Below are 55,771 nucleotides of genomic sequence, written 5' to 3' on the forward strand. Positions count from 1 at the left end.
CCGAAGGATTCCTTATCGGCGTTTGCGGTGAGTATGGGGTGGGGGAATTCTCCCACTGTCTGGCTTGTCGCTTGCAGAAGCCGCGCATGTCCCTCCACCCCCGACAGGTTCCTAGCCTAGAACATACAAGCCGCGACCCGCGGCGAATGGTGCTTGCGACGCCAGTTCCGCAGCGAGGCCGCAATCGCTTCGCGCCGGGTCGGCGCTCCCACGCGGACGGTGGTTTGCTCGCGATCATGGGGCGACCCGCGGCAACAGGACATGCCAGCTTATGCCAGCTCAACCCTTGCGAATCAACTGCCGCAGCATGAAACGATTGGGGTGGCAGCCTTCGGCGACGTCGATGGGTACTGGCAGCGGCTCGCCTTCCAGCCAGGCCGCAATCAGTTCGCCGGACAGCGGGGCGGTGATCAGGCCGCGGGAGCCGTGGCCGCTGTTGATGTATAGGCCTTGCTGCCACGGACAGGGGATCGGCGGCACCTGGCGGGCATCGCGGGCCAGCACGGCGTAGGCGGTGGCGAACTGCTCGGCGTCGGCCAGCGGCCCGATGATCGGCAGGTAATCCGGGCTGGTGCAGCGAAAGGCGGCGCGGCCCTGCAAGGTGGCCGGATCGAGGTTATCGGCGTCGAGGCGCTCGGCCAGGTCGCTGGAGATTTCCCGCAGCAGCCCCAGATTGCTGGCGTGCTCGGCGCTGCTTGGCGTGAGGTCGTCACTGTCGAAGTTGAAGCTGGCGCCCAGGGTGTGTTCGCCTTGGCGAACCGGCGCGACATAGCCTTCGGCGCACACCACGGTGCTCAGCCCGGAGCTGCGTGGTGACGCCGGCAACCGACTGATCTGCCCGCGGATGCGTTTGAGGGGCAAATGCGCACTTTGCTCGAAGCGCAGGGTATCCGCCGCGCTGCAGATCACCACCACTGGCGCTTCGGCCAATATCTCCCGGCCGCTCAGTGCCTGCCATTGCCCGTCGACATGCTCGAGCGCCAGGGCTTCCTGGTGGCACTGCAGGCGGATTGCGGGATGGTCGAGCAATTGCACGCAGAGCGCCGGCGGATGCACCCAGCCGGCATCGGGGTAGAACAAGCCGCCACTGGCCAGGCCGATGCCGGCCTGCAATTCGGCCTGCTGGCGGTCCAGCGAGCGCAGCAGTGTGGTCGGGAAGGCGGCGGCGAGCTTGGCCTGGCGCTGGGTTTCGCGCTCGTCGAAGGCCAGTTGCAGCACGCCGCAGTCGTCCCAATCCTGGCCTTTGTGCAGACGTTCGAGCAGCCGGCGGGTGTAGCCAAAGCCATCGACGATCAGTCGCGACAGCGCCGTGCCATGGGCGGACAGCTTGAGGTACAAGACGCCCTGGGGGTTGCCCGAGGCTTCCTGGGCCGCCGCCCCATGGCGCTCCAGCACGGTGACCTGCCAGCCGCGTGTGGCCAGGCTGGCAGCCGTGGCGCAGCCGGCCAGGCCAGCGCCTATCACCAGAGCGCGTCTTTCCTGGTGATGTTGAGTGGGACGCGCAAACCAGGGCTTGGCCTGATTGGAGGCCTGGCCGGTGAAGGCGCCGCACATCACTTCCCATTTCTTGCCGAGCCCGGGCACGCGCTTCATGGCGAAGCCCGCCGCGATCAGGCCCCGGCGCACGTAACCGGTGGCGGTGAAGGTGCCCAGGGTGGTGCCTGGCGCGCTCAATCTGGCCAGTTGCGCGAACAGCTCGGGCGTCCACATCTCGGGGTTTTTCGAGGGTGCGAAGCCGTCGAGAAACCAGGCATCGACGCGTGCATCGAGCTGCGGCAGCATGGCCAGTGCATCGCCGACAATCAGCGTCAGCACCACGCGGCCGTCATCGAACACCAGGCGCTGGAAGCCTGGGTTCAGGCAGCGATACGACTGGAGCAATTGCTGGCTGTAGCGCCTCAGGGCCGGCCATAACACCAGGGCGCGTTGCAGATCCGTCTCGCTGAGCGGGTGTTTCTCGACGCTGACGAAATGCAGGCGTGCGCCGGCGGGCGCCTGCTCATCGAACAGCTGCCAGGCGCAGAGGAAATTCATTGCGGTGCCAAAGCCCGTTTCGCCGACCACCAACTGCGCGCCCGGCTGCAGGGCGGCGAAGCGTCGCGGCAGGTCGTTGTTGTCCAGAAACACGTAGCGCGTCTCTTCCAGGCCGTTTTCCCGGGAAAAGTAGACGTCGTCGTACTGGCGCGAGGAGGGCAGGCCCTGTTCGTCCCAGTCGAGTTGTGCGTATTGGTCGGCCATGGTCGGGTGTCTGTAGCGAGCAGGGCGGCGATTCTAGCAGGGCGAGGGTGCGGTCGTGATGCTTCGGCTTGCTGCAGCGCGTCACTTGCGCTGGATGGTGATCGGCCCCTAGTCTGCATGCACCGTTCAGGAAGAGGTGCTTATGTTCGAGTCCGCCGAGATCGACCACGTCATCGACAAGGCCACGTTCGCCGCCGAAGAGCAGGTGCTGCGCGAGGCCTTGCTCGAAGTCCAGTACGCGCTGCGCGAGCAGGGCCGGCATGCGGTGATCATCCTGATCAATGGCATCGAGGGCGCGGGAAAGGGCGAGACGGTCAAGCTGCTCAACGAGTGGATGGACCCGCGCCTGATTCAGGTCAGCACCTTCGACCAACAAACCGACGAGGAGCTGGCCCGGCCGGCGGCCTGGCGCTACTGGCGACAACTGCCGCCAAAGGGGCGCATCGGCATTTTCTTCGGCAACTGGTACAGCCAGATGCTGCAGGGCCGGGTGCACGGCGACCTCAAGAAGGATCAGCTCAACGGCGCTATCGAGGGCGCGCTGGGCCTGGAGCAGATGCTCTGCAACGAAGGTACGCTGATCTTCAAGTTCTGGTTCCACCTGTCCAAGAAGCAGATGCTCAAGCGGCTCGAAACGCTGCAGGACGACCCGTTGCACAGCTGGCGCCTGAGCCCGTTGGACTGGCAGCAATCGAAGACCTATGACAAGTTCGTGCGCGCCGGCGAAGACGTGCTGCGCCGCACCAGTCGTGATTATTCGCCCTGGTACATCGTCGCCGGTGCCGATGCCAATTACCGCAGCCTGACGGTCGGGCGCATCCTGCTCGAAGGCCTGCAGGCGGCGCTGCGCGACAGCCCGGAGCGGGCACCGTTACCGCATGCCACACCGCTGATGACGCGCACCGACCAGCGCAGCCTGCTCGACAGCCTGGATATGCGCCTGAGCCTTGCCAAGGCCGACTACCGCGAACAGCTGGCGCGGGAGCAGGCGCGCCTGGCGCAGCTGATGCGCGACAAACGCATGCGCCGCCACGCGCTGGTTGCGGTGTTCGAGGGCAACGATGCGGCCGGCAAAGGCGGGGCGATTCGCCGTGTGGCGGCGGCGCTGGACCCGCGCCAGTACCGCATCGTGCCGGTCGCCGCGCCGACCGAGGAGGAGCGTGCGCAGCCCTATCTGTGGCGGTTCTGGCGGCACATTCCGGCGCGGGGCAAGTTCACGGTGTTCGATCGCTCTTGGTATGGCCGCGTGCTGGTGGAGCGGGTCGAGGGTTTCTGTGCGCCCGAGGACTGGCTACGCGCCTATGGCGAGATCAATGATTTCGAGGAGCAACTGAGCAACGCCGGCGTGGTGTTGGTGAAGTTCTGGCTGGCCATCGACGAGCAGACTCAGTTGCTGCGTTTTCGCGAGCGCGAGAACAATCCGGTCAAGCGCTTCAAGATCACCGAGGAAGATTGGCGCAACCGCGAGAAGTGGCCGCTGTACCGCGAAGCGGTTGGCGATATGGTCGACCGCACCAGTACCCGCCTGGCGCCCTGGACGCTGGTCGAGGCCAACGACAAGCAGTTCGCCCGGGTCAAGGTGCTGCGCACCATCAACGATGGGCTGGAAGCGGCGTTCGAAAAGGCCAGGCATTGATCTTTAGCGGGCGTAGGGTGGACGGATGCTTCATCCGTCCACCGCTTTATGATTGCAATGGTGGATGAAAAAGCGCCGGCTACGCGCCCCGATCTAACCTACGTCTACCATGATCGTGAGCAACCCACCGCCCGCGTAGGAGCGTCGCCCTCGGCGCGAAAAGATTGCGGCCTTGCTGCGAGATCGGCGTCGAGCACGCCATCCGCTGCGGGTCGCGGCTCCCATCACGATCGTGAGCAACCCAACGTCCGCTTAGGGACGCCGCGTCGGAGCGAACCGTTCAGCGGCGATCCGGCAGGGTCTTCTGCTTGAGGATGTACAGGCTGACCAGTACGGCACTGGTGAGCATGAACAGCCGTGCCCAGATCAGCGGCACCAGAACGCAGGAAATGCCGATGCTCAGCCACATCAGGCTGATGGCGTAGATCTTGGCCTTGCGCGGGATGCCTTCGCCGGCCAGGTAGTCGCGAATCCATGGCCCTAGCTGTGGGTGCTCGACCAGCCACAGGTAGAAGCGCTTGGAGCTGCGCATGAAGCACGCCGCAGCCAGCAGCAGGAAGGGCGTGGTGGGCAGCAGTGGCAGGAAGATACCGAGCACGCCCAGCGCCACGCTCAGCCAGCCGATGGTCAGCAGGCAGTAGCGCAGCAGTGGATTGCGGGTCTCGAAGGGTTCGCGCGCCATGACGATGGCGGCGCTGTTAGTGGTGGCGGGGCTTGAGCAGCGCCGGCTTCTCGTCGGGGGCGTTGCACAGCAGGAACAGGGCGGTCAGCAACTCGGGGATCTGATCGACCATGCTGTCGACCAGGTCGCGGTCACGGGCGATCTCGGCGAATTCCGGCTGCTCGTCGAACAGGCCCGAACCGACCATGATCGGCAGCAGCAGCTCGCTGACTTCGTCTTCGGCGTCGTCGAACCACACGCTTTCGCGCAGGAACACGCCTTCCATGAAGCCGATGCACCAGCCGCGCAGGTCGGAGTCGTCCGGCTCGTCGCCCAGGTCCAGGTCGCACGGCACTTCCGGCTCGTCGTCGCTGGCCAGCTGACGGGCGATATGGGCCTGCAGCTGGATCAGGGTGGCTTCGATTTCGTCACGCTCCTCGTCACTGCGGTAGTGCGGTGGCTCGGAGAACAGAGCATCGATCCACTCGCGCGGCTCGATCTTTTCCGGGCAGATGGACAGCGCCGTCAGGTAGCCATGGGCGGCGACATAGTCCAGAGCCTCTTCATGCAGGTCATCGGCATCGAGAAAGGCTTGCAGACGGGACAGTTGCTCGGCGAAGGACATCAGTGGCTACCTTGAGGAAGAAGTAAACGAGGCTGGATTCTAGCAGGCTGCTGAAAAACTATCTGCGTTGCCGCGCCCTAAACAGGCTGGCTTGGGTTTTTCAACGAGCTTGCAAGTGCAGACCGGCTCAAGCGGCCAGAGTTGCAGGTAAAGAAAGGCTTCAAGGACGCACCTGGCGGCACAGGTGCGTATAATGCGTCGCTTGATTCGGAGACCCTACATGCTCGAGCAGGCGCAACGCATCCTCAAAGACGTATTCGGCTATGACAGCTTCCGGGGTCGCCAGGGTGCGATCATCGAGCGCGTGGCCAGCGGCGGCGATGCGTTGGTACTGATGCCCACCGGCGGCGGCAAGTCGCTGTGTTTCCAGGTTCCGGCGCTGCTGCGTGAGGGGCTGGCGGTGGTGGTCTCGCCGCTGATCGCGTTGATGGACGATCAGGTGGCCACCCTGGAAGAGCTGGGCGTGGCGGCCGTGGCGCTGAACTCGACGCTCGAGGCCGAACAGCAGCGCGACATCGCCGCGCGCATCCGTCGCGGCGAGATCAAGATGCTCTATCTCGCACCGGAGCGCCTGGTGCAGCCGCGCATGCTGGATTTCCTGCAGCAGCTGCAGATCGCCCTGTTCGCCATCGACGAAGCCCACTGCGTGTCGCAATGGGGCCATGATTTCCGCCCCGAGTACCTGCAACTGGGTCAACTGGCCGAGCTGTTTCCCGAGGTGCCGCGCATCGCCCTGACCGCGACCGCGGACATGCGCACCCGCGAGGAAATCGTCAATCGCCTGCACCTGCAGAACGCCGAGCGCTTTCTGTCAAGCTTCGACCGCCCCAACATCTTCTACCGCATCGTGCCCAAGGAGCAGCCACGCAAGCAGTTGCTGGCGTTCCTGGCGGCACGCAAGGGCGATGCCGGCATCGTCTATTGCCTGTCACGCAAGAAGGTCGAGGAAGTGGCGAGTTTCCTGACCGAGCAGGGCTTCCCGGCGTTGCCATATCACGCCGGCCTGCCGGCCGAGTTGCGGGCCTTCAACCAGAAGCGCTTTCTCAACGAGGAAGGCCTGATCATGGTGGCGACCATCGCCTTTGGCATGGGCATCGACAAGCCCAACGTGCGCTTCGTCGCGCACCTGGATTTGCCCAAGTCCCTGGAAGCCTACTATCAGGAAACCGGTCGCGCCGGGCGCGACGGTTTGCCGGCCGATGCCTGGATGGCCTACGGCCTGCAGGACATGATCTTCCTCAAGCAGATGCTCGCCAATTCCGAAGGCGACGAGCGCCACAAACGTGTGGAGCAGCACAAACTCGACGCCATGCTGGCGCTGTGTGAAGAAACCCGCTGTCGCCGCCAGGTGCTGCTGGCCTATTTCGATGAAGAACTGCCGCAGCCTTGTGGGCACTGCGACAACTGCACCGACGGCGTACAGACCTGGGACGCCACCGAACCCGCCCGCCAGGCGCTGTCGGCGATCTATCGCAGTGGCCAGCGTTATGGCGTTGGCCATCTGGTGGACATCCTGCTGGGCCGCGACAACGAAAAGATGCGCGGCCTCGGTCATCAACACCTGTCGGTCTTCGGCGTGGGCAGCGCGCTCAGCGAAGGCGAATGGCGTTCGCTGTTCCGCCAATTGGTCGCCCGCGGCTTGGCGGATGTCGACCTCGAAGGCTTTGGCGGCTTGCGGCTTTCCGACAGCTGCCGTCCGCTGCTGCGCGGTGAAGTGACCCTGCAACTGCGTCGCGACCTCAAGCCTCAGCAGAGCGCCAAGGCATCCGGCAGCGCCGCACGGCAGCTGGTGCGTGGAGACGAGCGCGAGCAGTGGGAAGCGCTGCGTGCCCTGCGCAAGCGTTTGGCCGAAGAGCACGCAGTGCCGCCTTATGTGATCTTCCCCGATGCCACGTTGCTGGAAATGCTGCGCAGCAAGCCGACCACCATGGCCGAGATGGCCCGCGTCAGCGGTGTCGGTGCGCGCAAGCTCGAGCGTTACGGCGAGGCCTTCCTGGAAGTGCTGGCCGGCGCCGACACGCCGGCGCCGGTAGTCGACCTGCGCCATGAGCTGGTCAGCCTGGCCCGCGCCGGCATGACGCCGAGCCAGATCGCCTCCCAATTGGGCTGTAGCCCGAAAAGCGCCTACGCGATGCTCGCCGAAGCCATCGCCGCGCAGCAGATTTCCCTGCAGCAGGCCCTCGATCTGCCTGAGGAGCTGCTGGGTGAAATCCAGGATGCGTTCCTCGATGGAGAGGGCGAGTTACCGTCGGTCGCCGAGGTCAGCCCGCTTTTCGCCGGTCGCCTGGAAGAGGGCGTGCTGCACTGCGTGCGCGCCGCGCTGCAGGCCGAGTTCGAGGCCTGATCGAATAGGCGACAGGGGTGTGCCTGGTTACGACGGCAACCTTGCTCTCTGCCAAAAGCTATGGTTAGCTCGCTAATAATTAGTTTTTGATAATTCCAAGAGCGGCCTCCATGTCCCCATCCGAACCCCATCGTTTCGCCATGCAGGTGGCGCAATTGTCCCGCGCCTGGCGCGCAGAACTCGACCGTCGCCTCGCCGGGCTGGGTCTTTCCCAGGCCCGCTGGCTGGTGCTGTTGCATATTGGTCGCTTCGCCGAGCTGCCGACCCAGCGTGAACTGGCGCAGAGCGTCGGGGTGGAAGGGCCGACGCTGGCCCGGCTGCTCGACAGCCTGGAGGCCCAGGGCCTGGTGGTGCGCCATGCAGTACCGGAAGATCGCCGCGCCAAGAAAATCGCCCTGTGTCCGCCCGCCAAGCCGCTGATCGAGAAGATCGAGGCGATTTCCACGCAATTGCGCGAGGAGCTGTTCGCCGGCATCGATCAGGAAGACCTGCGCCGTTGCCAGCAGGTGCACGCACGCATTCTGGGTAACCTGGAGCGGCGTTGATGCAGGACCTGTCTCTGCTGCAGAGACGCTACGGGCCGCGCTATCCGACTTACCTGCTGATCGTGCTGATGCTCGGCAGCATGGCGATGATTCTGGCTTCGACCAGCGTCAACGTCGCGCTGCCGGCGATCATGGCCGACTTTCGCATCGGCCGCCCCGTGGCCCAGTGGCTGTCCACCGGCTTTCTCGCCTCGATGACCTCCGGGCTGCTGCTGTCAGCCTGGGCCCAGGCGCGTTTTGGCGCCAGGGCCACGGCGCAGGCCGGCCTGGCGGTATTCATCGTCACCTCACTGCTCGCCCTGGTCGCCAGCGCGGCCTGGCAATTGATCACTTTGCGCATCATCCAGGGCTTGTGCGCCGGCATCGTCCAGCCGCTGGCCATGGTACTGATCTTCAGGGTATTCGCCGGCGGCGGTCGCGGCGCTGCCCTGGGTGCCTACGGGCTGGGCGTGATGATCGCGCCCACGCTGGGGCCGACCATCGGTGGTTACCTGGTCGATATCTTCGGCTGGTACGCGGTGTTCTGGCTGCCCTTGCCGATGTGCTTCCTGGCCATGCTGGCCGGCCTGTTCCTGATGCCCAGCGAGCGCCAGCGCGACACGCCGTTTCTCGACCTGTGGGCCTTCGTGCTGCTCAATGTCGGGTTGTTCGCCACCCTCGGCGCCTTGGCCGAGGCCCAACGTTTCCCCTGGGCCGAGCCACGCGTATGGGCGCCGGGCGTGACCGGAGTGGCGGCCATCGCCGGATTTCTGTGGCGTAGCCGCTTCAGCAGCCAGCCCTTGCTGCCGCTGGCGCTGTGGCGGCACGTCGGCTTTCGCAAGGCCAGCTGGGTGGCGCTGGCACTGGGTATGGGCCTGTACGGCACCACCTACATCATTCCGCTGCACGTGCAGGCCATCGAGGGCTACAGTGCGGGCTGGGCAGGCCTGCTGCTGTTGCCGACCGGCATCGTGATGGGCATTGCCTCGTTCATGGGCGGGCGCCTGAGCGATCACCTGTCGACGGACGTGCTGCTGGTCTCGGGCCTGCTCGCGCTGGTGGTGTCGTCGATCGGTCTTGGCTGGCTGGAACCTGGGGCCTCTTTCGTCGTGCTGTGCTTCTGGGCCTGTGTCGGGCGGATCGGCCTCGGCATTCTGCTGCCGGCGCTGACCACCGGCGCCTTGGACGCGCTCGACCGTGAGCAGGTGCCCCATGGCGCAGGTGCCATCACCTTCGTGCGGCAGCTCGGCGGGGCATTCGGTGTGAATCTTCTAACGTTTTTCCTGGAGTGGCGGCATCGCCAGGAGGGCGGTGATTTCCCTGCCGAGGTGGCGGCATTCCAGCAGAGTTTCTGGCTGATGGGCGCGCTGTTCGCGTTGACGATACTCGCGGCATGGCGCCTGAGGCCGTCACAAGGTTGACGGCCATCACATAACTAGCCGTATTTCTGGCTTTTTGCGTATGATGGCCAGATGCTCGACCGATATGAGTTGAACGGGCCGAGAAACTCGCAAGTCTTTGAATTATGACCATACTCACTACTCGGTGGGACAAGGAGCGTTTGCCGAGGCAGCGCTATGCACGCCGCACCTTGCAGAATCGTCGGCCCGGTTAGAGCCGCTGCAACTGTTTTCGAGCGGAGTTATCGGGAGCTTTTATGACTCATGTTCGTCATCTGCTAATCGGCCTGGCATCGAGCTCGGCGTTCTATTCGGGGCTGGCGCCTGCGCTGGGGCTGGGTGAGATCACCCTGCATTCGGCACTCAACCAGCCACTGAACGCTGAAATCCAGTTGCTGGCGGTGGGCGACGACATGACCACCTCGGATATCAAGGTGGCGTTGGCGCCAGCCGATGCCTTCAACCGTGCCGGCGTCGACCGCGTTTATTTCCTCAACGATTTGCGTTTCAGCCCCTTGCTGCGTGGCGGTAAGAGTGTCGTGCGGGTGGTGTCCAACCAGCCGGTGCGCGAGCCCTACCTGAACTTCATCGTCGAGCTGAAGCGCCCCGGTGGGCAGTTGCTGCGCGAATACACGGTGCTGCTCGATCCGCCGTCTTCGTCCGCTTACAGCAGCCAGGCCGCGCCGGTGGGCGATCAGCAGTTCACGTCCTACGCGCCACCACGCCGCACGCCGATCGCCAGCCGCGGTGAGCGTTACCAGGTGGCTAGCGGCGAAAGCCTGTGGACCATCGCTTCCAAGCTGCGCGTCGATGGCGACAAGTCGTCGTTGCAGGACCTGATGCTCGACATCCACGCGCTCAACCCTGATGCGTTCAGCAACGGTGATATCCATCGCCTGCGCGCTGGCGCTTCACTGCTGCTGCCCGATCACGCACGCGTGGCCGAGGCCGCGCCGGCTCAGCCTGCCGACGCCGCGCCTGCGCAGCCGGCCGCACCGGCGCAGATCATCCCCGACACCGCTCCCCAGCAGCCTGCCGAACCGCAGGTCGAGGTGCTGGCGCAGATTCGTCGTGTCGAGGAGGAGGTCGCCAACCGCACCGCCGAGAACCTGCAACTGCAGCAGGATCTGTTGACCGTGCAGAACCAGTTGAAGGACATGATGACGCGCATGGACGCGCGTGATCAGCAGATCGCCCAGTTGCTCGAACAACTGGCCCAGCGCCCGGCAGCCGCGCCGGTCGCACCCGCTGAGCCAGCGCCACAAGCCGCCGCGCCAAGTGCTGCCGCGCAGCCCGCGCCGGCACCGGCCACCGCTGCAGCGCAGCCGGCTCAGACAGAGGGATTCTGGAGCCTTTGGAACATCCTGATGGCTGCCCTGTTGGGGTTGCTGGCGCTGCTGCTGGTGTTGTTCAAGCGCAAGCGCAAACCCGATCCGCAGGCCATCGCCGAGCCGGTAGTCGTCGTGCCGCCGGTGGTACAGGCATCTGTAGCCGAGCCCGTCGAGCCAGTCGTCGTACCGCGCGCCGCGGAGGTGGATGTACCGCCGCCGGTGCGAGCGCCGATCGCGCCACGCACCGACACCAGCTCCACCGATCCGCTGGACGCTGCCAATATCTACCTGGCCTACGGCCGTCTGGGCGAGGCGGTATCGGTGCTGCGTCAGGCGTCCCAGGCCAATCCGCAACGCCTGGATATCGGCTTCCGTCTGCTTGAGGTGTTGGCGCAGAAGGGCAATGTCGCCGCCTTTGCCGAAGAAGAAATGCGCTTGCGTCAGGCTGGCTTCGACGGTGCCCGTATCGATGCGCTCAAGACGGGCTACCCGGCGCTGTTCGCCCAGCCGGCCGATGAGCTTGAGCCGCTCGAGTCGCTCGGGCCGCTGGAAGATCTGACCCTGGATCTGGACGAGGTGCCCGCGCCAGCGCCCCAGCAAAAGCCCCAGGAGGACGACTTCCAGCTCAACCTCGACGACCTGTCGCTGGATGCCGACTGGGATCTGGTGAACCCCTTCGAAAACGCCTCGCGCAAGAAGCGCCCTGGTGCCGAAGCGGATACGCCGACGGTGCCCGAGGAAACGCCAGAGGATATCTTCGGCCATGACGTTCACAGCCCGTTCGCCGGCACCATGCTGGTCGAGGAGGAAGGGCCGCAGGAGCAATGGCTGGAACTGGATGAGCTGCCAGCGGAATCGTCCGAGGACGCCGAGCGCTTCGTCACCAATCACCAGAACCTCACCAAGCTCAACCTGGCGATGGCCTATATCGAACAGGATGACCTGGAAGCCGCCTGTGACATCCTCAACGAGGTGATCAACGAAGGCGACGAGGAAGAGAAGCAGGAAGCCCGCGAGTTGCTCGCGCGTATTGCGTAGAGGCGCCGATTGCAGCCTTATCGCGACTACGATGTTGCGCCCACTCTTCGCCGTGGCTCGCGGCTCCTAAGCGATCGCGTGCAACCCAACACTCACGTAGGAGCGCCGCCCCGGCGCGAAGCGATTGCAGCCTTGCCGCGAATACGGCATTGCGCTCACCATTCGCCGCGGGTCGCGGCTCCTACAGGATCGCGTGCAACCCAATACTCTGTAGGAGCGCCGCCCCGGCGCGAAGCGATTGCAGCCTTGCCGCGAATACGGCATTGCGCTCACCATTCGCCGCGGGTCGGGGCTCCTACGCGATCGCGTGCAATCCAGCACTCATGTAGGAGCGCCGACCTCGGCGCGAAGCGATTGCAGCTTTGCGGCGGTTACGGCATTGCGCCCACCATTCGCCGCGGGTCGCGGCTCCTACAGGATCGCGTGCAATCCAGCACTCATGTAGGAGCGCCGACCTCGGCGCGAAGCGATTGCGGCCTTGCCGCGAATACGGCATTGCGCTCACCATTCGCCGCGGGTCGCGGCTCCTACAGGATCGCGTGCAACCGAATACTCTGTAGGAGCGCCGCCCCGGCGCGAAGCGACTGCAGCTTTGCCGCGGTTACGGCATTGCGCCCACCATTCGCCGCGGGTCGCGGCTCCTACAGGATCGCGTGCAACCCAACACTCACGTAGGAGCGCCGCCCCGGCGTGAAGCGATTGCAGCCTTGCCGCGAATACGGCATTGCGCTCACCATTCGCCGCGGGTCGCGGCTCCTACGCGATCGCGTGCAACCCAATACTCTGTAGGAGCGCCGACCTCGGCGCGAAGCGATTGCAGCTTTGCGGCGGTTACGGCATTGCGCCCACCATTCGCCGCGGGTCGCGGCTCCTACGCGATCGCGTGCAATCCAGCACTCATGTAGGAGCGCCGACCTCGGCGCGAAGCGATTGCGGCCTCACCGCAATGACGGCATGCGCGCCGCTATCCTCCGCGCACAAGACAATGCTCTTCGGCGCTAAGATGGCCGCATTAGCTGCGGAGACGATTGATGACACCTGATAAAGCGGAAGTAACCATCACCTACTGCACCCAGTGCCAATGGCTGCTTCGCGCTGCCTGGCTGGCTCAGGAGCTGCTTTCCACTTTCGCCGATGACCTGGCCAGGGTCAGCCTGGAGCCGGCCACCGGCGGTACGTTCCGCATTCAGTGCAACGGCGTTGAGATCTGGGAGCGCAAGGCTGACGGTGGTTTCCCCGAGGCCAAGGTGCTCAAGCAGCGGGTGCGCGATCAGATCGATCCGGCCCGCGACCTGGGCCATAACGATCGCCCGGCTGGTAGCTGAAACCGACCAGCGCGTCAGGCCAGGCGTGCGCCGTTGGGCAATGGCTTGTCGAAGCTGGCCAGCACCACCTTGCCGTCGCTGTCATAAACACCCGTGACCAGTACGTCGGAACGCACTCCGGCAACACGCTTGGGTGCGAAATTGCACACGCACAGCACTTGGCGCCCCACCAGCTCGTCGGCGCGGTAATGGGCGGTCAGCTGTGCGCTGGAGGTGCGGATGCCCAATTCGCCGAGGTCGACCTGCAGCATATAGGCAGGCTTGGTTGCTTTGGCGTTGGGTGCCGCGCTGATTACGGTGCCGACGCGTAGTTCGACGCGCTCGAAGTCCTGCCACTCGATGATCTGCATGATGCGCTCCTGTTTTGATCGCACTTTAGCGTGCTGGCTCGGGAGGCGCTGTCGCGGGACTGGCGTTAATCGTCGCCAGAGTGGCGTTCACGCAGCGCCCTCGGCGTTTCACCGAATTGCCGGGAGAGGGCAGCAGTGAAAGCGCTCTGCGAGGTATAGCCGACCCGGGCGGCGATCTCGCCGACGCTCAGGCGGCTGTTGTGCAGCAGTTGGCGGCCCAGGCGCAGGCGTTTGTCACGCACGTAGGCCATGGGCGTGAGCCCGGTCTCGTCGAGAAAACGGTGGTGGAAGCGTGCTGCCGAAAGCCCGGTCAGGCCGGCCAGGTCCGCCACCTGGATGGGGTGAGCCGCGTGCCGTTCGATGTAGGCGTTCAGCGCGCTCAATGGCAGACCCGGGCTTGGGCGCAGTTGCGCCTGGGTATTGAGGCTGGCCAGCAGCAGGATGGCGCCTTGGCGAGCGATCAGCGGATCATCCACCGCGCTGGCTGCCAGCCAGTTGACCAGGCCGCTTTGCGCAGCCGAAAGCTCGACTTTTCGCGGCTTCTCCAGGAGGCGGTGGCTGGCGTCGACATGGTCACCCAGGTGCCGCTCCAGCCAGTCACCGGCTGGAACGTCGAGGACCAGGCATTCGCTGCCGTTGCGGCTTTCGCAGGCGTGGCGTGCATCAGCCGGCACCACGGCCAAGGTTTGCCGGCTGACGCGAGTGCCCATGCCCGCAACCTCGAACTGCAGGTGGCCGCTCAGGCCGAACACCAACTGGGCGTGCCCATGTTCGTGACAGAGGATGTCCTGATGGTAATGGCGAACTGACAAAAGCGCTGACATGGCGTGTTCCTCGAGCAGTGGAGCCAGTTTACGCCGTGGCTGACGCTTTGCGCGCACGGGTTAGTGGGGGAGCGGAGTACGGTCGTCATCGAATTGCCATGCTGCGTTCACAATCAGTTCACCGCGCTCGCGCAAGCTCGGCCAAAATCTGCCGGAGACCGCCCGATGAGCATCGAACCCCTGGTAAGACAGAGCCGCAAGCAACGCGTACGTACGCTGTGGATCTCCGACGTGCACCTGGGCACGCGCGACAGCCAGGCCGAACACCTGGCGGCTTTTCTCAAACGCTATCAGGCCGAGCGGATCTATCTGGTGGGCGACATCATCGATGGCTGGAAGCTGCGCGGCGGTATCTATTGGCCCCAGGCGCACACCAACGTGATTCGCCGCCTGCTGACCATGAGCAAGCGCGGCACCGAGGTCATCTATGTCACCGGCAACCACGACGAATTTCTGCGCCGTTACTCGAAGCTGCTGCTGGGCAACATCCAGCTGGTCGACGAAGCCGAGCACGTGACTGCCGATGGCCGCAAGCTGCTGGTCATTCATGGCGACCAGTTCGACGTGATTACCCGCTATCACCGCTGGCTGGCATTTCTCGGTGACTCGGCGTACACGGTGACCCTGGTGCTCAACCGCTGGCTCAACCATTGGCGGCGCCGTTACGGCTATGGCTACTGGTCACTGTCGGCTTACCTCAAGCACAAGGTGAAGACGGCGGTGAACTTCATCAGCGATTTCGAGGAGGCGATCACCCACGAGTGCGCGCGGCGGGGCTTCAACGGCGTGGTATGCGGGCATATCCACCACGCCGAGATCCGCAAGCTGGGCGAGGTCGAATACCTCAATTGTGGCGACTGGGTCGAGTCCTGTACGGCGCTGATCGAGCACCCGGACGGCCGCATCGAGCTCTATCGGCTGGCCGAGGAGCAGCAGCGTCTGGCGCAGATGCAGGCCGACAAGGTGGCGGTCATCGAGCCGGCGGCATGAGGCTGCTGATCGTCAGCGACGCCTGGGCGCCCCAGGTCAATGGTGTGGTCACCAGCCTATTGGCATTGGTTGACGAGCTACGCGCCATGGGGCATCAGGTCGAGGTGCTGTCGCCGCTGACCTTTCGCTGCATACCATGCCCGAGTTATGGGGAAATCCCCCTGGCCTGGAATCTGTGGCGCGTCGGCCCGGCCATCGAGGCTTTCGCGCCGGACTGCGTGCATCTGGCGACCGAAGGCCCGTTGGGCTGGGCCGCCAGGCGTTGGTTGCTACGCCGTGGCCTGGCGTTTTCCAGCGCGGTGCACACGCGCTTTCCCGAATACCTGACGGCGCGCTGCAGCTGGATCGGGCTGGGAGTGGGCTATGCCTGTTTGCGGCTGTTCCACCGGCATAGCCAGGCGGTGCTGGTCAGTACCGAGCGCCTGCGCACCGGGTTGGCCGGGCGCGGGCTCAGGCGTCTGGTGCTGTGGCGCAAGGGCGTGGACACGCGGCGTTTCGCACCCAGACCGGGAACCGCTGCACCGGTGAGTGCGGTCTTTCTTTATGTCGGGCGTATCGCGCCGGAGAAAAACCTGCAGGCGTTTCTCGACCTGCAATTGCCAGGTGAGAAGTGGGTGGTGGGTGATGGCCCGCAACGCCCGATGCTGGAGCAGGCCTATCCGGGGGTAAAATTCTTCGGCTATCAGCATGGTGAGGCACTTGCCGATTTCTACCGGCGTGCCAGTGTGCTGGTGTTTCCGTCGCTAACCGACACCTACGGCTTGGTGATGCTCGAAGCCCAGGCCTGCGGCACGCCGGTGGCGGCCTTTGCCGTGGCCGGGCCGCTGGATGTGGTGGTGCCGGGTGTCACCGGCGTGGTTGGCGAGGATTTGCGTGATGCTTGCCTGGCGGCACTGGAGCTGGATCGCGCACGTTGCGCCGAGGAGGCGGGGCGCCAATCGTGGAGGGCTTCGGCTGTGGAGTTTCTCGCCAGCCAGCCGCTGCTCAACGGCACCCCGGCGAAACTGACGACGGTGGCGCGCAGTTGCTGAGCGCCGCTCGCGTCACATGATGATCTTGTCGCGCAGCTTCTCGGCGGCCTTTTCCAGGGCCTCGATGACCCGGTCCTTGTCGAAGTTCTGGATGCCGTTGGTATCCAGGTACATGGAGAAACCAGGCAACTCGTGCTCCATGTAGCTGGAACTGGCGCCCAGGTCACGGCGGAAGTCCACCACCTGATAGATCTGCACCGGGCGGGTGAAGCCCTTGACGTTGATCTGGCCCTTGTCGCGGCACATGATCACGTCCTTGACCAGCGAATAGGTCTCGTGGGAGATCAGGATCTCGCCGGCTTCGGCGGCGCTTTCCAGGCGGCTGGCGAGGTTCACGTCGCGGCCGATGATGGTGTAGTCCATGCGCGTATCGGCGCCGAAGTTGCCCACCGTGCAATAACCGGTGTTGAGGCCCATGCGGATCTCCAGCGGCTTGGTGATGCCCTGGGCGCGCCAGTGCTGGCGCAGCACCTTCATGTGCTTGCGCATGGCGATGGCCATGGACACCGCGGCCATGGCGTCCTTCTTGGCGCCCTGGCTGCTCGGGTCACCGAAGAACACCATCACGCTGTCGCCGATGAACTTGTCGATGGTGCCGCCGAACTTCATGCAGATCTTCGACATCTCGTTGAGATAGGTGTTGAGCAGGTCGGTGAGTGCCTCGGCTTCCAGCTCTTCGGACAGCTCGGTGAAGCCGCGAATGTCGGAGAAGAACACCGTGAGCTTCTTGCGCTGGGTTTCCAGGCGCACGTGTTTCTTGCCGCTGAAGATCGACTCCCACACCTGGGGTGACAGGTACTTGGCCAGGCTCCTGGCGAGGCGCGCGGCCTTTTCCTGCTCGCCCTTGATCTGGTTGCGCACCTGCGCGAGGCGGATGCCCTGCTGGTGCACGAAGTAGGCGGAAATGCAGATGTAGAGCGTGGTGAACGCGATGCTCACCAGTGCCACCAGCGCCGGCGTTTCCGGCGCTACGTGCAGCTCGGTGAGCGAGGCGGTGAGCAGGGTGCCGCTGAACGCGACCAGCAACGCCAGGCCCATGTCGCGCAAGCCACCGACGATCAGCGTGCTGAAGCTCAGGGTCAGCAGGAACATCAGGCTGGGCACCACGGAGAAGCCCAGCAGCGCGGCGAACGCACCGCAGTGAAGGGCGTCGACGAACAGCAGGGTCATCAGGGTGCGGTGCCGATGGTCGTCACGAAAGCGCTTGCTCAGCCAGTGCGCCAGATGGGGGTAGAGCAGGGCGTAGGGCACGATCCACAGCAGGTTGTGGCTGAATACCTGCACGTAGGTGCCGGCCGCGACGCTGGCGGCCACGGCGAGATAGGCCAGCACCCGTGAATAGTATTCGCGGGTGAGCAGCGACGGCAGGCCGTTCGGAACGACGGGAAGAGTGATATTCATGCGCTAACGGCGACCCCTGCTGAAAGTCCGACTGCATGACCGATCGCCAGGCTGCAAGCGGCGTGCGGACGGGGCCAGCGGAAAGTTGGGATCATATACGCTGCCAGGCCGGTCGGCAAAGGCGCAATGCCCTGACGCCACGAATCGCAGCGTGCAGAGATCGCGCCTGGCGGCTACTCAGAAACGAATGCGTCCGGTGAGCATGTCCTTGAGCATCACCCAGTCGCCCATCAGCGAGTACAGCGGGTACTCAAAGGTGGCGGGGCGATTGCGTTCGAAGGCGAAGTGGCCGACCCAGGCGAAACCATAGCCAATCACCGGCAGAGCCAGCAGCCACAGCCATTGCCCACTGATCAGCGCATAGCCGAGCACCACCAGCACCAGCAGGCTGCCGACATAATGCAGGCGCCGGCAGGTCGGGTGGCGGTGCTCTTCCAGGTAGTAGGGATAGAACTCGGTGAAGGAGTTGAAACGCTCACTGGGCTGGCTGCTCATGGGCGGCTTCCTGTTGTTGTTATGTCAGGAGAGTTTAGGCCGATTCCGGATCGTCTGCAGTGGCCGGGATCAGTGGCGCCAGAATGCCGGCATCAGCAGCACCAGCACGGTGAGAATTTCCAGGCGACCCATCAGCATGCCCAGGGTAAGCAGCCACTTGGCCATGTCCGGCAGGCTGGCGTAGGTGCCGGCCGGGCCGATGATCGGGCCCATGCCCGGGCCGACGCCGGCGACGGTGCTGGCGGCGCCGCTCAGGGCGGTGATCCAGTCCAGGCCGCAGAGGGTCAGGGCCAGGGCCAGCACGGCGATGATGATGGTGAAGAAGAACGAGAAGGTCAGGATCGAGCGAACGATGTCTTCGTCCAGGCGATGGCGGTTGTACTGCTGCTTGATCACTGCGCGCGGGTGCACCAGTTGCATCAGGTTGGCCTTGAGCAGGATGTAGGCGACCTGGAATCGGAAGATCTTCAGGCCGCCGGCCGTGGAGCCCGAGCAGCCGCCGATGAAGCCCAGATAGAAGAACAGCATCCCGGCGAAACCGCCCCACAGCGAGTAGTCGCCCAGGGCGAAGCCGGTGGTGGTCATCACCGAGGTGGCGTTCACGGCGACGTGGCGCAGGGCATCGAGCCAGTGCAGGTCGGTGGTGAAGTAATACCAGGTCCCCATACACAGCCAGACGCTCAGCAAGATGCCGAGAAAACCGCGCACCTGCTGGTCGCCCAGCACGGCGCCGTAGTTGCCGCGCAGGGTCGAGACGTAGAGCACGAAGGGCAGGCTGCCGAGAATCATCAGCACCACGGCGACCCAGTGCACGGCCGGCTGCGTCCATTTGGCCAGGGACAGGTCCGAGGTGGAGAAACCACCCGTGGAAATCGCCGACATGCTGTGATTGATCGCGTCGAAGAAACTCATGCCGGCCAGCCAGAAGGCCAGGCAGCCGAGCAGGCTGATGCCGAAGTAGGCTACCGCCATGTACTTGGCGACCATGTGCGAGCGCGGCATGACCTTGTCGGAGCGGTCCGAGGATTCGGTCTGGAACAGGCGCATGCCACCGATGCGCAGCATGGGCAGAATCGCCACCGCCATGGCGATGAAGCCGATGCCGCCGAGCCAGTGCAGCATCGAGCGCCAGATCAGGATGCCCGGCGACATGCTGTCCAGGCCGATCAGTACCGTGGCGCCGGTGGCGGTGATGCCCGACATGCTTTCGAAGAACGCGTCGGTGTAGCTCATGTGCTGGGTGAACATGAACGGCAGGGCGGCGAAGATGCACACCATCAGCCAGCTCGACACCGTCAGCAGGTACATGTCTCGCGGGCGCAGATGCACGTCCTGGGGCTTGCCGCGGGCGATCATGGACAGCCCGGCGATGAAGGTGACCAGGCTCGACCAGGCGAAGGGGCTCACTTCCGCGGCGCGGTCGAAGATGAACAGCGTGAACATCGGGCCGATCATGCCAATGGCCAGGGTGATCAGGAAAATGCCATTGATGAACGCGATGAGTCGTAGGGTCGGCCAGGCCATCGGTGTTATCCGCGAAAAAGTGGCGCCATTCTACCTGTGCCGGCATTGCTGTAAACCTGCCCATACGGCCCGTCTTCAGGCGCTTGCAGGCCTCTTTACAAGTGGCTTGCAGTGCATAGAATACGCCGCCAGGTGCCGGCCCTTGCCGGTTTCTGAGCCCTCTGATCATGTCCGAAACCAATCCTTGTCTAGCGTGTGGCGCCTGCTGCGCGTATTTTCGTGTGTCCTTCTTCTGGGGCGAATGCCAATCCGCCGGTGGCAGCGTGCCGGACGAGCAAGTCATCCAGATCTCACCGCACCTGGTCGCCATGCGCGGTACCGAAACCAAGCCCGCTCGCTGTAACGCGTTGCTCGGCGATGTGGGGCAGGGCACGCGCTGCACGCAGTACGCGCAGCGCTCCAGCACCTGTCGCGATTTCGAAGCTTCCTGGGTCAATGGCGAGCACAACCCGCGCTGCGACGATGCGCGCAAGGCTTATGGCCTGCCGCCACTGACGCCGCCGTTGCAGCCGGAGCTGTCGCCGGATCGGGTGGCGTAGGAACTGCTGATCGCCGTGACATGTCGCCCGGGTCGAGCGCCGCGACACCCGGGAAATTGCCCTGGGTATCGCTTCGCTCAACACCAGGCCAAGGGCGCGCTGTGGTCTGCGAAGCTCATGCTTGGCTGGTAGAATCGCGGTTCTTTTTCTCTGGAGGTGAGCCGATGGATGCCCTCGATGCGCTGATCAACCGTGTTTCCGCACCGCGCCTGACCGAACCAGCGCCGAGCGCCGAGCAGCGCGAGCGTCTGTTCAAGGCCGCGCTGCGGGCGCCGGATCATGGCCAGCTACGCCCCTGGCGATTTCTCACCGTCGAGGGCGATGCGCGCCATGCACTCGGCGAGCTGTACGCCGAGGCGATCGCCAGCAAGAATCCGCAGGCCGACGACGAGGCGCTGACCAAGGCGCGCAACATGCCGCTGCGTGCGCCGCTGATGATCGTGGTCATTGCCCGTACCCAGGAGCACCCCAAGGTGCCGGCCCAGGAGCAAGTACTGGCCGCGGGCTGCGCTGCCCACGGCATCTTGCTCGCCGCCTATGCCCAAGGCATCGGCGCGGTGTGGCGTACCGGCGAATTGTCCCACGACCCTGTGGTGGATGCCGGCCTGGGCCTGGCGGCCAACGAGCAGGTGATCGGTTACCTGTACCTTGGCACCGCGCAGCGAGAGTTGCGTGATGCTCCGGCCGTGAACATCGACGAATTCGTCAGCGGCTGGGCGGGCAAGGCCCAGGCCTAGCTGCTTTCCCGCTCGATAAGCTCGCATTGCAGAGGCGCCGGTGCGTCACTGGTGCTTTCGGTCAGGACGCCGAGTTTCTGCAGAATGCGTTGCGCCGCCACCTCGCCGATCTGCCGGGCTGGCGGCCTGATGGTCGTCAGGCTGGGCATCAGCATCGGCGCGAAGGCGTAGTCGCCGAACCCCACTACCGCGCAGTCTTCAGGAATACGCACACCGGCCCGGCGACCGGCGAGCAGCCCGCCGGCGGCCAGGTTGTCATTGGCGAAGATGATCGCATCCGGGCGTTGTGCAGCGTGCATCAGGCTCTCCATGGCCTGTTTGCCTGCCTCGAAGGGCAGCAGGTTGTCATCCGGTGCGAAAGACCACGGCTCCAGCCCTGCCGCCCGAACCGTATCGGCATAGCCATCGCGACGCTCCAGCGCACTGAAATCCCCAGGCACGCTGTTCTGCACGAAGGCGATGCGCCGATAGCCCTTGTCCAGTAGATAGCGTGCGGCGCTAACGCCCACCTGAGCGTGCAGGAAACCCACCTGCAGCGGAGCACGATCAGGCTGGTAATCCCATATTTCCACCAGCGGGATATCGGCATCGGCGAGCATTTTCTCGGTGCCAGCACTGTGGAAGTGGCTGGTGACAACCAGCGCCGCCGGTGACCAGCCCAGGAAGGCGCGCACGGCGCTCTCTTCCTGTTCCTCGCTGAAGTAGCTGGAGGCCAGCAGCAACTGATAGCCGTGGCGGGTGAGGGTGTCACTGAAGCCCTGGATGGTCTGGGCGAAGATCGGCCCCGAGATGTTCGGTATCACCATGCCAACGATGCGCCCCTTCGCCGAGGCAAGCCCGCCAGCCACCAGGTTGGGTACGTAACCCATTTCCTCGACGGCCCTACGAATGCGCTCGCGCAGCTCTTGGGACACCTGATCCGGTTGGTTGAAGTAGCGCGAGACGGTGATCGACGACACACCGATCCGCTCGGCAACGGCGCTCAGGGTAACGCGTCCTGCGCCACGTCTCTTGCGCGGCGAATCAGCGGGCGGGCGGGGCATGGGGCAAATCCTGAGGCAGATTCGGGCGGTCAAACATACTTCACCGTTAGCGCTAACAAAAGCCTCTTCGGCGCCAGTTTTAATTATATTTTTTGGAATATGAAAAGCATTTTTTAGTATTTGACGATCTTTTTGCGGCTCTCCAAACTTTGTTCTTGTTAGCGCTAACAAGCGCACTGCACCTCCGTCGCATGACTGCCACTCGCACGAGCGAGACCCGTATCCGACTGTGCTCAGTACGCTCGCTCTGGCGAGCATCAATCGGTTAATCAGGCAGTGAACATCATGCACAACGCATTATTGCCGGCCGCCCGCAGCGCGCGCCGAATCAGTGGTTCGATCTCCCTCAACCCCCTTGCCGTCGCCGTTGCGCTCGCTTGCGGGGCTGCGCCTTCGTGGGCTGCTGAGCCCTCCGAAACGGGCGCTACGGCGCTGCAGGCGGTCACCGTTACCGCAACCCGTCGCGAGCAATCGCTGCAGGATGTGCCGGTCGCCGTGTCGGTGGTCGAGGGTGAGCAGCTCGAGCGCGACAATCGCAACAACGTCTCGAGCATCGTGCAGCAGGTGCCGACCCTGAATTACCGTAGCGGTGCTTCCAACAAGGACACCTCGCTGTTCATTCGTGGCGTCGGCACCATCACTACATCACCGGGCATCGAGCCGACCGTAGCCACCGTGATCGATGGCGTGGTGCTCGGGCGCCCTGGTCAGTCGACACTCGATCTGCTGGATCTGGAGCGCATCGAAGTGCTGCGCGGCCCACAGGGTACGCTGTTCGGCAAGAATGCCTCGGCGGGTGTGTTGAACATCATTTCCAAGGACATCACCGAAGAAACCCATGGCTACGTGGATTACTCGCACTTCGGTGGTGGCAACGAGAACCGCCTGCGCTTCGGCATCGGCGGGCGCCTGACCGAGACCTTGAAAGGCTCGCTGAGCACTTTGTTGGGCCGGTACGACGGTAACGTGAAGAATGAGTTCAACGGTGACGACATCAACGGCTATGACCGCAAGGGCGCGCGGGGCAAGCTGGTGTTCGAGCCTAACGATGAACTCAAGGTGACCCTGATCGGTGACTACACTCAGGGCAAGGACAGCATCCCCAACGGCGTATTGACCAGAACCAGCGCCGCCTTTGGCGCCGCAGTGGGCAGTAGCTACACACCAAGCGATCACAACCGCAGCATCAACAGCGACATGAACACTCGCGTCGACGACCGCAATCAGGGGCTGTCCGCTCAGGCCGACTGGTCGCTCGGTGACTACACCCTGACGTCGATCACTGCCTGGCGCGGTTGGAACAATACCCAGTATCAGGACGGTGACCGCCTGGCTGGCATCTTCCCCGGGGCGCCGCGCTCGCACGACAAAGGTCAGGTGGATTACAACCAGTATTCGCAGGAAGTGCGCCTGGCATCGCCCAAGGGCGAATTCAACGAATACGTGCTCGGTGCGTTCTACATGCATGGCAAGAGCGAAGAGACCTACCAGCGTGCGGTCACTCCGGTCTCGCTGGTGACCGAGCGCGGGCGTGCCGACTACCAGGCGAGCAATGACAGCTTCGCGCTGTTCGGCGAGAACACCTTCAATTTCACCGATGATTTTCGCGGCATCCTCGGTCTGCGCTGGACCCACGACGACTTGGAGTACAAGCACCAGCGCGTGGTCACGGCCGCTGCCGCCGGCATCCAGCCTAACTACTCCAGCAAGGGGTCGGTGGACGAGGACGGCTTTACCGGCCGAGCCGGTTTTCAGTACGACATCAACGACAGCCTGACCAGCTATGTGACCTACTCGCGAGGCTACAAAGGTCCGGCCTATAACGTGTTCTTCAACATGCAGGCCCGCGACACCGATCCGTTGAAACCGGAAACGTCCAACTCCTGGGAGGCAGGCCTGAAGAGCACTGCCTTCAACAATCGCCTCACGGCCAACCTGGCGGTGTTCCACACCGAGTACGACAACTACCAGGCCAACTTCTATGACGTAGTCGCCGGCACGGTGGTGACCCGCCTGATCAATGCCGGCAGCGTGACCACTCAGGGCATGGAGCTGGACGCAGCCTTCCAGGTCACTCGCCAGTTCAAACTCTCCGGTGCGCTGGCCTACACCCGGGCGCGTATCGACGACTTCAGTTGCCCGGCAAACGCCGCAGCCAACTGCGATGTCAACGGCAAGCCGTTGCCCTTCAGCCCGGACTGGAAGACTTATGTTCGCGCCGACTACAGCATCCCGCTGGATAACGGCCTGGATATCGAATTGAGCACCGACTACGCCTGGCAGGATCAGGTGCAGTACAGCCTCGACCAGAACGAGAACACCGTGCAGGGCGCCTATGGCATCTGGAACGCCAGCATCGCCCTGGCCGACTACAGTGACGGCTGGCGCGTGGCCTTGTTGGCCAAGAACCTGACCGACAAGAGTTATTCCAACGGCTTGGCCTACAGCGGTTATCCGAATCTGAATTACGCGTCGCGCTCGGTGCCGCGTGATGACCAGCGCTACTTTGGCGTGCAGGTGCGCAAGGATTTCTGATCCACGGCAGCCGCGCTTGCCCTGCGTGCGCAATCCGCCCGAGCCGACTGAGAACGGCAGGGCGGTCATGCCTTCATCCAGGTGACTCATCATGACTCGATCCACCCGCCAGCTCAGCCTCGGCGCCTTTCTCATGGCCACCGGGCACCATATCGCCGCCTGGCGCCACCCCGATGTGCCGGCCGATCCGCTGGATTTTTCCGTATACAAACGCACCGCGCAGATCGCCGAAGCGGCCTGTTTCGACGCGCTGTTCGTGGCCGACAGTGTGGCCGCACCGACCGATGCCATCGCCAGCCGAATGCCGCGCTCGGCGCACTTCGAACCGCTGACGCTGCTTTCTGCCCTGAGCGCGGTGACCGAGCGCATCGGCCTGATCAGCACCGTGACCACCAGCTACAACGAGCCCTATCACGTGGCCCGCAAGTTCGCCTCCCTCGACCAACTCTCCGGTGGGCGTGCGGGCTGGAACCTGGTGACCTCGGACGCTGCCGCCGAGGCCTACAACTTCGGCCGTGACGCGCATATTCCCCACGCCGAGCGCTATGCCCGTGCGCGGGAGTTCCATGAGGTGGTCACCGGGCTGTGGGACAGCTGGGCGGATGACGCCTTCCTGCACGACAAGGCCAGCGGCCAGTTCTTCGATCCGGCCAAACTGCATGTGCTCGACCATCAGGGTGAGCACTTCAAGGTACGCGGGCCGCTGAACGTCGCTCGCTCGCCCCAGGGCAGGCCGGTGATCGTTCAGGCAGGCTCCTCGGAAACCGGTCGGCAGCTTGCCGCAGAGACCGCCGAGGTGGTCTTCACCGCGCAGACCTCGCTGGCCAAGGCCCAGGCGTTCTATGCCGATCTCAAGGGCCGCCTGCAGGCCTTCGGGCGAGGCGAGGATTCGCTGAAGATCATGCCCGGCGTGTTCGTGGTGGTCGGCCAGAGCGAGGGCGAGGCCCGCGAGAAATTCGAGCGTTTCCAGGAGCTGGTCGAGCCTGCGGTCGGCATCGCGCTGCTGGGGCGCATGCTGGGCAATTTCGATCTGTCCGGCTACCCGGCCGATGGTCCGCTGCCGGAGCTGCCGCTGACCGAGAATGGCCAGCAAAGTCGGCAGAAACTGCTGACCGAACTGGCAGGGGCGGAGAACCTGACCCTGGCGCAACTGGGGCGGCGTATCGCTGGCGGGCGCGGGCATTACAGCCTGATCGGCACGCCCACGCAGATCGCCGACGAAATGCAGGCCTGGTTCGAGGAGCGCGGCGCCGACGGCTTCAACGCACTGGTGCCGCATCTGCCGGGCGGCCTGGAGGATTTCGCCACGCAGGTGGTGCCCGAGTTGCAGCGCCGCGGTCTATTCCGCCGCGAGTACCAGGGCCGCACGCTGCGCGATCATCTGGGCCTCAAGGCACCACGGAATCCTTTCTTCATCCAGGAAAATCGATGAAATTCGTCCTCGCCTGTCTGTTGACCTTTGGGGTTTCCGGCAGCGCGTTCGCGCTGTATGGCGACGCCCGGCCCGACGCCCCGGAGCTTGCCGTGCGCGGCGAGCATCCTGTGGGGGTGCGTACCCTCGAGCTGGTAAACCGCGATCAACTCGACGTGCTGGCCATCGATGCCAAGAATCCAACACCGCGTTACGAGCGCAAATTGCGCCTGGAAATCTGGTACCCGGCGCTACTGCCGGCCGGGCAACAGGAGCTCACCACCTACCGCGACGTGCTGGGGGCCGGTGCCAACGACCCCAAACGCCCCAACACGCCGTTCGAGTTCCAGGGCCGTGCATTGCGTGACGCACCGGCGAGCGAGGGCCGTTATCCGTTGGTCATCGTCTCCCACGGCTACCCGGGCTCGCGCCTGCAGATGAGCTATCTGACCGAGCACCTGGCCTCCCACGGCTACGTAGTGGCGGCCATCGACCACACTGAGTCGACCCGCGCGGACAAGGCGGGGTTTGCCAGCACGCTGCTCAATCGTCCGCTGGACGATCTGTTCGTTCTCGAACAACTAAACGTCATCAGCGAGGCCGGCAGTGGCAGCTTTCTGGCCGGGCGTGTAGACGCGCAGCGCACCGCTTTGCTGGGTTACTCCATGGGTGGCTACGGCGCATTGAATGCCGCAGGCGCCGGAGTCAGCGCGGTGGCCAGCAGCCTGGTGCCAGGCAAGGCGCTCGAACAACGACGTGCCGACAACCCCGTCTACGAAAGTGGTCGAGACCCACGAATCAAGGCGTTGGTGCTGTTCGCGCCCTGGGGCGGGCGGCAGGGCATCTTCGATCAAGCCGGTCTGGCTGGCCTGCGCGTGCCGAGCCTGTTCATCGCCGGTGATCAGGATGACGTCTCCGGTTATCGCGACGGTATCAGGCGCCTGGTGGACGGCGCGGTGAATGCCGATCGTTACCTGCTGGTCTATCAGAATGCCCGCCACAACGTGGCGCCGAACCCGCCACCGCCTGCCGCCAGTAGTCATCCCGACGATTTCTCTGCCTATGCGGAGCCGGTGTGGGACAGCGCGCGGCTCAACAATATCAACCAGCATTTCGTTCTGGCGTTTCTCGACCAGCAGCTCAAGGGGCTGGATAGAAAGGCCTATCTTGATTTGACGCCGCTGGCCGTCGACGGCAAATGGTCGGTGGACGACGAGGGCCGCCAGCAGGCCGATCACAGCTACTGGCATGGCTTCAAGAATCGCAGCGCCGTGGGCCTCGAGTGGTACCGCCTGCCCGCCGCGCAACCGGCACCTATTCCCTGATGGAGAACTTCTGATGACCTACATCGCCAACCCACAGCGCTACGAGCGTGTCCCGTACCGCCGCGTCGGCCGCAGTGGCCTGGTTCTGCCGGCCCTGTCTCTGGGCCTGTGGCACAACTTCGGCGACGCCACACCAATCGACAACCAGCGTGCGCTGCTGCGCACGGCGTTCGATCTGGGGATCAATCACTTCGATCTGGCCAACAACTATGGGCCACCCTACGGCAGCGCCGAGATCAATTTCGGACGCCTGCTGCGCGAGGATTTCCGGCAGTACCGTGATGAGCTGATCATCTCCACCAAGGCCGGCTGGGACATGTGGCCCGGCCCCTACGGGCAGGGCGGCAGTTCGCGCAAGTACCTGATTTCCAGCCTCGACCAGAGCCTGCAGCGCCTTGGCGTGGACTACGTCGACATCTTCTATTCGCACCGCTTCGACCCGCACACGCCGCTGGAGGAAACCGCCGGTGCACTGGCCAGCATCGTCGAGCAGGGCAAGGCGCTGTACATCGGCATCTCCTCCTATTCGGCAGGCAAGACCCTGGAAATCGCCGCGCTTTTACGGGCGCGCAACGTGCCGCTGCTGATCCATCAGCCGGCCTACAACCTGTTCAATCGCTGGATCGAGAAGGATCTGCTGACGGCGACCGAGGAGGAGGGCGCCGGGGTAATCGTGTTTACCGCGCTGGCCCAGGGGCTGCTCAGTGACAAGTACCTCGATGGCATTCCCGCCGACGCTCGGGTCAATCGGCCGGGTGGCGCGTCACTGCGGCCCGAGCACCTGTCCGACGACAATATCGCTCGTGCCCGTGCACTCAATGAAATCGCCCAACGTCGCGGCCAGAGCCTGGCGCAGCTGGCGCTGGCCTGGACCCTGCGCGATGCGCGGGTCACCTCGGCGCTGATCGGCGCGAGCAAGCCGGAGCAGATCATCGAGAACGTCGCGGCGCTGGACAACCTGGCGTTCAGCGCCGAGGAACTGGCGGAGATCGATCGTTACGCCGTCGAGGGTGGCATCAACCTCTGGGAAAAACCGTCGACCGACTGGCAGGAGTGAGCATGAAAGGTATGAAGTTAGCGCTTGCCGCACTGGGGTTGATCGCTCTTGCGCAGGCTGTGCATGCTGACCCGCAGACCTTGCGCATCGGCTATCAGAAAGGCTCGGTCAGCCTGGTGCTGGCCAAGGAACACGGCATGCTGGAAAAGCGTTTCGCCGACACCAAGGTGCAGTGGATCGAATTCCCAGCGGGCCCGCAAATGCTCGAAGCGCTGAACATCGGCAGTCTGGACATTGGCGCCACGGGTGACATCCCGCCGATCTTCGCCCAGGCCGCAGGCGCCGATCTGTTGTACATCGCCGCCGAGCCACCGAAGCCCCAGGCCGAGGTCATCCTGGTGCCTAAAGACAGCGCCATCCAGTCGGTAAAAGAACTCAAGGGCCGCAAGGTCGCCTTGCAGAAGGGCTCTAGCGCGCACAACCTGGTGCTGCGTGCACTGCAGCGTGAAGGCCTGAGCTTTGCCGATATCCAGCCGATCTACCTGGCGCCTTCCGACGCCCGTGCCGCCTTCGAGAGCGGCAGTGTGGATGCCTGGGCGATCTGGGATCCGTTCTATTCGGCCATCGATCTGGAAGGCAAGGCGCGCCTGCTGGCCAATGGTGAAGGTCTGGGCTTTATCGGCCCGTTCTTCCTGGCTGCGCGGCCCTATGCCGAGGCCAATCCGGCGTTCATTGCGCAGTTGCTCGAAGAGCTCGGTCACGCCGAGGCACTGACCCGCGATGACAAGGCGGCGAGCATCAGCCTGCTGGCACGCTTCATGGGCTTGCCCGAAGCGGTGATCGAACGCACCTTCAGCCACCGCCCGCCATCGCCGCCTGTCCCGGTCACTGAAGAAATCGTCGCGGCCCAGCAGCGCACCGCCGACCTTTTTCTGGAAAACCGTTTGCTGCCCAAGCGGGTCGATGTGCGCAGCGCTGTCTGGAAGCCTTTATAGGCGCTTTGCTGGTGCGGTGGTAAAGGCATAAGCGGACATCGGGACGGGCAGGGATGCCCAGTCCATGCCCGTGATTTTTCGCGGGCATGGCCCGCTCCTACAGATAATTACCAGTCCATCCCACGGGAACGATCGGCCGCTCCCGCCACCAAGCAGGCGTCAAACCGCTGTCTCCAGCGGCAGGATCAGTTTGGCGCTGAAACCGCCGTCCGGGTGGTTTTCCAGTTGCAGGCGACCGCCATGACGTTCTGCGGCGCGGCGGGTGATGGCCAGGCCGAGGCCGTGGCCGGCAGCGCTCTGGCCGGGGGCGCGGAAGAACGGTTCGCCGAGTTGGAGCAGGTGCTGTTCGGCAACGCCGGGGCCGTGGTCGCGGACTTCCAGGTACACCTCATCGGTGCGACGAACGAAATTCAGCTCGATAGGCTGGCCCTCGGGGCTGAAGCGCAGGGCGTTACGCAGCAGGTTGTCCAGCGCCCGCTCGAGCATGTCTGGCCAGCCGATCAGGTGCATGCCCGGCTGCAGGCTGACATCCAGCTGCTGTTCGGGATGGCTGAGTTTGACGTCCTCGCGCAGTTTGCTGGCCAGTTGTGCCAGATCGATGCTCTGTGAAGAACCCGGCTCCGCATCGAGGCGGGCTAGGGTGAGGATTTCGCTGATCAGGTCTTCGAGGCGGTCGCACTCGCGGGTCAGCCGCGGCCAGAGTTTCTCGCGCTCGGCCGGCTCGGCGCGCTCGGCCAGGGCCAAGGCGATGCGCAGGCGGGCCAGGGGCGAGCGCAGCTCGTGGGACACGTCACGCAGCAGCTGGCGCTGGCTGCCGATCAGGTCCTGCAGGCGTGCGCCCATACGGTTGAAGTCGTTAGCCAGTACGCCCAACTCGTCACGCCGGCTGGCCAGCCGCGCCAGGCTGTTCTGCTGGTAGGCGGTTTGCCCGAGGTCATGCACCGCACCGCGCAGGCGATCCAGTGGGCGGGTGATGGACAGGGTCAGCAGCAGGCTGAACAGGGTCAATACCACCAGGGCGATGCCCAGGGCGCTGAGCGGCCACAGCAGGCTGCCGCGGTGCCAGGCGTCCAGTTCTGGGTGCGGAATGCGGTAGATGAACAGGTAGGTTTCACCGCTGACCGGGCTGGTGTAGTCGGTGGTCAGGCGCCGCCAGGGTAGGTGCTTGTCGCCCCGGTTGCGCTCTTCGAAGGCCGCCGCACGGGGCGGGAAGGTGCCGCGAACCGCTGGCTGACCCGCTTCGGTCAGCACCTGGGTATCGATGCGAAAACGCCGCTTGCGCTGCTCCAGTACGTCCTGGGCGGCGCGTGGGCCGTCTTTCTCGAAAATCCGAACCCACTCGGCTGGCAGGTCCTCCAGGCCGGGATGCTGATTGAGGATCCAGGTGTCCTGGTTCAGGGCGCGCCCGAGCAGCATGGAAAGGCCTGCGACCAGGGCGATGGCCAACCAGAAGCTGCCGAGAATCCGCCAGAACAATGAACGCACGAGAGACTCCTCAAACGACAAAAGCCTGCGCCAGGTGAATGGCGCAGGCAGTATGGGGCTGGCCGCTATCACGGCCAGCATAGGGTCCGTCACCGTTTCAACGCGGCCGTGCTTGAAACGGCAACAGATCCCAGGATCAGCCAGCTTTCTTGTGTTCGGCTTTCCAGGCTTCGAAGGCTTCGCGGTCGGCTTTGCGTTCTTTCATCTTGGCGACCTGCTCGTCGAAAGTCTTCTGCTGCTCGGGCGTCAGCACGGCGCGAATGGCGCTTTGCTGCTTGTCGCGGGACGCCTTGCGCTCGCTTTCCAGAGCCTTCTTGTCAGCCTCGGGCAGTTTGTCCAGATAGCGTTGGGTCAGTTCGCGATCGTTCTTGCGCTGTTCGCCCATCAGTTTGTGAACCTGGCGTTGCTGCTCCTTGCTCAGGTCCAACTCATGGAACATGCGGGGGCCTGGGCCCGGGCCGCCTGGGCGGTGATCGTCACCGGGGGCAGCCATGGCCAGGGTCGGCAGGGTCATGGCGAGGAGCAGGGCGGTCATGGTCTTGCGCATGGTGTATCTCCTTGTCTCGAAACCGGCCAGTTGCCGGATGTGCCCAGATTAGGGCTTTCAAGGTAAGGCGCAGTCAGCCAAGGTAAAGGCAGGGTAAAGAGCGCTGTCGCAGTGTAAAGCGGCCAGGGCATGAATCAAGGTGCGTAGTAATAGCCGCGCCCACGCAGCGCGACCACGCGCGGACGGCCATCGGAGTGCGGGCCGATCTTCTTGCGTAGGTTGCTGACGTGCATGTCCAGGCTGCGGTCGTAGAGGGTCAGCTTGCGGCCCAGGGCCAGCTGGGCGAGCGCCTGCTTGTCGACCGGCTCGCCCGGCTGCTTGAGCAGCGCCTCGAGCACCCGGCTTTCGGACAGGGTCAGGACGATTTCCTGGCCTTCGGCACCCAGCGCGGCCACGCCACGGGCCGGGCTGAAACGCAGGTCGCCCAGCTCGATCTGGCTGGAGGTGGCCAGCGGCAGGCTACGCCGGAGTACGGCACGCAGGCGGGCGGTCAGCTCGCGGGGGTCGCAGGGTTTGGCCAGGTAATCGTCGGCGCCCAGTTCCAGGCCGAGGATTCGGTCCAGGGGTTCGCCGCGGGCCGAAAGCATCAGTACCGGCAAGTCGGGGTGCTCGCCGCGCAATTGCTTGAGCAGCTCCAGGCCGCTGCCGTCGGGCAGCATCACGTCCAGCACCACGGCGTCGGGCGCGCTTTGCATCAACGCCTGGCGCGCGCCCTGGCCGTCGTGGCGGGCAGTGACCTGGAAGCCTTCCTGGGTCAGCCAACTGGCCAGCAGGTCACAGAGTTCGACGTCATCGTCGATCAGCAGCAGCTCACTCATGGCGGTGATGACGATTCCCTGTTACGGCAGTACGTGCTTGAAGGGTTTGACCACGATGCTGGCGTAGACGCCGGCGGTGCGGAACGGGTCGGCGCTGGCCCAGGTCTTGGCGGCTTCCAGCGATTCGAATTCGGCGACGATCAGGCTGCCGGTGAAGCCCGCCGGGCCTGGATCGTTGCTGTCGATGGCCGGGTTGGGGCCGGCCAGTACCAGGCGGCCTTCGTTTTTCAGCTGTTCCAGGCGGGCCAGGTGAGCGGGACGAACGGAGAGGCGAAGCTCGAGGGAGTTTTCCACGTCGGTGGCGATGATGGCGTAGAGCATGTCGATCCTTGTGGGTGAGCCGCGAGAAAAGAGGCGAGAGAACAGAGCGATAGCGGGCAAGAATCTGCCGGCCGCGGCATAATAACAAACATGATTCGTCGGGAAAGCGCCCCTTATGCAGGTTGATCTTCATTGCCACAGTACCGCTTCGGACGGCGCCCTGCCGCCTGCCGAGGTGGTCGCGCGGGCGCACGGGCGCGGCGTCACCATGCTGGCGCTGACCGACCACGACACCCTCGAAGGGCTCGATGAGGCGCGCGCCACGGCAAGCGAGCTGGGCGTGCAACTGGTCAATGGCATCGAGTTGTCCTGTACCTGGGGCGGCGCGACCATTCATGTGCTGGGCTATGCCTTCGACAGCGACGCGCCGGCCTTGCGCCAGGCCAGCGCCGACCTGCACCAGGGCCGCTGGCTGCGCGCCGAGGAGATCTCCCGGCGCCTGGCGCTCAAGGGCATGGAGGGCGCGCTGGAAGGTGCGCGGGCCATTCAGCAGGCCCAGGGCGAAAGCGGCAACGCGCCGGCGCGGCCGCATTTCGCGGAGTTTCTGGTGCGCGGTGGCTTCGTCAAGGATCGCGCCGACGCCTTTCGCAAATGGCTGGGCTCCGGCAAGCTCGGCGACGTCAAGCAGCACTGGCCAACGTTAGATGAAACGCTCGAGACACTGCGCCAGTCCAATGCGTGGATCAGCCTTGCCCACCCCTGGCAGTACGACTTCACGCGCAGCAAGCGCCGCAAACTGGTGACTGCATTCGCCGCAGCGGGCGGTCACTCGCTGGAGGTCGTCAACGGCATGCAGCCGGCCGAGCAGGTCGGTGGGCTGGCGATTCTGGCGCGTGAGTTCGGCCTGCTGGCCAGTGTCGGCAGCGATTTTCACGCTCCAGGCGATTGGTCGGAACTGGGTTTGTACCGGCCGCTGCCCGATGACCTTTCCCCGTTATGGACGCGTTTCGGCTGCGCGCCCTCGTACGAAGCCGTTTGAGAGTTGCTAGCCATGAGCCAGTTTTTTCAGATTCACCCGGAAAGTCCCCAGGCCCGTCTGATCAAGCAGGCGGTCGACATCATCCGCAACGGTGGCGTGGTGGTGTATCCCACCGACTCGTCCTACGCGGTGGGCTGCCAGATGGGCGCCAAGAACGCCATGGAGCGGATTCGGCGCCTGCGTCAGCTCGATGACAAGCACAATTTCACCCTGGTGTGCCGCGACCTGTCGCAGCTCAGCACCTTTGCCAAGGTCGACACTGCCGCCTTTCGGCTGCTGAAGAACCACACGCCGGGGCCGTATACCTTCATTCTCAACGCCACCCGCGAAGTGCCGCGCATGCTGCTGCACCCCAAGCGCCGCACCATCGGCCTGAGGGTGCCCAGCCATCCCATCGCCGCGGCGCTGCTCGAGGAACTCGGCGAGCCGATGATGAGCGTCAGCCTGATCCTGCCCGGCGAAGACCTGCCGATGAGCGATCCCTACGAGATGCGCCAGATGCTCGAACATCAGGTGGATCTGGTCATCGACGGTGGTTTCGGCGGCCTGGAAGCCTCTACGGTAATCGGTCTGGTGGACGACGAGCCCGAGGTGATCCGCGTCGGTTGCGGCGATCCATCGCCTTTCGAGTCACGCTGATTCGATGTCGTCCGTAACCGAGACCGTCGACAGTCAGGCCGGCGCCCAGCAGGAGTTGCCATTCGCCATGGTCTATGGCGAGGCGCTCACTGAGCTGCCCGTCGACCTGTACATCCCGCCGGACGCCCTGGAAGTATTCCTCGAAGCCTTCGAAGGCCCGCTGGACCTGCTGCTCTACCTGATTCGCAAGCAGAACATCGACGTGCTGGACATCCCGGTGGCGGAGATCACTCGCCAATACATGGGCTACGTCGAGCTGATGCACACCGTGCGCCTGGAGCTGGCCGCCGAGTACCTGGTGATGGCGGCCATGCTCGCCGAGATCAAGTCGCGCATGCTCTTGCCGCGCTCGGCCGAGGCCGAAGAAGAGGAAGACGACCCGCGTGCCGAGCTGATTCGCCGCCTGCTCGAATACGAACGCTTCAAGGCCGCCGCCGAGGGCATCGATGCTCTGCCGCGGGTGGGCCGCGACCTCATCGTGCCGCGCGTCGAGGCGCCGGAGGCGAGGGCGCGCAAGCTGCTGCCCACGGTGGAGCTACAGGAACTGCTGGTGTCGATGGCCGAGGTGCTGCGCCGCGCCGACATGTTCGAAAGCCACCAAGTCAGCCGCGAGGCGCTGTCCACCCGCGAGCGCATGAGCGAGGTGCTCGAACGGCTGAAGGGCGGGGTGTTCGTGCCGTTCGTCGAGCTGTTCACTGCGGAGGAAGGGCGCCTCGGCGTGGTGGTGACCTTCATGGCGATTCTCGAGCTGGTCAAGGAGTCGCTGGTCGAACTGGTGCAGAACGAGGCGTTCGCCGCCGTGCACGTGCGCCTGCGCGTGGCGGGCGTGGAGGAAGAGGGCGAGAGCGCGTTCGAATGAGCTGCTAGACTCGCCGCTTTTGCGGCTGCGCGCGGTATGTCCCGACCATGAACCTGTCCGATCCCAAGCAACTCTCTACCTTGCTCGAGGGCCTGCTGCTGGCCTCCGGCAAGCCGCTGTCGCTCGAGCGGATCATGGAATTGTTCGAGGAAGCCGAGCGCCCGGAGGCCGATGTGTTTCGCAAGGCGCTGGCGATCCTCGGTGGCAGCTGCAAGGGCCGCGCCTTCGAGCTCAAGGAGGTGGCCTCCGGCTATCGCCTGCAGGTTCGCGACAGCTTTTCCCCCTGGGTCGGCCGCCTGTGGGAAGAGCGCCCGCAGCGCTATTCTCGGGCCATGCTCGAGACCCTGGCGCTGATCGCCTACCGCCAGCCCATTACCCGCGGCGAGATCGAGGAGATCCGCGGCGTGGCGGTGAACAGCCAGATCGTCAAGACCCTGCAGGAGCGCGAGTGGATTCGCGTGGTCGGTTACCGTGACGTGCCCGGCCGGCCGGCCATGTTCGCCACCACCAAGGGCTTTCTCGACCACTTCAACCTGAAGAACCTCGACGAGCTGCCGCCTTTGGCTGCGCTGCGCGAGCTGGAGCCCGAGCCAATATTGGCTCAGGACGACGATGACCCGGCGGTGCCACAGAGCCTGCAGGCGCGCGCCGATCTGGCCCTGGCGGATGACGACGCCGAGCCCGAAACCGACGCCCAGGCCAAGGCCGAGACCAGCTTCGGCTCGCTGCTGGCCGAGCTGGATGCCATGGAGCAGGGCCTGAAAACCGACTTCGACGATCTGGCGCGCGCCGGCGATGAGTCGAACCAGGGTGAGTCGGAAACGGTCTCTAGGGTTGCGGATGACCCGTCCACCAGCGAGCGCGAAGAGACTTCATGAAAGACCCCTGCATCAGCGTCTGCAAATTCGATGACGGCATCTGCCTCGGTTGCGGGCGCAGCAAGGCGGAAATCAAGGCCTGGAAGAAACTCGACAAGGCCGAGCAGCGCCTGGTCGCCGCCGAGGCGGACATGCGCCTGCTGGCCATGGGCAGCAAGGCACGTCGCAAGCGCTAGCTGCCGACCGACGGTCATGCGCTACATCGCCCGACGGCTATGCTCTGCTGCCAGGTGCGTGCCGCGCCTGATCCGCGTATGATGCGCGCCCCTTCCTAGGGTCTGTTGTCTCGCCGCAAGGCGGCTCGCGTTGAGACGGCAACAGACCCTAATGATCGTCCCATCACCAGAAAACACCGGGAGGTGCCCAGATGAGTGAAACCGAAGAATACAGCCCCGCTGGCGAAAAACTGCAGAAGGTCCTGGCTCGCATGGGCCTGGCCTCGCGCCGCGAAATCGAATCCTGGATCACTGCCGGCCGCGTCAAGGTCAACGGCAACGACGCCAGCCTCGGCCAGCGTGTCGACCTGCATGACGCCATCTCCGTCGACGGCCGTTTGTTGCGCCGCGAAGAGGCGACGGAAACCGTGCGCCGCGTGCTGATCTACAACAAGCCCGACGGCGAGATCTGCACCCGCGACGACCCGGAAGGCCGCCCGACGGTGTTCGACCGCCTGCCGCGCCCGAAAGAGGGCCGCTGGATCAACATCGGCCGTCTGGACATCAACACCACCGGCCTGCTGATGTTCACCACGGACGGCGAGCTGGCCAACCGTCTGATGCACCCGTCCTACCAGATGGACCGTGAATACGCCGTGCGCGTACGCGGCGAGGTTGATGAGGAGATGATCGAACGCCTCAAGGCGGGCGTGATGCTCGAAGACGGCCCGGCCAAGTTCACCGACATCAAGGAAGCGCCAGGTGGTGAGGGTTTCAACCACTGGTACCACTGCGTGGTCATGGAAGGTCGTAACCGCGAAGTACGTCGCCTGTGGGAATCCCAGGGCCTGGTGGTCAGCCGCCTGAAGCGCGTGCGCTTCGGCCCGGTGTTCATGACCTCGGACCTGCCCATGGGCCGTTGGCGCGAAATGGGCCAGCGCGAAGTCGACATCCTCAGCGAAGAGGTCGGCCTCAAGCCGGTTGCCCTGCCGGAGATGAAGGAAAAGACCCGCGACAAGCTCGACCGCCTGCAGCGCAAGGCCGCCAAGCCGGTCGGCCGCGGTGAGCGCCCCGGGCGCACCCTGCGCCCGGCCAATGGTGGCCCTGCTCAGGGCGCCGCTCGTGGTAGCCGTGCAGAGCAAAGCGAACGTCCGAGCCGTGCACCGCGCCCGTCGGCTGGTGAGTCGGCTCGCGGTACGCCGGTTGCCGAGCGCCCGCGTGATGTCGGCAAGAAGCCGAGCAAGCCGCGTGGCGAATCCGCTGAGCGTGCGCCGCGCAAGCCGGCCGGTGGCGATAATCGTCGTAGCCGCCCGGCAGGCGATGGCCAGCGTCCGGGTTCCGGTCGCGGCAGTCGCAAGCCGTAGTGAGACGCTGAAAGCTGGGTAAGCACGGAGGGCGCCCCTCTAGGCCGTGGACCACACAGGCCAGCCTGTAGGAGCAGCTTTAGCCGCGATACTCTGCGAAGGGCGCGCGGCTGGAGCTGCTCCTAGGCATGCAATGCCACCAGTTTGCGGATAAAAAAGGGCCCCAGTCCTCTCGGCTGGGGACCTTTTCAATGGGCGTCGATCAGAGCTTTCAGCCTGCCATCGCCAGGCAGTTGCGGCCGCTGCGCTTGGCGCTGTAAAGCGCCTTGTCCGCGCGGTTGAGCAAGCCGTCCGCCGATTCGCCGGGCTCCAGGGTGGCGCAGCCCAGGCTGATGGACATCTTCACTGGCCGGCCCTGCACCACGCACTGCAGGCCCAGCACCGCTTCGCGCAGACGCTCGCCGACCAGCTTGGCACCTTCGCCTGGAGTGCCGGACAGCAGCACGAGAAACTCCTCGCCGCCATAGCGGAACACCATGTCGATGTTGCGCAGCTGATCCTTGATGGTGGTGGCGACGGCCTTGAGCACTTCGTCGCCGGCGCTGTGGCCGTGCTCGTCGTTGATGCCCTTGAAGTGATCGATGTCCAGCATCAGCAGCGACAGCGGCTGGCTATTACGGCGCGCCAGTTCGATCTCACGGCCCAGCACCTGATCCATGGCGATGCGGTTGCCGGTGTTGGTCAGCGGATCGCGCAGCGCGCTCTGGATCGCCACGCGGTAGAGCAGGGCGTTGCGCAGCGGGTACATGAGGCTGGCCAGCAGGGATTCGAGCTGCGCCAGTTCGTGATCGGAAAAACGCTGGCGCCGCCGGAAGGTCAGCTCACCCAGGTATTCGCTCTCGTGGCTGAGGCGATAGGTCGCCGAGTGATTGGCCTGCTGGCCGAAATCCAGGCGCAGGTCGCTGCTCGAGTGCTGATAGCCCAGCGAGTCCACCGGAACCAGGTGCTGCAGCTCGCGGAAGAAGGTGGCGAGGATGCGCTCGGCGTCCAGGCTGGTCTGCAATTGCAGGCCGAGGCGCTGACGCAGCTGCGCCAGGCTGACCGGACGGGTCTGCTCCTTGCGCGGCGAGAGGCCGAGACGCTGCACTTTGGCAGCGTCGAAATCGATGGTGTTTTTCTGGCTGGGTGGGACCATTTTTATGAACCTCTGGCGCTTCGTTGCAGCTTGCAAGCTACAGAGCTAATTTCGTGCCAGTCTTTTTGGGCCGATTAAAAGCCTTGAGGTTCAACAGGTTGCAACTGATCGATAGCGGCAGAGGGCCATTGATGGCAATGCGCCGTCAGAATGACGGCAAGCGTTTGCCGCTTTGCGGGGGCGCGCGACAATTTAATGTCGCGGCGCCGATCGTGGTGGGCGAGGGCGATAAGGCGGCGATTATTGGGCGTCGAATGCCTGGCCATTGATGCCCTGGCTGTCCGGCCCCATCAGGTACAGGTAGACCGGCATGATGGCCTCCGGCGTCGGTCGGGTCTGCGGATCCTCGCCAGGATAAGCCTGGGCGCGCATGTCAGTGCGCGTGCCGCCCGGATTGACGCTGTTGGCACGGATTGCGGTGATGCCTTCGATCTCGTCGGCCATTACCTGCATCAGCCCTTCGGTGGCGAACTTGGACACCGCATAGGCGCCCCAGTAGGCACGGCCCTTGCGGCCGACGCTGCTGGAGGTGAACACCACCGAGGCATCGGCGGACAGTTTGAGCAGCGGCAGCAGCGTGCTGGTCAGCATGAACATCGCGTTGACGTTGACCTGCATGACTCGCATGAAATTATCGCCGGACAGCTGCTCCAGTGGCGTGCGCGGGCCGATGATAGAGGCGTTGTGCAGCAGGCCGTCGAGCTTGCCGAAGGCTTTCTCGACCGTCGCCGCCAACTCGTCGTACTGATGCGGCAGGGCCGTTTCCAGATCGAAGGGAATCACCACCGGCTGTGGGTGACCCGCCTGCTCGATGGCGTCGTAGGTGCGCGCCAGGTTCTCCTCGCTCTTGCCCAGCAGCAGCACGGTGGCGCCGTGGGCCGCATAGGTTCGCGCTGCGGCGGCGCCGATGCCGCGGCCGGCGCCGGTCACCAGAATCACGCGACCCTTGAGCAGGTCGGGGCGGGCGCTGTAATCGAACATGGCAACAGTCCTCTGGTTTCGTAGGGATGAAATGAATGGGGCCCGCCGACAAGGCGGCGGGCTCATTGTAGGCGGGGGCGCTCAGCGCTTGCTGACCGGCGTCATGAAGCGACAGCGATTCAGCAGCTGCACAGCGCCTGATCGAGCACTTTGCGCAGTTCCAGCGGATGGTCGATGACCACATCGGCGCCCCAGTGACGGGGATTGTCGTCTGGGTGGATATAGCCGTAGGTGACCGCCGCGGTCTTGGTGCCGGCGTCGCGGCCGGACTCGATGTCGCGCAGGTCGTCGCCGACGAACAGCACGGTGGCCGGGTCGAGCTTGAGGGTCGAGCAGGCGAGGATCATCGGCTCCGGGTCGGGCTTGCTACGGGTCACGTGATCCGGGCAGATCAGGATCGAGGAGCGCTCGGCCAGGCCCAGGCGCTGCATGATCGGCTCGGCGAAACGCAGCGGCTTGTTGGTCACCACGCCCCAGATCAGCTTGGCCCGTTCGATGTCCTCGAGCAGCGGCTCGATGCCTTCGTAAGGGCGGGTCAGTACCGCGCAGTGGTCCTGGTAGCGCTCCAGGAACTCCAGACGCAAGGCTTCGAAACCCGGGCTCATCGGGTCGATGTCGAAGGCGTTGAGGATCATCGCCCGGGCGCCGCCGGAGACGTGGTCGCGAATCAGCTTTTCCGCTACCGGCGGCAGGCCGCGCTCGGCGCGCATGGCCTGGCAGATGGCGATGAAGTCCGGCGCGCTGTCGAGCAGCGTGCCATCCATGTCGAAAAGAACCGCGCGCAAGCGCATCAGGCCTCCTTGGGGATTCGAGTCATAGCGTTGGCATGTGCCCACATCGGCGTAGGCAAATGACGTAGGCGCATGTTGCCAGTTTCCGTTGCCGATTGGGGCGGCGTTATCCCACTGTATGTCACTTTGTCGCAGCGTGCAGCCGCTCAGCTCATCAGGCTTACCTGTGCGGCGACGATGCGCCACTGGCCGTCGAGTTTCACCCAACTTTGCTGTTGGCGGCCGATGCGCTCGCTGCCCGCGCGGGTGAACTCGGTGCTGCATACGGCGAAGTCCTCGCCATAGGTGGTGATAACCATGTTGTGCAATTCGCGGTGCAGGCCGGCGGTTGGTCGCGCGGCGCGAAAGGCGCGGATCTCGTCGATGCCATAGAGGTTTTCAGAGGCGCCGAGGCGCACGGTACGTGCGTCGTGCCAGAACAGCTCGTCGAGCACGGCGATATCATTGCTGATCAACGCCTGTTCATAGCGCTGGAAGGCCGCGTTGACTTCGGCGTGCACGGCGGGCAGGTCTATCTGTTCAGGGTTCATGCATTCACTCCAGGTTCACGGCTTGGGCTTGCGCGATGCCCAGGCGCTCCAGCGCTGCGGCCGCGCGCAGGCAGGCGTCTTCGCGGAACGGCGCGGCGATCAGTTGCACGCCGATCGGCAGGCCGGCGGTGGTACGCAGCGGCACGCTGACCACCGGCAGGCCGAGGAAGGAAATCGGTTGTGCCAGCATGCCCATGCTGGCACGGGTCGGCAGGTCGACGCCGTTGATGCGCAGGGTTGCCTGGCCGATGGGTGTCGCGCTGGTCGGCGTTGCCGGGGCGATCAGCACGTCGATATCGTTGAACAGCGGCAGTACCTGGCTCTGGAAAAACCGCCGGAAACGCTGCGCCTGGACGTACCAGGCGGCGGGAATCATCGCGCCGGCCAGCAGGCGTTCGCGCGACAGCGGCTCGAACACCTCCGGTGAGCTGCGCAGTGCCGGCAGGTAGGCGTTGCCGCCTTCGCTGGCGCTGATGATGAATGCCGAGGTGCGGGCCAGCTCGGCGTCGGCCAGGGTGACTTCCTCGCTGGCGTTCAGGGCCTTGGCGGCGCGGGCCACGGCGTCACGGGCGCTGTCGTCGCACCACTGCTGGAAGTAGCCGCCCAGCACGCCGACGCGCAGGCCACCCAGATCCTGCTCGATAAGCTCCGATACGGCTTGCGGCGGTTGGCTGGCCTGGAAGCCGTCCGCCGGATCATGGCCCTGCAGTGCGTCGTAGACGGCGGCAAGGTCGGCGGTGCTGCGCGCCAGCGGCCCGATATGGTCGAGGCTGCCCACGAACGGGTGCGAGCCGCTGCGCGACAGCCGGCCGAAGGTGGGCTTGAGGCCGAAGATTCCGCAGAGCGAGGCGGGCACGCGAATGGAGCCGTTGGTGTCGCTGCCCAGGGAGAAGTTCACCAGGCCGGCTGCTACCGCCGCTGCCGAGCCGCCGGAGGAGCCACCGGAGATGCGTGACAGGTCGTGGGGGTTGCGGGTGGCGCCGAAGTGGGTGTTTTCCGTGGTGAAACCGTAGGCGTAGGCATCCATGTTCAGCATCCCCGAGAGCAGGGCGCCACTGGCGGACAGCTGGCGCACGGCCCAGGCGTCGGCCTGTGCGGCCGGTCGGTTCTGGAACAGCTGGGCGCCGGCCAGGGTCGCAAAGCCAGCGACGTCGAACAGGTTCTTCGCCGCATAGGGTACGGCCGCCAGGGCGGGCAGGGGCGAGCCTTCGCGGCGCAAGCGGTCCAGCCGCTCGGCTTCCTCGCGCATGCGCTGGTGGGTGATCTGCGTCCAGGCATTGATTGCCGGGTTGTGGCGCTCGATGGCCGCCAGGCTGTGCTCGGTGACTTCCCGTGCACTGAACTCGCCCGCTGCCAGGCCCGTTCGGATTTCGTCGATGGAGAGCAGGGTGGGATTCATGCCTGGTACACCCCCGCAACTTCCAGTCGATCATCGAGCGCAAAGGTCATCAGCGGTTCGGCCATGGCGGCGATGCGGGTGAACTGAGTGAGAAGCTCCTGGCGCCGCGCGTCGTCCAGCTCCAGGGCCAGAACCTGTTCCATCTGGGCGACGTAGGCGGTCCAGTCGGGCGTGATCGGTGGCATGGTGGTTTCCTTGCGAAGTGGCGGCTCTAAGAACCTGTTCAAAGTCTGCTGCGCGTCGGCACTGCGGCGTTAAAAACAGGCTCGGACTGCTCATTTACAGTTCGTAAACTCCGCGTCCTCGCCTGTTTTTGCCTTGCATTGCTCTAGCTCGCGAGACTTTGAGCAAGTTCTAAGCCACGGGTGGGATGAATTGCCGCGAGGCGATTTCAGCAGGTGGACGGTTTCTATATCATCGGTCGAATGAAACGAAAGTTACAAGGCGCCTTCCATGACTCAACTCGATGAACGTCTGCGCAGCCACTATGCACAGCTCGCGCCACAGGAGCAGCGCATCGCTGACTTCGTGCTCGACCATTACGATGACCTGGTCAGTTACAACAGCGCCGAACTGGCGCGGCTCGCTGGGGTTTCCAAAGCCACCGTGAGCCGGTTGTTCAAGCGCCTGGGGTACGACAAATACAAGGACATGCGCGAAGAGCAGCGCGGCCTGCGCCAGAGCGGCATGCCGGTGGCCGAGAACCGCGACGTGGTGCAGGGCAACACCTTGCTGGCGCGGCATTACAAACAGGAAATGGCCAACCTCACCCAGTGGGTCAATGCCATCGAGGCCGAGTCGTTTGGCGAGGTGGTTCGCGCGCTGGGCAGTAGCAGGCGCGTCTTCGTCGTGGGCCTGCGCAACGCCTTTCCCGTGGCGTTGCACATGCGCCAGCAACTGCTGCAGGTGCGCAGTGCGGTGCAGGTGCTGCCCCAGCCGGGGCAGACGCTGGCCGAAGAGCTGGTCGACCTGACGGCCGACGATCTGGTGGTGGTATTCGGTTTCAGGCGCCGCCCGCGGATCATTCGTCCGCTCCTGCAAGCCCTGCAGGCCCAGCAGGTGCCGACCCTGGTGATCTGCGAGCCGCAGGCCCAGGGCGTCATCGCGCTCGCCAGCTGGCACCTGTGCGCGCCACTGGACAGCGTGTCGGCGTTCGACAGTTATTCCAGCGCCAACAGCCTGATCAACCTGCTGGTCAACGCGCTACTGCATGAGCAACTGGCTGAGGGACGTCAACGCATTCATCAGATCGCCGGGCTATACGGCCAACTGGACGAATTGGAACAGCGTTAGTGCGACTTTGTGGTGCGCAGAAGCATGTGGGCGCCAAGTGGCGCCCTTTTTTGTGGCGTTCAATTAGTCTGTTTCGCCTCTTTATTGTGCTCGGAAAGCTATAGCGATCGTTCGTAATGCGCGTGTTGGATGGCTTGCAGAGCAGCTCTCATAGGCACTTACCGGAAAAGTCACAACCAAAAAATGCTCTGGCACGTTGGTTGCAGATTTGAAGATAACGAATCTTTCGTTTCATGACTGACGATGATGGGGTGAAGCCAATGAAGAAGGGACTGATCGCACTGCTGACCGCTGGCCTGCTGCTGACCCAGACAGCCACTGCGCTGGCGGACCAGTTGCAAGAGATCGAAAAACGCGGGGTGATCCGCATCGCCGTGCCGCAGGATTTCCCACCATTTGGCTCCGTGGGCACCGACCTGCAGCCCCAGGGCTACGACATCGACATGGCCAAGTACCTGGCCAAGGAGATGAAACTTAAATTGCAGCTGGTGCCGGTCACCAGTGCCAACCGGGTGCCGTACCTGCAGACCGACAAGGTCGACCTGGTGATCTCCAGCCTGGGCAAGAACGCCGAGCGTGAGCAGGTGATCGATTTCAGCGCCGCGTACGCGCCGTTCTTCCTTGGCGTGTTCGGTGCCAAGGACGCCGCCCTGGCGAAGGCTGACGAGCTGGTCGGCAAGTCGATTGGCGTGACCCGCGGCGCCGTGGAAGACATGGTACTCACCGAGGTGGCGCCGAAGGGTGCTCAGGTCAAGCGCTACGAGGACAACAACACCACGCTGTCGGCCTATCTGTCCGGGCAGGTGGAGTTCGTTGCCACCGGCAACCTGGTGGTCGCGGCCATCGAGCGCCAGAACGCGGCCCGTGCTCCGGTGGCCAAGTTCATGCTCAAGGATTCGCCGTGCTACATCGGCCTGCGCAAGGGTGAGGCGGCGCTGAAAGCCAAAATCGATGCACTGATCGAACAGGCCAAGGCCGACGGCACGCTCAACGGCCTTTCCGAGCAATGGCTGAAGGCACCACTGCCCGCGAACCTGGGCGCGTAAGGGCTGATCGATGATGGCGCAGCTGAACTTTTCCGCTCTATGGCCCTACTGGCCGGAGCTGCTGTCCGGTCTCTGGGTGACCATTGAGCTCACGGTGATGGCGACCGTGGGCGGCGTGGGCCTGGGCATTCTCGGTGCGGCCCTGCGCAGCGGCCGGCCTAGCGTGCTGAGCCGCCTGTGGGGCGTCTACGTCGAGCTGATTCGCAACACGCCGTTCGTGGTGCAGCTGTTCTTCATCGTCTTCGGCCTGCCCAACCTGGGTGTGAAGCTGACGGCGGGCGAGGCGGCGCTGCTGGCCATGCTGATCAACCTGGGCGCCTACAGCACCGAGATCATCCGCGCCGGCATCCAGGTCACGCCCCGTGGCCAGTGGGAGGCCGGTCGCGTGCTGGGCCTGAGCCGCACGCAGACTTTCGTGCGTGTGGTGCTGCCGCCATCGCTCAAGCGCATTTATCCGGCGCTGGTCAGCCAGTGCATCATCGTCATGCTCGGCTCCTCGGTGGTTTCCCAGGTCTCCCATGAGGAGCTGACCTTCGCGGCCAACCTGATCCAATCGCGTACCTTCCTGAGCTTCGAGGTTTACCTGGTGACCACGCTGATGTACCTGGCGCTGTCCATCGCCATGCGCCAGCTGCTGTTGGCGGCCGGTCGCAAGTGGTTTGGAGAGCAGCCATGATGACCACCTTCACCGACTGGGACATCCTGCGCAATCTGCTCCTGGCGGCGCGCTGGACCGTGCTGTTGTCGCTCACAGCCTTCATCGGCGGCACCCTGGTGGCCATTCCGCTGGTGATGGCGCGGCTGTCCAAGCGCGCCTGGCCGCACTGGCTGATTCGCGGCTATACCGAACTGTTCCAGGGAACGCCGCTGCTGATGCAGCTGTTCCTGGCGTTCTTCGGCGTGGCCCTGTTGGGCATCGACGTGTCGCCCTGGACGGCTGCCTCGCTGGCGCTGACCTTCTACACCAGCGCGTTTCTGGTGGACATCTGGCACGGCAGCATCCGCGCGCTGCCCCGTGGCCAGTGGGAAGCCTGTCGCTGCCTGGGGCTGGACGTCGGGCAGACGCTGTTTCGCGTCATCCTGCCCCAGGCGCTGCGCATCGGCATCGCGCCCACCGTGGGCTTCGCCGTACAGGTGATCAAGGGCACCGCGCTGGCGTCGATCATCGGCTTCGTCGAGCTGACCAAGGCCGGCACCATCCTCAACAACGTCACCTACGAGCCATTCAAGGTGTTCGGTCTGGTGGCGCTGGGCTACTTCCTGATGTGTTATCCGCTGTCGCGTTACAGCCAGTATCTGGAGAAGAAATTCAATGCCGCTCATCACCATTGATCAGGTACAGAAGTACTACGGCGACAACCACGTGCTCAAGGGCGTCGATCTCGATATCGAGGTGGGCGAGGTGGTGTCGATCATCGGCCGCAGCGGCTCGGGCAAGAGCACCTTGCTGCGCTGCATCAACGGGCTGGAGGGCTATCAGGACGGCAGCATCAAGCTCGGCGGCATGACCGTCACCGACCGCGATTCCCAGGCGCGGGAAATCAGCCGCTCGGTGGGCATGGTGTTCCAGAGCTTCAACCTGTTCCCGCACATGACCGCCCGTGAGAACGTCATGCTGGCGCCGCGTCGCGTACTGAAGAAGAGCGATGCCGAGTGCCGTGAGCTGGCGGCACGCATGCTGGAGAAGGTGGGCCTCGGTGATCGCCTGGACTATTACCCCGCGAGTCTTTCCGGCGGCCAGCAGCAGCGCGTCGCCATCGCCCGTGCGCTGGCCATGTCGCCCAAGGTGCTGCTGTGCGACGAAATCACTTCGGCGCTGGACCCGGAGCTGGTCGGCGAGGTGCTCAAGGTGCTCGAACAACTGGCCAAGGAGGGCATGACGCTGATCCTGGTCACCCACGAAATGAATTTCGCCCAGGAAGTGGGTGACCGCGTGGTGTTCATGCATCAGGGCCGCGTATGGGAACAAGGCCCCAGCCGCGAGCTGTTCGCCAACCCGCAAAGCGCCGAACTCAAGCAATTCATCTCGTCCGTACGCGGACTGAACTGAGCGTCTCAAGAACGAGAGAACCAGATGAACACGACTTTCCTGCCCGTCAATCCGCCCCAACGCCTACTCATGGGCCCCGGCCCGATCAATGCCGACCCGCGCGTGCTGCGCGCCATGTCCAGCCAGTTGATCGGCCAGTACGACCCGGCCATGACCGGCTACATGAACGAAGTGATGGCCCTGTATCGCGGCGTGTTCCGCAGCGCCAATGCCGCCACCTTGCTGGTCGACGGCACCTCGCGCGCCGGCATCGAGGCCATCCTGGTGTCGGCGATTCGCCCGGGCGACAGGGTGCTGGTGCCGGTATTCGGTCGTTTCGGCCATCTGCTTTGCGAAATCGCCCGACGCTGCCGCGCTGAGGTGCACAGCATCGAAGTGCCGTGGGGCGAAGTGTTCAGCGCGCAGCAGATCGAGGATGCGATCAAGCAGGTCAAGCCGCGCCTGCTGCTGACCGTGCAGGGCGACACCTCGACCACCATGCTGCAGCCGCTGGCCGAGCTGGGCGAAATTTGCCGCCGCCACGGCGTGCTGTTCTACACCGATGCCACCGCCTCCCTGGGCGGTAATGCCCTGGAAGCCGACGCCTGGGGGCTGGATGCGGTCTCCGCCGGCCTGCAGAAATGTCTGGGCGGGCCATCCGGCACCGCGCCGATCACCCTGAGCGCGGCGATGGTGGAAGTGATCCGCCGCCGCGCTCACGTCGAGGCCGGCATCCGCACCGACGCCCATCGCGACGGTGAGGACGAGATGATCTACTCCAACTATTTCGACCTCGGCATGATCCTCGACTACTGGGGCCCCGAGCGCCTCAACCACCACACCGAAGCCACCTCGGCGCTGTTCGGCGCCCGCGAGTGTGCCCGTGTGCTGCTCGAAGAAGGCCTGGACGCTGTCATCGCCCGCCACAAGCTGCATGGCGACGCGCTGCTCAAGGGCATTCAGGGCATGGGCCTGGAGACTTTCGGCAATCTCGAACACAAGATGAACAACGTGCTGGGCGTGGTGATTCCCCAGGCGGTGAACGGCGATGAGGTGCGCAAGTTGATGCTCGAGGACTTCGGCATCGAGATCGGCACCTCCTTCGGGCCACTGGCCGGCAAGATCTGGCGCATCGGCACCATGGGCTACAACGCCCGCAAAGATTGCGTGATGCAAACCCTCAGCGCCCTGGAGGCGGTGCTCAACCGCCTCGGCCTGCGCACCACCCAGGGCGCGGCCATGCAGGCGGCCTGGGATCACTACGGCGAGCGCCGCTGATGGGTGCCCTGAACCATCGACAGGCCGCGGCGCGGGTCATGGCGCGCTGCGACGAACTGGCGGCGATCAGCGAGTCTACCGAGGGCCTGACCCGGGTGTACCTGTCGACCGAGCACCAGCGCGCCAATGCCCTGGTAGGCCAGTGGATGCAGGCGGCCGGCATGCGCACCTGGCAGGACGCCGTCGGCAATATCTGCGGCCGCTATGAAGGCCAGAGTGCTGGTGCCCAGGCGCTGCTGCTCGGCTCGCACCTGGACACCGTGCGCAATGCCGGGCGCTACGACGGCATGCTCGGGGTGATCGCCGCCATCGAGGTGGTGCAGCGCTTCCATGACCTGGGAATCCGCCTGCCGCTGGCCATCGAGATCGTCGGCTTCGCCGACGAGGAGGGCACGCGCTTCGGCATCACCCTGCTGGGCAGTCGCGGCCTGACCGGCAGTTGGCCACAGGAATGGCTCGCCCAGGCCGACGCGGATGGCGTCAGCGTCGCCCAGGCGATGACGGCCTGGGGGCTCGATGGTTCGGCTATTGCCAGGGCTGCTCGCCCGGCCGGGGATTTCGCGGCCTATCTGGAACTGCATATCGAGCAGGGCCCGTGCCTGGAGCGTGAGGCGCTGGCGCTGGGCGTGGTCACGGCCATCAATGGCGCGCGCCGGCTCAACTGCCGTTTCGTCGGCCAGGCCGGGCATGCCGGCACGGTGCCGATGAGTCATCGCCAGGACGCCCTGGCCGCCGCCGCGCAGTGGATGGTGGCGATCGAGACCCGGACCCAGCAGCATGGCCCGCAACTGGTGGCCACCGTGGGCCGCCTGCAGTGCCATCCGGGGGCGGTGAACGTCATTCCGGGGGAGGTCGAGTTGACCCTGGATGTTCGTGGCCCCGAGGATCGCGCCCTGGCGGAGCTGCTCGACGACCTGCTCAGCGAGGGCGAGACCATCGCACGGAAGCGTGGGCTGCGCTTCACGGCCAGCCAGTATTACGGCATTTGCGCGACCCGCTGCGATGCCCCCATGCAGGCGTCGCTGGCGCACGTGTTGAGTGAGGTGCAGGGGCGCAGCCTGTCGCTGCCCAGTGGCGCCGGCCATGACGCCATCGCCATGGCCGAGCGTTGGCCGGTCGGCATGCTGTTCGTGCGTTGTGCTGGCGGCATCAGCCATAACCCGGCGGAGGCGGTTGCAGCCGAGGATGTGGGCCTAGCGGTCGACGCCTACGCGCGCTGGGTGCAGGCGCTGGCCGAGAGGCCGCTTGTGGCGGCCTGAGGGAGGCGGTCAGCGCTCAATCGGCCTTGCGGGTGTGCACCATGTAGTTGACGTCGACGTCGTTGGCCAGCTTGTAGTGCTTGGTCAGCGGGTTGTAGGTCAGGCCGATGATGTCCTTGACCTCCAGCCCGGCCTGGCGGCTCCAGGCACCCAGCTCGGAAGGGCGGATGAATTTTTTGAAATCGTGGGTGCCGCGCGGCAGCAGGCGCAGGATGTACTCAGCGCCGATCACCGCGAACAGGTACGCCTTGGGATTGCGGTTGATGGTGGAGAAGAACACCTGGCCGCCGGGTTTGACCAGCTTGTGGCAGGCACGAATCACCGAGGACGGATCCGGTACGTGCTCGAGCATTTCCAGGCAGGTGACCACGTCGAACTGGCCGGGCATTTCATCGGCCATGGCTTCGGCGGTGATCTGCCGGTAATCCACTTCCACGCCCGACTCGAGCTGGTGCAGGCGGGCCACGGCCAGCGGCGCCTCACCCATGTCGATACCGGTCACGCTGGCACCGCGCTGGGCCATGGCCTCACTGAGAATGCCGCCGCCACAGCCGACGTCGAGCACCTTCTTGCCGGCCAGGCCGGCGCGCTCGTCGATCCAGTTGACGCGCAGCGGATTGATCTCGTGCAGCGGCTTGAACTCGCTTTCCTTGTCCCACCAGCGATGGGCGAGGGCTTCGAATTTGGCGATTTCAGCGTGGTCGACGTTGCTCATGGTTTTCCCTGAATAAAGCGAATGCGTATGACAGGACGCGCAATGCGTCCATGTTGCCAGCTCTGCGCGGCGCGTTGCTGGCCTGTGATGTGTGACAGTTTGCCGTACTTCTTGATCAATGTGCCGGACGCCCGGCAATCGGACACCGTAATAACTACCTGCGTTGTCATCACTGCGTTGAAAACAGGCTGGATTGCCAGCCCAGTCGGAAAGCCGCTTGCGGCTAACGCGCTTCAGCACGGCCCGAAGGGCGAGCGAAGCGAGTAATGCTCATTTACAGCTCGTAAAGTCGAGCGCGACCCCGGCCGCTTTCTCGCCTGTTTTTGCGGGGCCGCCCCCGGCCTTGTGCTGACTGCCTCGGCAACGTTCTCATCGGTGTCCTATCTTCGCGCCCCACTGTTGCGTATTGGCTATGATGCGCGCCTCGTCCAGGCGCGTCAGGCGGCCTCCGTCCAGCAGCAGTTTGCCGGCGACCCAGAGGTGCTCGACGCAGTGCCGCGAGGTGGCATAGATCAGCTGCGAAACCGGATCGTACACCGGCTGCTGGGCGAGGCCGCGCAGGTCGAAGGCGACGATGTCGGCGGCCTTGCCGAGCTCCAGCGAACCGATTTCGCCTTCCAGGCCCAGGGCGCGGGCGCCGTTGAGGGTCGCCATGCGCAGCGCGCGGTGGGCATCCAGCGCGCTGGCCGAGCCGGCCACGGCCTTGGCCAGCAGGGCGGCGGTACGGGTTTCGCCGAGCAGATCGAGATCATTGTTGCTGGCTGCGCCGTCGGTGCCGATGGCCACGTTGACGCCGGCCTGCCAGAGCTTCTCGACCGGGCAGAAGCCGCTGGCCAGCTTGAGGTTGGATTCGGGGCAGTGGATCACGCTGCTGTTGGTGGCCACCAGCAGGGCGATGTCTTCGTCGTCGATCTGCGTCATGTGCACGGCCTGGAAACGCGGGCCCAGCAGGCCCAGGCGGTTCAACCGCGCCAGCGGGCGCTCGCCGTGGTGCTCCAGGCTCTGCTGCACTTCGAAGGCGGTTTCATGGACGTGCATGTGGATGCCGGCGTCCACTTCCTCGGCGAGGATGCGCAGTTTTTCCAGGTTGGCATCGCTGACCGTGTAGGGCGCATGGGGGCCGAAGGCGACGCTGATGCGCGGGTGGTGCTTCATGTCGTCGAACAGCGTCACGCCCTTGCGCAGCGCCTCGTCGGCATCCCGGGCGCCGGGGATGGCGAAGTCCAGCACCGGGATGCTGATCTGCGCGCGCATGCCGCTGGCGTGTACCCGCTCGCAGGCCATCTCGGGAAAGAAGTACATGTCGGCGAAGCAACTGATGCCGCTCTTTATCTGTTCGGCGATGGCCAGCTCGGTGCCGTCCTGCACGAACTGCTCATCGACCCATTTGGCTTCCGCCGGCCAGATGTGTTTCTCCAGCCAGGTCATCAGCGGCAGGTCATCGGCCAGGCCGCGGAACAGGGTCATGGCGGCATGCCCGTGTGCGTTGACCAGGCCGGGGGTCAGCAGGCGGCCGGGCAGTTCGCGAATTTCCGTCGCACCCTGGCGCAGGGCCTCGGCGCGCGGGGCGATCAGCGCGATGCGGCCGTCGCGGATGCCCAGGCCATGCTCGTGGAGCACCACGCCGGCAGGCTCGACCGGTACCAGCCAGGTGGGCAGCAATAAGAGGTCGAGCGGGGCGTCGGCCATGGGTGGGTTCCGTGAGCGAAAACGCCGAGTCTATAGAGGAATGCCGCGGTCTTGAAGGTGCGCGGCGTGCGGCCGACTGCTCGCCCGGCGTATACTGGCCGGCTTTCTAGGATGGAGTAGGTGATGCGCGAGCGTTTGCTGGCTGCCGAGCAGGTCGTGGGGTTCGTCTGGCGCGAGGGGGCGCTGCACGTGCTCGATCAGCGCCGCTTGCCCGGCGAGCAGGTCTGGCACGCCTGTCACTCGGTAGCGGCGGTGGCCGCCATGCTGGCCGAGGGTGCGCTGCAGGGCGTTGCCGCGCAGGTGATCTGCTGTGGTTACGGGCTGGTGTTGGGCGCCCGGCAGCGTGCGGACGAGGGCGCCGATTGGCGCGCCGGGCTGCAGGTCGATATCGACGCCTTGTGCGCTGCCGGCCTGCCGTCTGAAGAAGGCGAACGCCTGTTGGCCCGCATGCAGCAGCGCCTGGCGATCCTCAAGCCCGGCGCGCAGCCCCTGGCCGTGCTGGAGGATGAAGCCGGCGGTGCCCACCAGCGTGATCGCGAAGCCAATCTGGCCATGGCCCAGCTGGGCGTGGAACTGATCCGCGGCTTCCAGGGCAACCTGCAGAACCTCTTGAGCATCGGCAGTGCCGGCGCGCTGGCTGGTGGCGGCATCGGTACGGCCCTTGGCGTGGTGCGCGCGGCGCAGCTTGAAGGCCTTCTGGAGCGCTGTTACCTGGGTGAAAGCCGGCCGTTTCTGCAGGGTGCGCGCCTGGCCGCGTGGGAGCTGCATCAAGAAGGTATCGCCGTGGCGTTGAGCGCCGATGCCGCGCTCGCCCATGTCATGAAGGAGCGCGGCGTCACCTGGGCCATCGTCGGTGCCGAGCGGATCGCCGCCAATGGCGATGTGCTGGGCGTGATCGGCACCTATCAGTTGGCCGTGGCGGCCATGCACCATGGCGTGCGGCTGATGGTCGTGGCACCGAGCGCGGTCATCGACCTGCAGCAGGACAGTGGCGAAGAGGGCTTTCACGACCTCGGCCACGGCCCGCTGGCCTATTCGCCCCGCGAGCGCATCAAGGGCGTCGACCAAGTGGCGCCGCGCTATGATGTGACCCCCGCCGATCTGGTGGATTTCCTGGTCACCGAGCGTGGGGTGATCGAGCGCCCGGATGCCGCCAAGCTCAGTCAGCTGATGTGTCGCAAGCGCCTGCATTGAGCGCCTGGCTACATAAGCTGCGGGGATAGGTGCAGGGCGCGCTTTGTGGTAAGCTCCGGCAGTTTTCAGGGGCACCGCCTGCGGCTGCCGTCACTGCTCGAATGCATGACATAACGTATTGATTTGTCGTGAGTCGTCGCTGGCCTGATGCCATTGCGACGCGCTTCGCCAGGCTCCAGATGAGCCGGGTGGAGTTTCATCAGAAAAAAGGAATCAGGCTACTCATGGGCGAACTGGCCAAAGAAATCCTCCCGGTCAACATCGAAGATGAACTGAAACAGTCGTACCTCGACTACGCGATGAGCGTGATCGTCGGGCGTGCCTTGCCGGATGCGCGCGACGGCCTGAAGCCCGTGCATCGCCGGGTGCTGTTCGCCATGAGCGAGCTGGGCAACGACTGGAACAAGCCCTACAAGAAATCCGCCCGTGTGGTCGGTGACGTGATCGGTAAATATCACCCGCACGGTGATACCGCCGTTTACGACACCATCGTACGGATGGCGCAGCCGTTCTCGCTGCGCTACCTGCTGGTCGACGGCCAGGGCAACTTCGGTTCGGTGGATGGTGACAACGCCGCGGCCATGCGATACACCGAAGTGCGCATGACCAAGCTGGCTCACGAGCTGTTGGCCGACCTGCACAAGGAAACCGTCGACTGGGTGCCCAACTACGACGGCACCGAGCAGATCCCGGCGGTCATGCCGACCAAGATCCCCAACCTGCTGGTCAACGGTTCCAGCGGTATCGCCGTGGGCATGGCCACCAACATTCCGCCGCACAACCTGGGCGAAGTGATCGATGGCTGCCTGGCGCTGATCGACAACCCGGAACTGACCGTCGATGAGTTGATGCAGTACATCCCCGGGCCGGACTTCCCGACCGCGGGCATCATCAATGGCCGCGCCGGTATCGTCGAAGCGTACCGCACCGGCCGTGGGCGGATTTACATCCGTGCCCGCGCCGAAGTCGAAGACATCGACAAGGTCGGCGGTCGCCAGCAGATCGTCGTCACCGAGCTGCCGTACCAGCTGAACAAGGCCCGCCTGATCGAGAAGATCGCCGAGCTGGTCAAGGAGAAGAAGCTCGAGGGCATCACCGAGCTGCGCGACGAGTCCGACAAGGACGGCATGCGCGTGGTCATCGAGCTGCGCCGCGGCGAAGTGCCCGAGGTGATCCTCAACAACCTGTACGCCCAGACCCAGATGCAGAGCGTGTTCGGCATCAACGTGGTGGCGCTGATCGACGGCCAGCCGAAGATCCTCAACCTCAAGGACATGCTCGATGCCTTCATCCTGCACCGTCGTGAGGTGGTCACTCGCCGTACCGTATTCGAACTGCGCAAGGCCCGTGAGCGTGGCCACATTCTCGAAGGTCAGGCGGTCGCGCTGTCCAACATCGACCCGGTCATCGCCCTGATCAAGGCCTCGCCGACGCCGTCCGAAGCCAAGGAAGCGCTGATTTCCACTGCCTGGGAATCCACCGCCGTGGAAGCCATGGTCGAGCGCGCCGGTGCCGATTCCTGCCGCCCGGAAGGTCTCGATGCGCAATACGGCCTGCGCGACGGCAAGTACTACCTGTCGCCGGAACAGGCCCAGGCGATCCTCGACCTGCGCCTGCATCGCCTGACCGGCCTGGAGCACGAGAAGCTGCTGGCCGAGTATCAGGAGATCCTCAACCAGATCGGCGAGCTGATCCGCATCCTGACCAGCGCCGTGCGCCTGATGGAAGTGATTCGCGAAGAGATGGAAGCGGTAAAGGCCGAGTTCGGCGACAAGCGCCGTACCGAGATTCTCGATTCGCGTCTGGACCTGACCCTGGGCGACATGATCCCGGAAGAAGAGCGCGTGGTGACCATCTCCCACGGCGGCTACGCCAAGACCCAGCCGCTGACCGCCTACCAGGCCCAGCGCCGCGGCGGCAAGGGCAAGTCGGCCACCGGCATCAAGGACGAGGATTACATCGCGCACCTGCTGGTCGCCAACAGCCACGCCACGCTGCTGCTGTTCTCCAGCAAGGGCAAGGTGTACTGGCTGAAAACCTACGAAATTCCCGAGGCGTCCCGTGCCGCCCGCGGCCGCCCATTGGTCAACCTGCTGCCGCTGGAAGAGGGTGAATACATCACCACCATGCTGCAGATCGACCTCGAAGCCCTGCAGCAGCAGGCCGGCGCCGATGACGTGGACGACAGCGACGACGCCGTGCTCGAAGGCGAGATCGTCGAAGCCGAAGAAGTGGCCGAAGCCGCCGAGGTCGAGGAAGTCGAAGGCGAAACCGCCGAGCTGGTGGCCGAGCCGACTGGCGCCTACATCTTCATGGCCACCGCCTCCGGTACCGTGAAGAAGACCCCGCTGGTGCAGTTCAGCCGCCCGCGTTCCAACGGCCTGATCGCCCTGAAACTGAAGGAAGGCGACACCCTGATCGCTGCCGCCATCACCGACGGCGCCAAGGAAGTCATGCTGTTCTCCAGTGCCGGCAAGGTGATCCGTTTCGCCGAGAGCGTGGTGCGCGTCATGGGCCGTGGTGCCCGTGGTATCCGCGGCATGCGTATCGGCAAGGATCAGCGCCTGATCTCCATGCTGATTCCCGAGTCCGGCGCGCAGATCCTCACTGCCTCCGAGCGTGGCTTCGGCAAGCGCACGGCGCTGTCCAAGTTCCCGCGTCGCGGTCGCGGCGGCCAGGGCGTGATCGGCATGATCACCAAGGAACGTAACGGCCCGCTGATCGGTGCCATCCAAGTGCAGGACGGTGAGGAAATCATGCTGATTTCCGACCAGGGCACCCTGGTACGTACCCGTGTCGACGAAGTGTCCAGTTCCGGCCGTAACACCCAGGGCGTGACCCTGATCAAGCTGGCCAAGGACGAGAAACTGGTCGGCCTGGAGCGCGTGCAGGAGCCGTCCGAAGAGGACATCGAGGAGGCACTGGACGAAGAGGGCAATCCGCTCGTCGTTGCCGAAGCCGATGAAGCTGTTGCAGGCGAAGAGTCGGCAGCAGAAGGTGATGAGCCAGCAGAAGAAGATCGCGACGCCTAACCGCGCCGCTCTGCCTGCAGTGTTACGGCACTGCAG

The 55,771-nt window shown here is 64.7% G+C and carries 51 protein-coding genes; 30 read left to right on the top strand and 21 right to left on the bottom strand.

What is annotated here, in order from left to right; translation table 11 throughout:
* Window positions 1–279 precede the first annotated feature (279 nt).
* Window positions 280–2,238 carry a bifunctional tRNA (5-methylaminomethyl-2-thiouridine)(34)-methyltransferase MnmD/FAD-dependent 5-carboxymethylaminomethyl-2-thiouridine(34) oxidoreductase MnmC gene (mnmC, locus tag BVH06_RS16735; protein WP_075934835.1) on the bottom strand — a complete coding sequence of 653 codons (1,959 nt, stop codon included), beginning with the start codon at window positions 2,236–2,238 and terminating at the stop codon, window positions 280–282.
* Between the two features lie 142 nt (window positions 2,239–2,380).
* Here mnmC and pap point away from each other — a divergent pair, with 142 nt between their 5' ends.
* A complete protein-coding gene (pap, locus tag BVH06_RS16740; protein WP_075934836.1) occupies window positions 2,381–3,874 on the top strand; it encodes a polyphosphate:AMP phosphotransferase in 1,494 nt (497 codons plus the stop codon).
* 280 nt (window positions 3,875–4,154) lie between these two features.
* On the opposite strand, the gene BVH06_RS16745 is transcribed toward pap, so the two are convergent.
* A complete protein-coding gene (locus BVH06_RS16745; RefSeq protein WP_075930604.1) occupies window positions 4,155–4,556 on the bottom strand; it encodes a YbaN family protein in 402 nt (133 codons plus the stop codon).
* Window positions 4,557–4,572: 16 nt separating this feature from the next.
* Complete coding sequence (locus BVH06_RS16750) at window positions 4,573–5,160, bottom strand: YecA family protein (protein ID WP_013791085.1); 588 nt, start codon at window positions 5,158–5,160, stop codon at window positions 4,573–4,575.
* 220 nt (window positions 5,161–5,380) lie between these two features.
* Here BVH06_RS16750 and recQ point away from each other — a divergent pair, with 220 nt between their 5' ends.
* From recQ to BVH06_RS16775, 5 genes are all read left to right on the top strand, one after another.
* Window positions 5,381–7,504: a DNA helicase RecQ gene (recQ, locus tag BVH06_RS16755; RefSeq protein WP_075934837.1), complete on the top strand. Its 2,124-nt coding sequence runs from the start codon at window positions 5,381–5,383 to the stop codon at window positions 7,502–7,504.
* A 110-nt stretch (window positions 7,505–7,614) separates the two neighbouring features.
* The gene (locus tag BVH06_RS16760) at window positions 7,615–8,049 is read left to right on the top strand and encodes a MarR family transcriptional regulator (RefSeq protein ID WP_074884872.1); all 435 of its coding nucleotides are present in this window, start codon (window positions 7,615–7,617) and stop codon (window positions 8,047–8,049) included.
* Complete coding sequence (locus BVH06_RS16765) at window positions 8,049–9,449, top strand: DHA2 family efflux MFS transporter permease subunit (RefSeq protein ID WP_075934838.1); 1,401 nt, start codon at window positions 8,049–8,051, stop codon at window positions 9,447–9,449. Before BVH06_RS16760 ends, BVH06_RS16765 begins: the two co-directional genes overlap by 1 nt.
* Window positions 9,450–9,685: 236 nt before the next feature.
* Entirely contained in the window at window positions 9,686–11,797 is a 2,112-nt protein-coding gene (locus tag BVH06_RS16770) for a FimV/HubP family polar landmark protein (protein WP_139315670.1), read from the top strand.
* A 1,031-nt stretch (window positions 11,798–12,828) separates the two neighbouring features.
* Complete coding sequence (locus BVH06_RS16775) at window positions 12,829–13,122, top strand: SelT/SelW/SelH family protein (protein WP_075930601.1); 294 nt, start codon at window positions 12,829–12,831, stop codon at window positions 13,120–13,122.
* Window positions 13,123–13,136: 14 nt separating this feature from the next.
* Here BVH06_RS16775 and BVH06_RS16780 read toward each other — a convergent pair whose 3' ends face one another.
* On the bottom strand, window positions 13,137–13,472 hold the full coding sequence (locus BVH06_RS16780; protein WP_075934839.1) for a tRNA-binding protein: 336 nt from the start codon (window positions 13,470–13,472) through the stop codon (window positions 13,137–13,139).
* Between the two features lie 65 nt (window positions 13,473–13,537).
* A complete protein-coding gene (locus BVH06_RS16785; RefSeq protein WP_075934840.1) occupies window positions 13,538–14,296 on the bottom strand; it encodes an AraC family transcriptional regulator in 759 nt (252 codons plus the stop codon).
* A 165-nt stretch (window positions 14,297–14,461) separates the two neighbouring features.
* Here BVH06_RS16785 and BVH06_RS16790 point away from each other — a divergent pair, with 165 nt between their 5' ends.
* Both BVH06_RS16790 and BVH06_RS16795 read left to right on the top strand, forming a co-directional pair.
* Window positions 14,462–15,286 (top strand): UDP-2,3-diacylglucosamine diphosphatase, encoded by an 825-nt coding sequence (locus tag BVH06_RS16790; RefSeq protein ID WP_075934841.1) that lies wholly within the window; start codon window positions 14,462–14,464, stop codon window positions 15,284–15,286.
* Window positions 15,283–16,317, top strand: a complete 1,035-nt coding sequence (locus BVH06_RS16795) for a glycosyltransferase family 1 protein (protein WP_075934842.1) — start codon at window positions 15,283–15,285, stop codon at window positions 16,315–16,317. Before BVH06_RS16790 ends, BVH06_RS16795 begins: the two co-directional genes overlap by 4 nt.
* Before the next feature lie 12 nt (window positions 16,318–16,329).
* Here BVH06_RS16795 and BVH06_RS16800 read toward each other — a convergent pair whose 3' ends face one another.
* The 3 genes from BVH06_RS16800 to BVH06_RS16810 all read right to left on the bottom strand — a co-directional run bounded on the left by BVH06_RS16800 (window position 16,330) and on the right by BVH06_RS16810 (window position 19,737).
* Window positions 16,330–17,718, bottom strand: a complete 1,389-nt coding sequence (locus BVH06_RS16800) for an adenylate/guanylate cyclase domain-containing protein (RefSeq protein ID WP_075934843.1) — start codon at window positions 17,716–17,718, stop codon at window positions 16,330–16,332.
* Window positions 17,719–17,895: 177 nt separating this feature from the next.
* Complete coding sequence (locus BVH06_RS16805; protein WP_075934844.1) at window positions 17,896–18,213, bottom strand: Mpo1-like protein; 318 nt, start codon at window positions 18,211–18,213, stop codon at window positions 17,896–17,898.
* 69 nt (window positions 18,214–18,282) lie between these two features.
* Complete coding sequence (locus tag BVH06_RS16810; RefSeq protein WP_075930594.1) at window positions 18,283–19,737, bottom strand: TrkH family potassium uptake protein; 1,455 nt, start codon at window positions 19,735–19,737, stop codon at window positions 18,283–18,285.
* A gap of 167 nt (window positions 19,738–19,904) precedes the next feature.
* Here BVH06_RS16810 and BVH06_RS16815 point away from each other — a divergent pair, with 167 nt between their 5' ends.
* Together BVH06_RS16815 and BVH06_RS16820 are read left to right on the top strand one after the other, a co-directional pair.
* Complete coding sequence (locus BVH06_RS16815; RefSeq protein WP_075930593.1) at window positions 19,905–20,276, top strand: YkgJ family cysteine cluster protein; 372 nt, start codon at window positions 19,905–19,907, stop codon at window positions 20,274–20,276.
* Window positions 20,277–20,440: 164 nt separating this feature from the next.
* The gene (locus BVH06_RS16820; protein ID WP_075930592.1) at window positions 20,441–21,013 is read left to right on the top strand and encodes an NAD(P)H nitroreductase; all 573 of its coding nucleotides are present in this window, start codon (window positions 20,441–20,443) and stop codon (window positions 21,011–21,013) included.
* On the opposite strand, the gene BVH06_RS16825 is transcribed toward BVH06_RS16820, so the two are convergent.
* Window positions 21,010–22,056, bottom strand: coding sequence for a LacI family DNA-binding transcriptional regulator (locus BVH06_RS16825; protein WP_075930591.1), 1,047 nt, complete (start codon window positions 22,054–22,056; stop codon window positions 21,010–21,012). The two genes, BVH06_RS16820 and BVH06_RS16825, sit on opposite strands and share 4 nt — an antisense overlap.
* A 285-nt stretch (window positions 22,057–22,341) precedes the next feature.
* Between BVH06_RS16825 and BVH06_RS16830 the strand changes: the two genes are divergently transcribed.
* From BVH06_RS16830 to BVH06_RS16850, 5 genes are all read left to right on the top strand, one after another.
* Window positions 22,342–24,591, top strand: coding sequence for a TonB-dependent receptor (locus BVH06_RS16830; protein WP_083652089.1), 2,250 nt, complete (start codon window positions 22,342–22,344; stop codon window positions 24,589–24,591).
* A 91-nt stretch (window positions 24,592–24,682) separates the two neighbouring features.
* Window positions 24,683–26,023, top strand: coding sequence for an LLM class flavin-dependent oxidoreductase (locus BVH06_RS16835; RefSeq protein ID WP_075934845.1), 1,341 nt, complete (start codon window positions 24,683–24,685; stop codon window positions 26,021–26,023).
* Complete coding sequence (locus BVH06_RS16840) at window positions 26,020–27,327, top strand: dienelactone hydrolase (protein WP_075934846.1); 1,308 nt, start codon at window positions 26,020–26,022, stop codon at window positions 27,325–27,327. Before BVH06_RS16835 ends, BVH06_RS16840 begins: the two co-directional genes overlap by 4 nt.
* Before the next feature lie 13 nt (window positions 27,328–27,340).
* On the top strand, window positions 27,341–28,384 hold the full coding sequence (mgrA, locus tag BVH06_RS16845) for an L-glyceraldehyde 3-phosphate reductase (protein WP_075934847.1): 1,044 nt from the start codon (window positions 27,341–27,343) through the stop codon (window positions 28,382–28,384).
* Window positions 28,385–28,386: 2 nt separating this feature from the next.
* Window positions 28,387–29,319 (top strand): sulfonate ABC transporter substrate-binding protein, encoded by a 933-nt coding sequence (locus tag BVH06_RS16850; protein WP_168172921.1) that lies wholly within the window; start codon window positions 28,387–28,389, stop codon window positions 29,317–29,319.
* Between the two features lie 159 nt (window positions 29,320–29,478).
* Here the strand turns inward: BVH06_RS16850 and BVH06_RS16855 are convergent, their stop codons facing one another.
* The 4 genes from BVH06_RS16855 to BVH06_RS16870 all read right to left on the bottom strand — a co-directional run bounded on the left by BVH06_RS16855 (window position 29,479) and on the right by BVH06_RS16870 (window position 32,490).
* A complete protein-coding gene (locus BVH06_RS16855) occupies window positions 29,479–30,804 on the bottom strand; it encodes a HAMP domain-containing sensor histidine kinase (RefSeq protein WP_075934848.1) in 1,326 nt (441 codons plus the stop codon).
* A gap of 136 nt (window positions 30,805–30,940) precedes the next feature.
* Entirely contained in the window at window positions 30,941–31,351 is a 411-nt protein-coding gene (locus tag BVH06_RS16860) for a Spy/CpxP family protein refolding chaperone (RefSeq protein ID WP_075930585.1), read from the bottom strand.
* A gap of 134 nt (window positions 31,352–31,485) precedes the next feature.
* Window positions 31,486–32,169: a response regulator transcription factor gene (locus BVH06_RS16865; RefSeq protein ID WP_075934849.1), complete on the bottom strand. Its 684-nt coding sequence runs from the start codon at window positions 32,167–32,169 to the stop codon at window positions 31,486–31,488.
* Window positions 32,170–32,190: 21 nt separating this feature from the next.
* A complete protein-coding gene (locus tag BVH06_RS16870) occupies window positions 32,191–32,490 on the bottom strand; it encodes a YciI family protein (RefSeq protein ID WP_075930583.1) in 300 nt (99 codons plus the stop codon).
* 115 nt (window positions 32,491–32,605) lie between these two features.
* On the opposite strand from BVH06_RS16870, the gene BVH06_RS16875 reads away from it, so the two are divergent.
* The 6 genes from BVH06_RS16875 (at window position 32,606) to rluB (ending at window position 37,364) form a co-directional block, all read left to right on the top strand.
* Window positions 32,606–33,469 carry a PHP domain-containing protein gene (locus tag BVH06_RS16875; RefSeq protein WP_075934850.1) on the top strand — a complete coding sequence of 288 codons (864 nt, stop codon included), beginning with the start codon at window positions 32,606–32,608 and terminating at the stop codon, window positions 33,467–33,469.
* A 12-nt stretch (window positions 33,470–33,481) separates the two neighbouring features.
* Entirely contained in the window at window positions 33,482–34,108 is a 627-nt protein-coding gene (locus tag BVH06_RS16880) for an L-threonylcarbamoyladenylate synthase (protein WP_075930581.1), read from the top strand.
* Window positions 34,109–34,235: 127 nt separating this feature from the next.
* The gene (locus BVH06_RS16885) at window positions 34,236–34,967 is read left to right on the top strand and encodes a ScpA family protein (RefSeq protein WP_168172926.1); all 732 of its coding nucleotides are present in this window, start codon (window positions 34,236–34,238) and stop codon (window positions 34,965–34,967) included.
* A 47-nt stretch (window positions 34,968–35,014) separates the two neighbouring features.
* Entirely contained in the window at window positions 35,015–35,845 is an 831-nt protein-coding gene (gene scpB, locus BVH06_RS16890; RefSeq protein ID WP_075934852.1) for an SMC-Scp complex subunit ScpB, read from the top strand.
* A complete protein-coding gene (locus tag BVH06_RS16895) occupies window positions 35,842–36,021 on the top strand; it encodes a DUF1289 domain-containing protein (RefSeq protein WP_075930578.1) in 180 nt (59 codons plus the stop codon). The genes scpB and BVH06_RS16895 overlap by 4 nt, the downstream gene beginning before the upstream one ends.
* Before the next feature lie 191 nt (window positions 36,022–36,212).
* On the top strand, window positions 36,213–37,364 hold the full coding sequence (gene rluB / locus BVH06_RS16900) for a 23S rRNA pseudouridine(2605) synthase RluB (RefSeq protein ID WP_075930577.1): 1,152 nt from the start codon (window positions 36,213–36,215) through the stop codon (window positions 37,362–37,364).
* Window positions 37,365–37,575: 211 nt separating this feature from the next.
* Here rluB and BVH06_RS16905 read toward each other — a convergent pair whose 3' ends face one another.
* The 6 genes from BVH06_RS16905 to hpxX form a co-directional block, all read right to left on the bottom strand.
* The gene (locus BVH06_RS16905; RefSeq protein WP_075930576.1) at window positions 37,576–38,499 is read right to left on the bottom strand and encodes a GGDEF domain-containing protein; all 924 of its coding nucleotides are present in this window, start codon (window positions 38,497–38,499) and stop codon (window positions 37,576–37,578) included.
* Between the two features lie 240 nt (window positions 38,500–38,739).
* The gene (locus tag BVH06_RS16910) at window positions 38,740–39,480 is read right to left on the bottom strand and encodes a YciK family oxidoreductase (protein WP_075934853.1); all 741 of its coding nucleotides are present in this window, start codon (window positions 39,478–39,480) and stop codon (window positions 38,740–38,742) included.
* A gap of 119 nt (window positions 39,481–39,599) precedes the next feature.
* Window positions 39,600–40,271 carry an N-acetylmuramic acid 6-phosphate phosphatase MupP gene (mupP, locus tag BVH06_RS16915; protein ID WP_075930574.1) on the bottom strand — a complete coding sequence of 224 codons (672 nt, stop codon included), beginning with the start codon at window positions 40,269–40,271 and terminating at the stop codon, window positions 39,600–39,602.
* 146 nt (window positions 40,272–40,417) lie between these two features.
* A complete protein-coding gene (hpxZ, locus tag BVH06_RS16920; RefSeq protein WP_075934854.1) occupies window positions 40,418–40,801 on the bottom strand; it encodes an oxalurate catabolism protein HpxZ in 384 nt (127 codons plus the stop codon).
* Between the two features lie 4 nt (window positions 40,802–40,805).
* Window positions 40,806–42,200, bottom strand: coding sequence for an AtzE family amidohydrolase (locus BVH06_RS16925; protein WP_075934855.1), 1,395 nt, complete (start codon window positions 42,198–42,200; stop codon window positions 40,806–40,808).
* Complete coding sequence (hpxX, locus tag BVH06_RS16930; RefSeq protein ID WP_075934856.1) at window positions 42,197–42,385, bottom strand: oxalurate catabolism protein HpxX; 189 nt, start codon at window positions 42,383–42,385, stop codon at window positions 42,197–42,199. The genes BVH06_RS16925 and hpxX overlap by 4 nt, the downstream gene beginning before the upstream one ends.
* Window positions 42,386–42,653: 268 nt before the next feature.
* On the opposite strand from hpxX, the gene BVH06_RS16935 reads away from it, so the two are divergent.
* The 7 genes from BVH06_RS16935 (at window position 42,654) to hpxK (ending at window position 49,105) form a co-directional block, all read left to right on the top strand.
* A complete protein-coding gene (locus BVH06_RS16935; protein WP_075934857.1) occupies window positions 42,654–43,493 on the top strand; it encodes a MurR/RpiR family transcriptional regulator in 840 nt (279 codons plus the stop codon).
* A 233-nt stretch (window positions 43,494–43,726) separates the two neighbouring features.
* The gene (locus tag BVH06_RS16940) at window positions 43,727–44,539 is read left to right on the top strand and encodes a transporter substrate-binding domain-containing protein (protein WP_371915300.1); all 813 of its coding nucleotides are present in this window, start codon (window positions 43,727–43,729) and stop codon (window positions 44,537–44,539) included.
* A gap of 10 nt (window positions 44,540–44,549) precedes the next feature.
* Window positions 44,550–45,215: an amino acid ABC transporter permease gene (locus tag BVH06_RS16945; RefSeq protein WP_075930570.1), complete on the top strand. Its 666-nt coding sequence runs from the start codon at window positions 44,550–44,552 to the stop codon at window positions 45,213–45,215.
* The gene (locus tag BVH06_RS16950) at window positions 45,215–45,871 is read left to right on the top strand and encodes an amino acid ABC transporter permease (protein ID WP_027905148.1); all 657 of its coding nucleotides are present in this window, start codon (window positions 45,215–45,217) and stop codon (window positions 45,869–45,871) included. The genes BVH06_RS16945 and BVH06_RS16950 overlap by 1 nt, the downstream gene beginning before the upstream one ends.
* Window positions 45,852–46,589 carry an amino acid ABC transporter ATP-binding protein gene (locus BVH06_RS16955; RefSeq protein WP_075930569.1) on the top strand — a complete coding sequence of 246 codons (738 nt, stop codon included), beginning with the start codon at window positions 45,852–45,854 and terminating at the stop codon, window positions 46,587–46,589. Before BVH06_RS16950 ends, BVH06_RS16955 begins: the two co-directional genes overlap by 20 nt.
* Window positions 46,590–46,613: 24 nt before the next feature.
* A complete protein-coding gene (locus tag BVH06_RS16960; protein WP_075934858.1) occupies window positions 46,614–47,846 on the top strand; it encodes an alanine--glyoxylate aminotransferase family protein in 1,233 nt (410 codons plus the stop codon).
* Window positions 47,846–49,105, top strand: a complete 1,260-nt coding sequence (hpxK, locus tag BVH06_RS16965) for an allantoate amidohydrolase (protein WP_075934859.1) — start codon at window positions 47,846–47,848, stop codon at window positions 49,103–49,105. Before BVH06_RS16960 ends, hpxK begins: the two co-directional genes overlap by 1 nt.
* Before the next feature lie 16 nt (window positions 49,106–49,121).
* Here the strand turns inward: hpxK and ubiG are convergent, their stop codons facing one another.
* Window positions 49,122–49,820, bottom strand: a complete 699-nt coding sequence (gene ubiG, locus BVH06_RS16970; RefSeq protein ID WP_075934860.1) for a bifunctional 2-polyprenyl-6-hydroxyphenol methylase/3-demethylubiquinol 3-O-methyltransferase UbiG — start codon at window positions 49,818–49,820, stop codon at window positions 49,122–49,124.
* Window positions 49,821–50,189: 369 nt separating this feature from the next.
* Complete coding sequence (locus BVH06_RS16975) at window positions 50,190–51,509, bottom strand: TRZ/ATZ family hydrolase (RefSeq protein ID WP_075934861.1); 1,320 nt, start codon at window positions 51,507–51,509, stop codon at window positions 50,190–50,192.
* Window positions 51,510–51,632: 123 nt separating this feature from the next.
* Here BVH06_RS16975 and BVH06_RS16980 point away from each other — a divergent pair, with 123 nt between their 5' ends.
* Window positions 51,633–52,703, top strand: a complete 1,071-nt coding sequence (locus BVH06_RS16980) for a s-methyl-5-thioribose-1-phosphate isomerase (protein WP_075930564.1) — start codon at window positions 51,633–51,635, stop codon at window positions 52,701–52,703.
* 224 nt (window positions 52,704–52,927) lie between these two features.
* On the top strand, window positions 52,928–55,735 hold the full coding sequence (gyrA, locus tag BVH06_RS16985) for a DNA gyrase subunit A (RefSeq protein WP_075934862.1): 2,808 nt from the start codon (window positions 52,928–52,930) through the stop codon (window positions 55,733–55,735).
* Window positions 55,736–55,771 lie beyond the last annotated feature (36 nt).

Origin of the sequence: Pseudomonas sp. PA27(2017), from assembly GCF_001945445.1 — a bacterium.
Taxonomy (GTDB): domain Bacteria; phylum Pseudomonadota; class Gammaproteobacteria; order Pseudomonadales; family Pseudomonadaceae; genus Aquipseudomonas.

Excerpts from the sequence above, each read along its gene's own strand:
- BVH06_RS16820 (WP_075930592.1), top strand. The coding sequence starts at position 20,441 with ATGGATGCCCTCGATGCGCTGATCAACCGTGTTTCCGCACCGCGCCTG.
- pap (WP_075934836.1), top strand. The coding sequence starts at position 2,381 with ATGTTCGAGTCCGCCGAGATCGACCACGTCATCGACAAGGCCACGTTC.
- BVH06_RS16780 (WP_075934839.1), bottom strand. The coding sequence starts at position 13,472 with ATGCAGATCATCGAGTGGCAGGACTTCGAGCGCGTCGAACTACGCGTC.
- BVH06_RS16875 (WP_075934850.1), top strand. The coding sequence starts at position 32,606 with ATGCAGGTTGATCTTCATTGCCACAGTACCGCTTCGGACGGCGCCCTG.
- BVH06_RS16865 (WP_075934849.1), bottom strand. The coding sequence starts at position 32,169 with ATGAGTGAGCTGCTGCTGATCGACGATGACGTCGAACTCTGTGACCTG.
- gyrA (WP_075934862.1), top strand. The coding sequence starts at position 52,928 with ATGGGCGAACTGGCCAAAGAAATCCTCCCGGTCAACATCGAAGATGAA.
- hpxZ (WP_075934854.1), bottom strand. The coding sequence starts at position 40,801 with ATGAACCCTGAACAGATAGACCTGCCCGCCGTGCACGCCGAAGTCAAC.
- scpB (WP_075934852.1), top strand. The coding sequence starts at position 35,015 with ATGAACCTGTCCGATCCCAAGCAACTCTCTACCTTGCTCGAGGGCCTG.
- BVH06_RS16805 (WP_075934844.1), bottom strand. The coding sequence starts at position 18,213 with ATGAGCAGCCAGCCCAGTGAGCGTTTCAACTCCTTCACCGAGTTCTAT.
- BVH06_RS16860 (WP_075930585.1), bottom strand. The coding sequence starts at position 31,351 with ATGCGCAAGACCATGACCGCCCTGCTCCTCGCCATGACCCTGCCGACC.
- hpxK (WP_075934859.1), top strand. The coding sequence starts at position 47,846 with ATGGGTGCCCTGAACCATCGACAGGCCGCGGCGCGGGTCATGGCGCGC.
- BVH06_RS16815 (WP_075930593.1), top strand. The coding sequence starts at position 19,905 with ATGTCCGAAACCAATCCTTGTCTAGCGTGTGGCGCCTGCTGCGCGTAT.
- BVH06_RS16905 (WP_075930576.1), bottom strand. The coding sequence starts at position 38,499 with ATGGTCCCACCCAGCCAGAAAAACACCATCGATTTCGACGCTGCCAAA.
- BVH06_RS16760 (WP_074884872.1), top strand. The coding sequence starts at position 7,615 with ATGTCCCCATCCGAACCCCATCGTTTCGCCATGCAGGTGGCGCAATTG.
- mgrA (WP_075934847.1), top strand. The coding sequence starts at position 27,341 with ATGACCTACATCGCCAACCCACAGCGCTACGAGCGTGTCCCGTACCGC.
- BVH06_RS16950 (WP_027905148.1), top strand. The coding sequence starts at position 45,215 with ATGACCACCTTCACCGACTGGGACATCCTGCGCAATCTGCTCCTGGCG.
- BVH06_RS16870 (WP_075930583.1), bottom strand. The coding sequence starts at position 32,490 with ATGCTCTACGCCATCATCGCCACCGACGTGGAAAACTCCCTCGAGCTT.
- BVH06_RS16825 (WP_075930591.1), bottom strand. The coding sequence starts at position 22,056 with ATGCCCCGCCCGCCCGCTGATTCGCCGCGCAAGAGACGTGGCGCAGGA.
- BVH06_RS16830 (WP_083652089.1), top strand. The coding sequence starts at position 22,342 with ATGCACAACGCATTATTGCCGGCCGCCCGCAGCGCGCGCCGAATCAGT.
- BVH06_RS16960 (WP_075934858.1), top strand. The coding sequence starts at position 46,614 with ATGAACACGACTTTCCTGCCCGTCAATCCGCCCCAACGCCTACTCATG.
- BVH06_RS16975 (WP_075934861.1), bottom strand. The coding sequence starts at position 51,509 with ATGGCCGACGCCCCGCTCGACCTCTTATTGCTGCCCACCTGGCTGGTA.
- mnmC (WP_075934835.1), bottom strand. The coding sequence starts at position 2,238 with ATGGCCGACCAATACGCACAACTCGACTGGGACGAACAGGGCCTGCCC.
- BVH06_RS16945 (WP_075930570.1), top strand. The coding sequence starts at position 44,550 with ATGATGGCGCAGCTGAACTTTTCCGCTCTATGGCCCTACTGGCCGGAG.
- BVH06_RS16980 (WP_075930564.1), top strand. The coding sequence starts at position 51,633 with ATGCGCGAGCGTTTGCTGGCTGCCGAGCAGGTCGTGGGGTTCGTCTGG.
- BVH06_RS16795 (WP_075934842.1), top strand. The coding sequence starts at position 15,283 with ATGAGGCTGCTGATCGTCAGCGACGCCTGGGCGCCCCAGGTCAATGGT.
- hpxX (WP_075934856.1), bottom strand. The coding sequence starts at position 42,385 with ATGCCACCGATCACGCCCGACTGGACCGCCTACGTCGCCCAGATGGAA.
- BVH06_RS16835 (WP_075934845.1), top strand. The coding sequence starts at position 24,683 with ATGACTCGATCCACCCGCCAGCTCAGCCTCGGCGCCTTTCTCATGGCC.
- BVH06_RS16765 (WP_075934838.1), top strand. The coding sequence starts at position 8,049 with ATGCAGGACCTGTCTCTGCTGCAGAGACGCTACGGGCCGCGCTATCCG.
- BVH06_RS16800 (WP_075934843.1), bottom strand. The coding sequence starts at position 17,718 with ATGAATATCACTCTTCCCGTCGTTCCGAACGGCCTGCCGTCGCTGCTC.
- BVH06_RS16880 (WP_075930581.1), top strand. The coding sequence starts at position 33,482 with ATGAGCCAGTTTTTTCAGATTCACCCGGAAAGTCCCCAGGCCCGTCTG.
- BVH06_RS16785 (WP_075934840.1), bottom strand. The coding sequence starts at position 14,296 with ATGTCAGCGCTTTTGTCAGTTCGCCATTACCATCAGGACATCCTCTGT.
- recQ (WP_075934837.1), top strand. The coding sequence starts at position 5,381 with ATGCTCGAGCAGGCGCAACGCATCCTCAAAGACGTATTCGGCTATGAC.
- BVH06_RS16935 (WP_075934857.1), top strand. The coding sequence starts at position 42,654 with ATGACTCAACTCGATGAACGTCTGCGCAGCCACTATGCACAGCTCGCG.
- BVH06_RS16770 (WP_139315670.1), top strand. The coding sequence starts at position 9,686 with ATGACTCATGTTCGTCATCTGCTAATCGGCCTGGCATCGAGCTCGGCG.
- BVH06_RS16790 (WP_075934841.1), top strand. The coding sequence starts at position 14,462 with ATGAGCATCGAACCCCTGGTAAGACAGAGCCGCAAGCAACGCGTACGT.
- BVH06_RS16940 (WP_371915300.1), top strand. The coding sequence starts at position 43,727 with ATGACTGACGATGATGGGGTGAAGCCAATGAAGAAGGGACTGATCGCA.
- BVH06_RS16810 (WP_075930594.1), bottom strand. The coding sequence starts at position 19,737 with ATGGCCTGGCCGACCCTACGACTCATCGCGTTCATCAATGGCATTTTC.
- BVH06_RS16775 (WP_075930601.1), top strand. The coding sequence starts at position 12,829 with ATGACACCTGATAAAGCGGAAGTAACCATCACCTACTGCACCCAGTGC.
- BVH06_RS16925 (WP_075934855.1), bottom strand. The coding sequence starts at position 42,200 with ATGAATCCCACCCTGCTCTCCATCGACGAAATCCGAACGGGCCTGGCA.
- rluB (WP_075930577.1), top strand. The coding sequence starts at position 36,213 with ATGAGTGAAACCGAAGAATACAGCCCCGCTGGCGAAAAACTGCAGAAG.
- BVH06_RS16840 (WP_075934846.1), top strand. The coding sequence starts at position 26,020 with ATGAAATTCGTCCTCGCCTGTCTGTTGACCTTTGGGGTTTCCGGCAGC.
- BVH06_RS16745 (WP_075930604.1), bottom strand. The coding sequence starts at position 4,556 with ATGGCGCGCGAACCCTTCGAGACCCGCAATCCACTGCTGCGCTACTGC.
- BVH06_RS16850 (WP_168172921.1), top strand. The coding sequence starts at position 28,387 with ATGAAAGGTATGAAGTTAGCGCTTGCCGCACTGGGGTTGATCGCTCTT.
- BVH06_RS16910 (WP_075934853.1), bottom strand. The coding sequence starts at position 39,480 with ATGTTCGATTACAGCGCCCGCCCCGACCTGCTCAAGGGTCGCGTGATT.
- mupP (WP_075930574.1), bottom strand. The coding sequence starts at position 40,271 with ATGCGCTTGCGCGCGGTTCTTTTCGACATGGATGGCACGCTGCTCGAC.
- BVH06_RS16955 (WP_075930569.1), top strand. The coding sequence starts at position 45,852 with ATGCCGCTCATCACCATTGATCAGGTACAGAAGTACTACGGCGACAAC.
- BVH06_RS16750 (WP_013791085.1), bottom strand. The coding sequence starts at position 5,160 with ATGTCCTTCGCCGAGCAACTGTCCCGTCTGCAAGCCTTTCTCGATGCC.
- BVH06_RS16895 (WP_075930578.1), top strand. The coding sequence starts at position 35,842 with ATGAAAGACCCCTGCATCAGCGTCTGCAAATTCGATGACGGCATCTGC.
- ubiG (WP_075934860.1), bottom strand. The coding sequence starts at position 49,820 with ATGAGCAACGTCGACCACGCTGAAATCGCCAAATTCGAAGCCCTCGCC.